This is a genomic window from Tenacibaculum pelagium (assembly GCF_014062345.1).
GTDB classification, from domain to species: Bacteria; Bacteroidota; Bacteroidia; order Flavobacteriales; family Flavobacteriaceae; genus Polaribacter; species Polaribacter pelagius.
Genome location: NZ_JACGLS010000003.1, coordinates 230,686 through 286,580, shown reverse-complemented (window position 1 = coordinate 286,580; position 55,895 = coordinate 230,686). Strand labels below are relative to the sequence as shown.

65 protein-coding genes (2 of these 65 only partly in view) are annotated in these 55,895 nt (G+C 30.5%); 34 read left to right on the top strand and 31 right to left on the bottom strand.

The genetic code is table 11. The annotated features are described in order from the left end of the window. Together H3Z83_RS08465 and H3Z83_RS08460 are read left to right on the top strand one after the other, a co-directional pair. On the top strand, nucleotides 1–121 hold the final stretch of the coding sequence (locus tag H3Z83_RS08465) for a TIGR02757 family protein (RefSeq protein WP_182125046.1). Its footprint begins 641 nt before the window's first position; the window shows 121 of its 762 coding nt (coding positions 642–762); the start codon falls outside the window, past its left edge; its stop codon occupies nucleotides 119–121. 2 nt (nucleotides 122–123) lie between these two features. Next, on the top strand, nucleotides 124–504 hold the full coding sequence (locus tag H3Z83_RS08460) for a DUF6122 family protein (RefSeq protein WP_182125045.1): 381 nt from the start codon (nucleotides 124–126) through the stop codon (nucleotides 502–504). Here H3Z83_RS08460 and H3Z83_RS08455 read toward each other — a convergent pair. Both H3Z83_RS08455 and rimO read right to left on the bottom strand, forming a co-directional pair. Beyond that, complete coding sequence (locus H3Z83_RS08455; protein WP_182125044.1) at nucleotides 496–1,230, bottom strand: Dph6-related ATP pyrophosphatase; 735 nt, start codon at nucleotides 1,228–1,230, stop codon at nucleotides 496–498. The two genes, H3Z83_RS08460 and H3Z83_RS08455, sit on opposite strands and share 9 nt — an antisense overlap. A gap of 48 nt (nucleotides 1,231–1,278) precedes the next feature. Continuing rightward, nucleotides 1,279–2,637 carry a 30S ribosomal protein S12 methylthiotransferase RimO gene (gene rimO, locus H3Z83_RS08450; RefSeq protein ID WP_182125043.1) on the bottom strand — a complete coding sequence of 453 codons (1,359 nt, stop codon included), beginning with the start codon at nucleotides 2,635–2,637 and terminating at the stop codon, nucleotides 1,279–1,281. A gap of 78 nt (nucleotides 2,638–2,715) precedes the next feature. Between rimO and H3Z83_RS08445 the strand changes: the two genes are divergently transcribed. Next, complete coding sequence (locus tag H3Z83_RS08445) at nucleotides 2,716–4,020, top strand: M48 family metalloprotease (protein ID WP_182125042.1); 1,305 nt, start codon at nucleotides 2,716–2,718, stop codon at nucleotides 4,018–4,020. A 36-nt stretch (nucleotides 4,021–4,056) separates the two neighbouring features. Here H3Z83_RS08445 and H3Z83_RS08440 read toward each other — a convergent pair whose 3' ends face one another. From H3Z83_RS08440 to H3Z83_RS08400, 9 genes are all read right to left on the bottom strand, one after another. Further along, a complete protein-coding gene (locus H3Z83_RS08440) occupies nucleotides 4,057–5,568 on the bottom strand; it encodes a DUF6770 family protein (RefSeq protein WP_182125041.1) in 1,512 nt (503 codons plus the stop codon). Between the two features lie 117 nt (nucleotides 5,569–5,685). Beyond that, nucleotides 5,686–7,275 carry an amidase family protein gene (locus H3Z83_RS08435; protein ID WP_182125040.1) on the bottom strand — a complete coding sequence of 530 codons (1,590 nt, stop codon included), beginning with the start codon at nucleotides 7,273–7,275 and terminating at the stop codon, nucleotides 5,686–5,688. 93 nt (nucleotides 7,276–7,368) lie between these two features. After that, the gene (gene ftsY, locus H3Z83_RS08430; RefSeq protein ID WP_182125039.1) at nucleotides 7,369–8,322 is read right to left on the bottom strand and encodes a signal recognition particle-docking protein FtsY; all 954 of its coding nucleotides are present in this window, start codon (nucleotides 8,320–8,322) and stop codon (nucleotides 7,369–7,371) included. Between the two features lie 182 nt (nucleotides 8,323–8,504). Beyond that, nucleotides 8,505–8,657 (bottom strand): DUF4295 domain-containing protein, encoded by a 153-nt coding sequence (locus H3Z83_RS08425; RefSeq protein ID WP_182125038.1) that lies wholly within the window; start codon nucleotides 8,655–8,657, stop codon nucleotides 8,505–8,507. 38 nt (nucleotides 8,658–8,695) lie between these two features. Continuing rightward, nucleotides 8,696–8,878, bottom strand: coding sequence for a 50S ribosomal protein L33 (gene rpmG / locus H3Z83_RS08420; protein WP_182125037.1), 183 nt, complete (start codon nucleotides 8,876–8,878; stop codon nucleotides 8,696–8,698). A gap of 27 nt (nucleotides 8,879–8,905) precedes the next feature. Then, a complete protein-coding gene (rpmB, locus tag H3Z83_RS08415; protein WP_182125036.1) occupies nucleotides 8,906–9,145 on the bottom strand; it encodes a 50S ribosomal protein L28 in 240 nt (79 codons plus the stop codon). Between the two features lie 75 nt (nucleotides 9,146–9,220). Continuing rightward, nucleotides 9,221–10,474: a competence/damage-inducible protein A gene (locus H3Z83_RS08410; protein WP_182125035.1), complete on the bottom strand. Its 1,254-nt coding sequence runs from the start codon at nucleotides 10,472–10,474 to the stop codon at nucleotides 9,221–9,223. Nucleotides 10,475–10,515: 41 nt separating this feature from the next. Next, nucleotides 10,516–11,124 carry a fumarylacetoacetate hydrolase family protein gene (locus H3Z83_RS08405; RefSeq protein ID WP_182125034.1) on the bottom strand — a complete coding sequence of 203 codons (609 nt, stop codon included), beginning with the start codon at nucleotides 11,122–11,124 and terminating at the stop codon, nucleotides 10,516–10,518. Nucleotides 11,125–11,220: 96 nt separating this feature from the next. Further along, the gene (locus tag H3Z83_RS08400) at nucleotides 11,221–12,060 is read right to left on the bottom strand and encodes a 1,4-dihydroxy-2-naphthoyl-CoA synthase (RefSeq protein ID WP_182125033.1); all 840 of its coding nucleotides are present in this window, start codon (nucleotides 12,058–12,060) and stop codon (nucleotides 11,221–11,223) included. A gap of 94 nt (nucleotides 12,061–12,154) precedes the next feature. On the opposite strand from H3Z83_RS08400, the gene H3Z83_RS08395 reads away from it, so the two are divergent. After that, nucleotides 12,155–13,378: an alpha/beta hydrolase gene (locus H3Z83_RS08395; RefSeq protein ID WP_182125032.1), complete on the top strand. Its 1,224-nt coding sequence runs from the start codon at nucleotides 12,155–12,157 to the stop codon at nucleotides 13,376–13,378. Between the two features lie 49 nt (nucleotides 13,379–13,427). On the opposite strand, the gene H3Z83_RS08390 is transcribed toward H3Z83_RS08395, so the two are convergent. From H3Z83_RS08390 to H3Z83_RS08375, 4 genes are all read right to left on the bottom strand, one after another. After that, nucleotides 13,428–13,841: a S1 RNA-binding domain-containing protein gene (locus tag H3Z83_RS08390; RefSeq protein ID WP_182125031.1), complete on the bottom strand. Its 414-nt coding sequence runs from the start codon at nucleotides 13,839–13,841 to the stop codon at nucleotides 13,428–13,430. A 1-nt stretch (nucleotide 13,842) separates the two neighbouring features. Then, a complete protein-coding gene (gene menD, locus H3Z83_RS08385; protein ID WP_182125030.1) occupies nucleotides 13,843–15,480 on the bottom strand; it encodes a 2-succinyl-5-enolpyruvyl-6-hydroxy-3-cyclohexene-1-carboxylic-acid synthase in 1,638 nt (545 codons plus the stop codon). A gap of 65 nt (nucleotides 15,481–15,545) precedes the next feature. Continuing rightward, complete coding sequence (gene fsa / locus H3Z83_RS08380; protein ID WP_182125029.1) at nucleotides 15,546–16,199, bottom strand: fructose-6-phosphate aldolase; 654 nt, start codon at nucleotides 16,197–16,199, stop codon at nucleotides 15,546–15,548. A gap of 66 nt (nucleotides 16,200–16,265) precedes the next feature. After that, a complete protein-coding gene (locus H3Z83_RS08375) occupies nucleotides 16,266–17,066 on the bottom strand; it encodes an SDR family oxidoreductase (protein WP_182125028.1) in 801 nt (266 codons plus the stop codon). A 131-nt stretch (nucleotides 17,067–17,197) separates the two neighbouring features. Here H3Z83_RS08375 and H3Z83_RS08370 point away from each other — a divergent pair, with 131 nt between their 5' ends. From H3Z83_RS08370 to H3Z83_RS08315, 12 genes are all read left to right on the top strand, one after another. Next, nucleotides 17,198–17,818 (top strand): class I SAM-dependent methyltransferase, encoded by a 621-nt coding sequence (locus H3Z83_RS08370; RefSeq protein WP_182125027.1) that lies wholly within the window; start codon nucleotides 17,198–17,200, stop codon nucleotides 17,816–17,818. 101 nt (nucleotides 17,819–17,919) lie between these two features. Further along, complete coding sequence (locus H3Z83_RS08365; protein WP_182125026.1) at nucleotides 17,920–19,320, top strand: FAD binding domain-containing protein; 1,401 nt, start codon at nucleotides 17,920–17,922, stop codon at nucleotides 19,318–19,320. Continuing rightward, entirely contained in the window at nucleotides 19,317–21,575 is a 2,259-nt protein-coding gene (locus H3Z83_RS08360; protein WP_220455457.1) for a xanthine dehydrogenase molybdopterin binding subunit, read from the top strand. Before H3Z83_RS08365 ends, H3Z83_RS08360 begins: the two co-directional genes overlap by 4 nt. 106 nt (nucleotides 21,576–21,681) lie before the next feature. Further along, the gene (locus H3Z83_RS08355) at nucleotides 21,682–22,554 is read left to right on the top strand and encodes a peptidoglycan DD-metalloendopeptidase family protein (RefSeq protein ID WP_182125025.1); all 873 of its coding nucleotides are present in this window, start codon (nucleotides 21,682–21,684) and stop codon (nucleotides 22,552–22,554) included. A gap of 119 nt (nucleotides 22,555–22,673) precedes the next feature. Next, entirely contained in the window at nucleotides 22,674–23,048 is a 375-nt protein-coding gene (locus tag H3Z83_RS08350) for a hypothetical protein (protein WP_220455456.1), read from the top strand. Continuing rightward, the gene (locus H3Z83_RS08345; protein ID WP_182125024.1) at nucleotides 23,045–23,992 is read left to right on the top strand and encodes an XdhC family protein; all 948 of its coding nucleotides are present in this window, start codon (nucleotides 23,045–23,047) and stop codon (nucleotides 23,990–23,992) included. Before H3Z83_RS08350 ends, H3Z83_RS08345 begins: the two co-directional genes overlap by 4 nt. 114 nt (nucleotides 23,993–24,106) lie before the next feature. Next, nucleotides 24,107–24,625 (top strand): hypothetical protein, encoded by a 519-nt coding sequence (locus tag H3Z83_RS08340; protein ID WP_182125023.1) that lies wholly within the window; start codon nucleotides 24,107–24,109, stop codon nucleotides 24,623–24,625. Between the two features lie 160 nt (nucleotides 24,626–24,785). Next, complete coding sequence (locus tag H3Z83_RS08335; RefSeq protein ID WP_182125022.1) at nucleotides 24,786–25,184, top strand: hypothetical protein; 399 nt, start codon at nucleotides 24,786–24,788, stop codon at nucleotides 25,182–25,184. Beyond that, nucleotides 25,181–25,477 (top strand): hypothetical protein, encoded by a 297-nt coding sequence (locus H3Z83_RS08330; protein WP_182125021.1) that lies wholly within the window; start codon nucleotides 25,181–25,183, stop codon nucleotides 25,475–25,477. The genes H3Z83_RS08335 and H3Z83_RS08330 overlap by 4 nt, the downstream gene beginning before the upstream one ends. A 161-nt stretch (nucleotides 25,478–25,638) precedes the next feature. Continuing rightward, entirely contained in the window at nucleotides 25,639–26,145 is a 507-nt protein-coding gene (locus H3Z83_RS08325; RefSeq protein ID WP_182125020.1) for a hypothetical protein, read from the top strand. Nucleotides 26,146–26,345: 200 nt separating this feature from the next. Then, nucleotides 26,346–26,741 (top strand): DUF4345 domain-containing protein, encoded by a 396-nt coding sequence (locus tag H3Z83_RS08320; RefSeq protein WP_182125019.1) that lies wholly within the window; start codon nucleotides 26,346–26,348, stop codon nucleotides 26,739–26,741. 360 nt (nucleotides 26,742–27,101) lie between these two features. Next, on the top strand, nucleotides 27,102–28,019 hold the full coding sequence (locus tag H3Z83_RS08315; RefSeq protein WP_182125018.1) for a DNA adenine methylase: 918 nt from the start codon (nucleotides 27,102–27,104) through the stop codon (nucleotides 28,017–28,019). On the opposite strand, the gene H3Z83_RS08310 is transcribed toward H3Z83_RS08315, so the two are convergent. The 3 genes from H3Z83_RS08310 to H3Z83_RS08300 are packed head-to-tail and all read right to left on the bottom strand — an operon-like array spanning nucleotide 27,982 to nucleotide 29,270. After that, complete coding sequence (locus H3Z83_RS08310; protein WP_182125017.1) at nucleotides 27,982–28,503, bottom strand: hypothetical protein; 522 nt, start codon at nucleotides 28,501–28,503, stop codon at nucleotides 27,982–27,984. The two genes, H3Z83_RS08315 and H3Z83_RS08310, sit on opposite strands and share 38 nt — an antisense overlap. A 2-nt stretch (nucleotides 28,504–28,505) precedes the next feature. Further along, on the bottom strand, nucleotides 28,506–29,045 hold the full coding sequence (locus H3Z83_RS08305) for a DNA adenine methylase (RefSeq protein ID WP_182125016.1): 540 nt from the start codon (nucleotides 29,043–29,045) through the stop codon (nucleotides 28,506–28,508). Between the two features lie 3 nt (nucleotides 29,046–29,048). Next, nucleotides 29,049–29,270 carry a helix-turn-helix domain-containing protein gene (locus H3Z83_RS08300; protein ID WP_182125015.1) on the bottom strand — a complete coding sequence of 74 codons (222 nt, stop codon included), beginning with the start codon at nucleotides 29,268–29,270 and terminating at the stop codon, nucleotides 29,049–29,051. A gap of 76 nt (nucleotides 29,271–29,346) precedes the next feature. On the opposite strand from H3Z83_RS08300, the gene H3Z83_RS08295 reads away from it, so the two are divergent. From H3Z83_RS08295 to H3Z83_RS08285, 3 genes are all read left to right on the top strand, one after another. Next, entirely contained in the window at nucleotides 29,347–30,225 is an 879-nt protein-coding gene (locus H3Z83_RS08295; RefSeq protein ID WP_182125014.1) for a DNA-methyltransferase, read from the top strand. Between the two features lie 265 nt (nucleotides 30,226–30,490). Next, nucleotides 30,491–31,012, top strand: a complete 522-nt coding sequence (locus H3Z83_RS08290; protein ID WP_182125013.1) for a hypothetical protein — start codon at nucleotides 30,491–30,493, stop codon at nucleotides 31,010–31,012. A gap of 126 nt (nucleotides 31,013–31,138) precedes the next feature. Then, entirely contained in the window at nucleotides 31,139–31,675 is a 537-nt protein-coding gene (locus H3Z83_RS08285; RefSeq protein WP_182125012.1) for a nucleoside monophosphate kinase, read from the top strand. Between the two features lie 179 nt (nucleotides 31,676–31,854). Here H3Z83_RS08285 and H3Z83_RS08280 read toward each other — a convergent pair whose 3' ends face one another. Together H3Z83_RS08280 and H3Z83_RS08275 are read right to left on the bottom strand one after the other, a co-directional pair. Next, nucleotides 31,855–32,079 carry a hypothetical protein gene (locus H3Z83_RS08280; RefSeq protein ID WP_182125011.1) on the bottom strand — a complete coding sequence of 75 codons (225 nt, stop codon included), beginning with the start codon at nucleotides 32,077–32,079 and terminating at the stop codon, nucleotides 31,855–31,857. 14 nt (nucleotides 32,080–32,093) lie between these two features. Continuing rightward, nucleotides 32,094–33,494, bottom strand: a complete 1,401-nt coding sequence (locus H3Z83_RS08275; RefSeq protein ID WP_182125010.1) for an MATE family efflux transporter — start codon at nucleotides 33,492–33,494, stop codon at nucleotides 32,094–32,096. 111 nt (nucleotides 33,495–33,605) lie between these two features. On the opposite strand from H3Z83_RS08275, the gene tpx reads away from it, so the two are divergent. From tpx to ribB, 6 genes are all read left to right on the top strand, one after another. After that, nucleotides 33,606–34,103 (top strand): thiol peroxidase, encoded by a 498-nt coding sequence (gene tpx, locus H3Z83_RS08270; RefSeq protein WP_182125009.1) that lies wholly within the window; start codon nucleotides 33,606–33,608, stop codon nucleotides 34,101–34,103. 8 nt (nucleotides 34,104–34,111) lie between these two features. Next, complete coding sequence (locus H3Z83_RS08265; protein ID WP_182125008.1) at nucleotides 34,112–34,492, top strand: diacylglycerol kinase; 381 nt, start codon at nucleotides 34,112–34,114, stop codon at nucleotides 34,490–34,492. Between the two features lie 27 nt (nucleotides 34,493–34,519). Continuing rightward, nucleotides 34,520–36,961 (top strand): DNA translocase FtsK, encoded by a 2,442-nt coding sequence (locus H3Z83_RS08260; RefSeq protein ID WP_182125007.1) that lies wholly within the window; start codon nucleotides 34,520–34,522, stop codon nucleotides 36,959–36,961. Between the two features lie 17 nt (nucleotides 36,962–36,978). Next, nucleotides 36,979–37,632: a LolA family protein gene (locus H3Z83_RS08255; protein ID WP_182125006.1), complete on the top strand. Its 654-nt coding sequence runs from the start codon at nucleotides 36,979–36,981 to the stop codon at nucleotides 37,630–37,632. A 94-nt stretch (nucleotides 37,633–37,726) separates the two neighbouring features. Next, entirely contained in the window at nucleotides 37,727–39,175 is a 1,449-nt protein-coding gene (locus tag H3Z83_RS08250) for an LptF/LptG family permease (RefSeq protein ID WP_182125005.1), read from the top strand. Between the two features lie 2 nt (nucleotides 39,176–39,177). Then, nucleotides 39,178–40,320, top strand: a complete 1,143-nt coding sequence (ribB, locus tag H3Z83_RS08245) for a 3,4-dihydroxy-2-butanone-4-phosphate synthase (RefSeq protein WP_182125004.1) — start codon at nucleotides 39,178–39,180, stop codon at nucleotides 40,318–40,320. Nucleotides 40,321–40,374: 54 nt separating this feature from the next. Here the strand turns inward: ribB and H3Z83_RS08240 are convergent, their stop codons facing one another. The 3 genes from H3Z83_RS08240 to H3Z83_RS08230 all read right to left on the bottom strand — a co-directional run bounded on the left by H3Z83_RS08240 (nucleotide 40,375) and on the right by H3Z83_RS08230 (nucleotide 43,257). Beyond that, entirely contained in the window at nucleotides 40,375–41,298 is a 924-nt protein-coding gene (locus tag H3Z83_RS08240) for an AraC family transcriptional regulator (protein WP_182125003.1), read from the bottom strand. Between the two features lie 345 nt (nucleotides 41,299–41,643). After that, complete coding sequence (locus H3Z83_RS08235) at nucleotides 41,644–41,958, bottom strand: hypothetical protein (protein ID WP_246337508.1); 315 nt, start codon at nucleotides 41,956–41,958, stop codon at nucleotides 41,644–41,646. Between the two features lie 3 nt (nucleotides 41,959–41,961). After that, nucleotides 41,962–43,257, bottom strand: a complete 1,296-nt coding sequence (locus tag H3Z83_RS08230) for an NAD(P)/FAD-dependent oxidoreductase (protein WP_182125002.1) — start codon at nucleotides 43,255–43,257, stop codon at nucleotides 41,962–41,964. A gap of 125 nt (nucleotides 43,258–43,382) precedes the next feature. Between H3Z83_RS08230 and H3Z83_RS08225 the strand changes: the two genes are divergently transcribed. Continuing rightward, nucleotides 43,383–43,814 carry a DUF7738 domain-containing protein gene (locus tag H3Z83_RS08225; protein WP_182125001.1) on the top strand — a complete coding sequence of 144 codons (432 nt, stop codon included), beginning with the start codon at nucleotides 43,383–43,385 and terminating at the stop codon, nucleotides 43,812–43,814. 1 nt (nucleotide 43,815) lies between these two features. Here H3Z83_RS08225 and H3Z83_RS08220 read toward each other — a convergent pair whose 3' ends face one another. The 4 genes from H3Z83_RS08220 to H3Z83_RS08205 all read right to left on the bottom strand — a co-directional run bounded on the left by H3Z83_RS08220 (nucleotide 43,816) and on the right by H3Z83_RS08205 (nucleotide 47,459). After that, nucleotides 43,816–44,340, bottom strand: a complete 525-nt coding sequence (locus tag H3Z83_RS08220; protein WP_182125000.1) for a hypothetical protein — start codon at nucleotides 44,338–44,340, stop codon at nucleotides 43,816–43,818. A gap of 1 nt (nucleotide 44,341) precedes the next feature. Further along, nucleotides 44,342–44,764: a secondary thiamine-phosphate synthase enzyme YjbQ gene (locus H3Z83_RS08215; RefSeq protein WP_182124999.1), complete on the bottom strand. Its 423-nt coding sequence runs from the start codon at nucleotides 44,762–44,764 to the stop codon at nucleotides 44,342–44,344. Nucleotides 44,765–44,827: 63 nt separating this feature from the next. Next, nucleotides 44,828–46,723, bottom strand: coding sequence for a molecular chaperone DnaK (gene dnaK, locus H3Z83_RS08210; protein ID WP_182124998.1), 1,896 nt, complete (start codon nucleotides 46,721–46,723; stop codon nucleotides 44,828–44,830). 127 nt (nucleotides 46,724–46,850) lie between these two features. Next, a complete protein-coding gene (locus tag H3Z83_RS08205; protein WP_182124997.1) occupies nucleotides 46,851–47,459 on the bottom strand; it encodes an NUDIX hydrolase in 609 nt (202 codons plus the stop codon). Nucleotides 47,460–47,466: 7 nt separating this feature from the next. Between H3Z83_RS08205 and pyrE the strand changes: the two genes are divergently transcribed. Together pyrE and H3Z83_RS08195 are read left to right on the top strand one after the other, a co-directional pair. After that, nucleotides 47,467–48,117, top strand: a complete 651-nt coding sequence (gene pyrE, locus H3Z83_RS08200) for an orotate phosphoribosyltransferase (RefSeq protein WP_182124996.1) — start codon at nucleotides 47,467–47,469, stop codon at nucleotides 48,115–48,117. Between the two features lie 13 nt (nucleotides 48,118–48,130). Then, complete coding sequence (locus tag H3Z83_RS08195) at nucleotides 48,131–48,520, top strand: SRPBCC family protein (RefSeq protein WP_182124995.1); 390 nt, start codon at nucleotides 48,131–48,133, stop codon at nucleotides 48,518–48,520. Between the two features lies 1 nt (nucleotide 48,521). On the opposite strand, the gene H3Z83_RS08190 is transcribed toward H3Z83_RS08195, so the two are convergent. Then, nucleotides 48,522–49,253: a biotin--[acetyl-CoA-carboxylase] ligase gene (locus H3Z83_RS08190; protein WP_182124994.1), complete on the bottom strand. Its 732-nt coding sequence runs from the start codon at nucleotides 49,251–49,253 to the stop codon at nucleotides 48,522–48,524. 86 nt (nucleotides 49,254–49,339) lie between these two features. On the opposite strand from H3Z83_RS08190, the gene rsfS reads away from it, so the two are divergent. Genes rsfS through H3Z83_RS08160 form a run of 6 tightly spaced genes read left to right on the top strand, consistent with a single transcriptional unit; the run spans nucleotide 49,340 to nucleotide 53,981 of the window. Further along, a complete protein-coding gene (gene rsfS / locus H3Z83_RS08185) occupies nucleotides 49,340–49,708 on the top strand; it encodes a ribosome silencing factor (RefSeq protein ID WP_182124993.1) in 369 nt (122 codons plus the stop codon). Between the two features lie 25 nt (nucleotides 49,709–49,733). Then, nucleotides 49,734–51,662, top strand: coding sequence for an ATP-dependent zinc metalloprotease FtsH (gene ftsH, locus H3Z83_RS08180; RefSeq protein WP_182124992.1), 1,929 nt, complete (start codon nucleotides 49,734–49,736; stop codon nucleotides 51,660–51,662). A gap of 10 nt (nucleotides 51,663–51,672) precedes the next feature. Next, nucleotides 51,673–52,263, top strand: coding sequence for an LUD domain-containing protein (locus tag H3Z83_RS08175; protein WP_182124991.1), 591 nt, complete (start codon nucleotides 51,673–51,675; stop codon nucleotides 52,261–52,263). 3 nt (nucleotides 52,264–52,266) lie between these two features. Beyond that, nucleotides 52,267–53,061 carry a phosphatidate cytidylyltransferase gene (locus H3Z83_RS08170; protein ID WP_182124990.1) on the top strand — a complete coding sequence of 265 codons (795 nt, stop codon included), beginning with the start codon at nucleotides 52,267–52,269 and terminating at the stop codon, nucleotides 53,059–53,061. A gap of 27 nt (nucleotides 53,062–53,088) precedes the next feature. Continuing rightward, nucleotides 53,089–53,346 carry an acyl-CoA-binding protein gene (locus H3Z83_RS08165; protein WP_182124989.1) on the top strand — a complete coding sequence of 86 codons (258 nt, stop codon included), beginning with the start codon at nucleotides 53,089–53,091 and terminating at the stop codon, nucleotides 53,344–53,346. Nucleotides 53,347–53,351: 5 nt separating this feature from the next. Beyond that, entirely contained in the window at nucleotides 53,352–53,981 is a 630-nt protein-coding gene (locus H3Z83_RS08160) for a YceI family protein (protein ID WP_182124988.1), read from the top strand. A gap of 86 nt (nucleotides 53,982–54,067) precedes the next feature. On the opposite strand, the gene H3Z83_RS08155 is transcribed toward H3Z83_RS08160, so the two are convergent. The 3 genes in view from H3Z83_RS08155 to H3Z83_RS08145 are tightly spaced (each overlapping or abutting the next) and all read right to left on the bottom strand, a layout consistent with a single transcriptional unit that may run on beyond the window. Then, nucleotides 54,068–55,150, bottom strand: coding sequence for an amidohydrolase family protein (locus tag H3Z83_RS08155; RefSeq protein ID WP_182124987.1), 1,083 nt, complete (start codon nucleotides 55,148–55,150; stop codon nucleotides 54,068–54,070). Continuing rightward, nucleotides 55,150–55,386, bottom strand: coding sequence for a hypothetical protein (locus H3Z83_RS08150; protein ID WP_182124986.1), 237 nt, complete (start codon nucleotides 55,384–55,386; stop codon nucleotides 55,150–55,152). The genes H3Z83_RS08155 and H3Z83_RS08150 overlap by 1 nt, the downstream gene beginning before the upstream one ends. Next, a protein-coding gene (locus tag H3Z83_RS08145; RefSeq protein WP_182124985.1) for a 3-hydroxyanthranilate 3,4-dioxygenase crosses the window boundary here: on the bottom strand, nucleotides 55,387–55,895 show its 3' portion. 22 nt of this gene lie beyond the right edge of the window; the window shows 509 of its 531 coding nt (coding positions 23–531); its start codon lies off the right edge, out of view; it ends in the stop codon at nucleotides 55,387–55,389. It abuts the gene before it with no gap.

Sequence of the window (55,895 nt, the reverse complement as noted above, 5' to 3'; positions counted from 1 at the left end):
AAAACAAAACGATTGGAAAGCCTTAACAGAATTAGATGTTACTCTGAGAGAATTTGATAAAAAAGACCCTGTGAAATACGATTTTGCCTTATTTGGATTAGGTGTGTTTGAAAAATTTTAATCATGCAAACCTTCATTCACTACTTCTTACATTTCGGACTTCCTTTTATTATAGCTTATTTTTTCTTTAGGAAAGACTGGGGAAAAGTAACTCTTATTTTATTGGCAACTATGCTAGTAGATCTAGATCATTTATTAGCTACTCCTATTTTTTCTTCGAATAGATGTAGTATTGGTTTTCATCCATTACATACATATTATGCGATCATCATATATACATTTCTTCTCTTTTTAAGAAAGCCTTATAAGATTATAGGGTTAGGGCTATTATTACATATGCTTACCGATTTTATCGACTGCCTATTTATGTATAATAATTGTAATACTTGTTTACAAAACAGTCCTACTAAAAATATATTAGAGTGGGTAAGTAATTTATTTTAATTGTAAATCGCAATACCAAAAACTAGTATCGTAATTTTTAACCTCTTCTTTTGTGTCTTGATGGCAATTCTGAGAATTATCTTTATTTAATGTATATGATTTCAATACCTTTTCTCCTATTTCAAACTCTATCGGTTTTTTAAAAATTGGTCCGTCATAACAAAAGGTATGAAATTCCCCATTTTCTCCACAAACATCAATATTTTCTGGTAATTCATTGATAAAATCTTCATCAATAATTCTACCTACAAACTCCTCTCCTAACAATTTAGCATTTACACAAACAGTAATTGTTTTAAATCCTAATGCTAAAAACTCACGAAGCAACTTCTTGGTGTCTTGCTTCCAAAGTGGATATACTCCTATAATTCCTACTTCTTTTAATTTTAAATCTCTGTAGTTTTTTAAATCTTCTAAAAAGATATCTCCAAAAACTGCATGACTATAACCTGATGATTTTAACTCAGAAGTTTTATCCTTCATCTTCTGATTGTATAAATCCATAGTAACATCTGCAGGAAACATTATTTTTTCTAATGGAATTCCAAGACTTTCCGCTTGCGCTTCTAATAAACTCTCATGCAAACCATGCATAGAAACTCGCTGATAATCTTCGTTTACATTAGTTATCAATTTTTCAATTTGATATTCTTTTTCTTGTAATACTTTATACAATGCAAATGCTGAATCTTTACCTGAACTCCAATTAAAATATGTTTTTTTCATAATAACAAATATCTATAAAAAAATCCTGCACTTGGCAGGATTCGTTATTTACTGTTTGTTTCTTTTTTGATGTAAAGGAACTGGTTTTTCTTGTTTAACTAACGGAGTTCCGTATAAATCAAAATCTCCGGCTTCATCAATTTTAACATCAATAAACTCTCCTAGTTTTATATAATGTTTTGTAGCATCTACAATAACATCATTATCTACATCTGGCGAATCAAATTCTGTACGTCCGTAAAAATATTCTCCATCTTTTCTATCGAATAAACAACGAAAAGTTTTTCCTACTTTTTCTTGATTTAATTCCCAAGATATTTGCGATTGAACTTCCATAATTTCATTTACTCTACGGAATTTTACATCTGCTGGTACATCATCTTCTAAAACAAAAGCACCTGTGTTTTCTTCATGAGAATATTCGAAAGCACCTAAACGTTCAAAACGCATTTCTTCTACCCAAGATTTTAACTCCTCAAACTGTTCTTCTGTTTCTCCTGGATAACCAACAATTAAAGTAGTACGGATTGCCATATTAGGTACATACTCGCGAAACTTATGAATTAAATTCGTTGTTTTTTCATGAGTCGTACCGCGTTTCATCGATTTTAAAATCTCTGTATTTATATGTTGTAACGGAATATCTAAGTAATTACAAACCTTAGGTTCTTCTCGCATTACATCTAACACATCCATCGGGAAACCAGAAGGAAATGCATAATGCAAACGAATCCATTCGATACCATCAACCTTAACTAACTCTTTTAATAAATCAGCTAAAGCGCGTTTTTTATAAATATCTAACCCGTAGTATGTTAAATCTTGAGCGATTAACATTATTTCTTTAATTCCGTTTTCAGCTAATTTAGTAGCTTCAATAACTAAATTCTCAATCGGAGTAGATTTATGTTTTCCTCTCATTAAAGGAATTGCACAAAAAGAACAAGGGCGATCACAACCTTCAGCAATTTTTAAATATGCATAATGCTTAGGAGTTGTTGTTAAACGCTCCCCTATTAATTCGTGTTTGTAATCTGCTTCTAAAACTTTTAACAATTCAGGCAAATCGTGCGTACCAAAATATTGATCTACATTTTTTATCTCAGCTTCCAAATCTGGTTTATAGCGCTCACTTAAACAACCTGAAACAAATACCTTGTCTATTTCACCAGCTTCTTTACGCTGCGCATAATGCAAAATAGTATCTATAGATTCTTCTTTAGCTTTACCTATAAACCCACATGTATTAATAACTACAATATTACCATCATCATTTTCATCTTCATGAACCACGTTTTTACCATTGGCTTTTAATTGTCCCATTAACACTTCACTATCGTAAACGTTTTTAGAACACCCTAAGGTAACTACGTTGATTTTATTTTTTTGTGGTGATTTTGTGCGCATTATACTATAAAAATTTAGGATGCAAAAGTACAGTTTTATTTCATTGGAATAAAATATTACATTTGCCAAAAAAAATTTATGAAGAAAAAGAAAATACTCTTAATTATATTTTATAGTTTTCTTTCTACTTTTTTATTTTCACAAAATTATCAAGTAATTGATACTTCAGATTATAAAAAAAGAGAGTTATTAATTAAAGAAATTGATTCTGATTTTAAGTCAGTAAAAAAACAGCTTAAAAAAAAATATAAAGGAAAAGTTAGAAAAAAAATTGAAGAATACTATTCTTTAATCCATAAAGATTTCACTAAAAATATTCGTAAGAAAAAATTAATATTCAATTCTGACTTCCCTATTTATATTGATTCTCTCACAAATTTAGTAATAAAAAGCAACCCTACTTTAATAAATGAAAAACTAAAAGTTTACATTACAAAACATAATACTCCTAATGCATTAAGCATGGGAAATGGTTTTATTTTAATGCATATGGGGCTATTCAAATACTTAGAAAATGAAGCACAAATTACTTCTGTTCTATGTCATGAGATTGCCCATCAATTATTGGAGCACTCTCAAAAAAACATATTAAATAAGATTAAACTAGAAACATCTAAAAAAAGTAAAAATCAAGTAAAAAAGATTAAAAAAAACAAATATAAAAAGCAATCTGAAGCTTTTAGTGCTTTAAAGAAAATTTTATACTCAGATAGTAAACTCCATCGAATACAAGAGCAAGAAGCAGATTCTTTAGGTTTTATACTATACAAAAACACTAAATATAATAATATCGATTTCACTAAGTCTTTAGCTGCTCTAATCAAATTCGATACACTTCCTAATATTCAACTAATACAATCTACTTATAAGACCTTCTTCAACTTACCTGAACAACCCTTTAAAGAAGATTGGTTAAAAATTGAAAACTTTAATAGCTACAATTATAATCATTATAAAGAAAAAATTAATAAAGACTCTTTAAAATCTCATCCAGAGCTAAAAAACAGAATCAAGTATTTAAAAGAGAAATTTAAAGCTGATTTTTTTTATGAAGAAATACAGATAAATAATTCTAAATTCAAAGCACTAAAAAAGAAATCTTTTTTAGAAGACGTTGCAAATTTAAGCTATTTGGAGAAATATGGGTTAAGTATATACCTTACATTATATAAACTAGAGAGAAACCCTAAAAACTCTTATTTAAAGAAATGGCTAGGAAACAACTTTAAAAAATTATATGACGCAAAAAAGAAATATCAATTTAATAGACATGTGGATAGGATTATTCCAAAAGAACAGGATAAAAGCTATCAACAATTTTTAAGTTTTTTATGGAATTTAAATTTAAAAGAAATAAAAATTATTGCTGATTATTATCAATAAATAAAAAGGCCAAAGATAAATCTTTGGCCTTTTTATTTAATAATTTAATTTTTCTAATCTAATTTGATCATAATCAGAATCTTTATTATACTCTCTTAAAAGTATATACCCTTCTTTAGCAACATAAGGAATAATAGAATGTTCTTCGGAGTGCATTGGTATTTCTTCTTTGTTCATTTCTCCGTTAATAATTGTTACAATTCCTAAAGTCCAATCTCTAGCATTCATTTTAACTGAAAGAGGTATTCCCATCAAGAGTAACTTTCCTTTAGCTTTTTTATTAGTAAAATATTTATAATAGAACACCACTCCTTTACCATCTTCTATTTTTTGTGAGAATAAGTAATCAGAACTATATCTATCTTTCTCCTTTTCAAGAGTTTTAATCGTTGATAATTTAAAATTCTTATCAAAATTCAAAACTACAAAGTCTTTGGTTTTAATTTTTTTTACTTTTTCTGCAAGAATTGACATACTACCATCTTCAAAAACAAAATATTGCCTTGATGCCAACTTATAACCTTTATCTAATTTTCCGTTTTTCTTTATTTTAATATGATTAACTGCATCTATCCATTTGAAGTATTTTTTAGATACTTCATTTCCTTTATTATCTAATTCAATTCTAAAAAAACCTAATGCATTATCAAAATCATAACCTGCATAAGACTTATAAGGACTCATTTTTCCTACAATATAAATCTTATCTTTTGTTGATTCAATAGTATAACTATGACTATATTCTGACTTTTTATTTTCTATTTCATAAATAAAAATTGGCTTACCAGTTTTAGCATCTAGACTATGAATTTTATCAACCTTAGTTGTTTTATTAAATGTTCTAAAAATAATTCTTTGATCGTCTAATAATTCAAAATTATAATTAATTTTTTCGCTATTTAGATTATATAAATATTCCCATTTTAATTTTTTATCTAGACCAAAAGCTTTTAAACTTTTCATCTTTTTTAAATTACTACTACTACCTTTTACTCTTTCAAACATAAAGAAACCATCATTATATACCAATGGAAAATCTATGTTTTTTTCTTTCTTAACAGTTTTCTTAATCTTTTTTTCCGCTCGACTACCAATTACTATTTCATTGTTTTTATAATAAAAAGGCGTAGATACTTTATTCGTTTTTATTTCAAGAGTTCTATGAGATACAAAAGAAAATTCTTCTGGTGAAGGCATAAAAACCGTAGCTCCTGCATCTAAGAAATACATTTTACTAATAATTAAATTATCCCCTATTTTCTCTGGGTAATAGTATTTTGATCTAAATTTTTTATACTTTATATCAGTAAATTCCCCATTTGCTGCTTTATTTAAGTTCTTATCTAGCAAGACATATTCATATCTTTCCTCTTTCTCACTTATTTCCTCTAATTTATAAATTGTAAAATATCCATAAATACTTCCATCTAGCTCATAAATAGCACTAAACATTTCAAGTTCACCGCTAGCTAAATTACTTAAACTAGAAATTTGTGCATTTATAGAAACAGAAATAAATAGCAGCAATAATAAAATTTTATTTTTCATGATTTTAATTTTAGGGAGTAAATATATTTTAAATTATTTTTTATTAAAAAATAACCTCATAAAATTATTTTATAAATAAGTCCCCCTTAATATAAGGAAGTTTTTATTTTATACTTTTTAATTATAGTTTTTAGGCATTTTTCTAACCTTTGTTAACTGTTCAAAAGCATAAGCTAATTTTAATAAATTAGATTCTGAATATGGTTTACCTATAAATGTTAAGCTTTTAGGTTCTCCCGATTCATAACCCATTGGAACTGTTATTGTCGGATATTTAGCGACAGCAGCAATACCAGAATCAAAATTATCAATTGATAAAATTGCATCTAATTTTTGGTTTTCTATTGCTTGTAAATACTTTTTCCCTTCTGCATTTAATTTATTTTTTACAACTTCAAATTCTTCTAAAGTCGTTTCATCTTTTATAATACCATATAATAACTGTTGACCATATGGAGCTCTTAATATTGAATCTTTTAAATTAAATGTAATCACATCTTCTACAGAAGCAATCTTTACATTTTTGTCTGAATAGTTTTTTAAATATTTAGGCAAATCATGCTTCATATCGATATTCAACAAAGTTAAAAAACCATCAAATGAAATTCTAGATGGATCAACTTCTACAACTTCTGCTCCTGCTGTTTTTATTTTCTCTACTGATTCTTTATAAATTTTGTTTTCCATAAGAGACTTTAAAACCCCAAACTTCTTTCCTTTTAAACTAGCATTGACCAGTTTGTTTCCAAAATCTAAACTTAACAATTCTGTTTTTATAGAAACTACATCAGTGCTATCAACACCGAGCATTGCATTATACAAAATAGCATTGTCAATTACATTTTTTGTCATAGGACCTGGTGTATCTAAGGTACTAGAAATTGGAACAATTCCAGTTCTACTTAACACTCCTATTGTTGGTTTCAACCCTACTACTGAATTTTTACTAGATGGAGAAGTTATAGAACCTGCGGTTTCTGTTCCTAAAGCGGCGACAGCAAAATTTGCAGCTACTGCCACACCACTTCCTGCAGAACTTCCTCCGGTCTCAAATACTTTTCTTCCATATGGATTTAATGTTTGTCCTCCTACTGCTGAATACCCTAACGGACAATCTAAACAGAAGAAATATGCCCATTCACTTAAATTTACCTTTCCTAAAATTAAAGCTCCATTTTCTTTTAACTTTTGAACAATAAAAGCGTCTTCAGTTTTTCTGTTATTTGCCAAAGCTATTGCTCCTGCAGTTGTAGGCATATTATTCGTATTTATATTATCTTTTAAAAGAATCGGCATTCCATAAACAGAAAACTCAGATACATTCTCTTTATTCAAATCTTTCTCTTTAGCCTCCTCCAATACATTTAGATTTAACGCTATGATGCTATTTAATGAAAACTCTGAATTCGTTTCTATTTTTCTCATTCTAAACAAATAGAATAATGTTAGTTTTTCATAGGTTAAATCCCCTTCCTTAATCATTTTTTGAAGTGAAGGAATATCTTGTTCTAAAACTATAGCTTTAAGTGTATTATATTCTTCTTCTGAAAAGTTAGACAGGCTACTTTCAAATGGTTTGAAAACATCATCTATATTTTGAAACTTAGAATTTATAAGTTTAAATTGCATTCGTACATTTTCCTTTTTTTCTTCCTTACAAGAAATAAGTACTATAATTATGACTAATAATAAGTATATTTTCTTCATCTTTAATTATTTGAAAATCAAATATAATCCTTTTAAAAACGAAAAACTCCTTTCAATTATGAAAGGAGTTTTTCTTATTATATATCTATTTTTTTATTTAAAGAAACTATCTACAAACTCATGTTTATTAAATACTTGTAAATCATCTATTCCTTCTCCAACTCCGATATATTTTACAGGAATCTGAAATTGATCTGAAATACCAATTACAACTCCTCCTTTTGCTGTACCGTCTAATTTGGTAACTGCTAGTGAAGTTACTTCTGTTGCTTTGGTAAATTGTTTTGCTTGCTCAAAGGCATTTTGCCCAGTAGAACCATCTAACACCAACAGTACATCATGTGGAGCATTCGGAATTACTTTTTGCATTACACGTTTAATCTTAGTTAACTCATTCATCAAGTTAACTTTATTATGTAAACGACCAGCTGTATCAATGATAATTACATCTGCATTTTGATTTACTCCTGACTGTACAGAGTCATACGCTACAGAAGCTGGATCAGAACCCATTTCTTGACGAATAATAGGAACATCTGTTCTATCTGCCCAAACTTGTAATTGATCTATTGCAGCAGCCCTAAATGTATCTGCTGCACCTAACACAACTTTTAATCCTTGCTTTTTAAACTGAGAGGCTAACTTACCAATCGTTGTTGTTTTACCAACTCCGTTTACTCCAACCACCATTAAAACATATGGTTTCTTATCGGCAGGAATTGTAAATTCTGTTTCATCACCTGTGTTAGTTTCAGATAATAAACCAGCAATCTCTTCTCGTAAGATTTGATTTAATTCATCGGTACCTAAATACTTATCACGAGAAACACGTTCTTCAATTCTATCAATAATTTTAAGGGTAGTTTCTACTCCTACATCAGACGATACTAATACTTCTTCTAAATTATCTAAAACATCATCATCAACCTTTGCTTTACCAGCAACTGCTTTCGATAATTTAGAGAAAAAACTTGTTTTTGTTTTTTCTAACCCTTTATCTAAGGTTTCTTTTTTCTCTTTCGAAAATATCTTTTTAAAAAAACTCATCGTTAAATTTTATAATCGTTTTGTATAGGTTAAAAACTATACCAAACTTATTATATAGTCAAATTGTCATTATTCAATTACTATTTCATAAAATAGTAATGTTCAAAAATACAGTTTTTTAACGCATAAAAAAAGCTACTTTCGTATGAGAAAGTAGCTTTAATTTAAACTGTATACAAGTATTAGTTTTTTGCGATAAAATCGTTTACTTGTTTAGGATCCATAATAGCTTCAACGAATGTGTAAGCTCCTGTTTTTGGAGATTTTACCATCTTGATAGCTTTAGTTAATCTCTTTGCTCCTGTTTGTAACGATGCTACTGATTTCTTTGCCATGTTCCTATAGGTTATAAAGTTTTATAAAAAACTTTTAATTATTTAATTTCTTTATGAACTGTCATCTTCTTTAAGATTGGATTAAATTTCTTTAATTCCATTCTATCAGGAGTGTTCTTTTTGTTCTTAGTTGTGATATAACGTGAAGTTCCTGGTTTACCAGTTCCTTTATGCTCAGTACATTCTAAAATTACCTGAACTCTGTTTCCTTTTTTTGCCATCTCTCTAAAATTTTATCTAGTAAGGAATTATTTCGTTAAGAAACCGTTTTCTCTTGCTTCTTTAATTACAGCAGAGATTCCTTTTTTATTAATATTTTTTAATGCAGAAGCAGATACTTTTAAGGTAACCCATTTATCTTCTTCTGGTATAAAGAAACGCTTAGTCATTAAATTAGCGTTAAACTTTCTTTTGGTTCTATTCATGGCGTGAGAAACATTGTTTCCAACCATTGCTTTTTTTCCTGTTAATTCACAAACTCTAGACATCTTCTTGACAGTTTTATAGTGTTATTTCTAAACGAGGTGCAAATATACGAACTTTTAACAGAATTAAACAAAATATTAATCGTTAATTTTTAAAATATTTTCACTTAACAATTCCAATGCCTTTGTAACCGTTCTGTTTATTACTTTTTCTCTTGGTTGGCCAAAGTTAAACTCATGCACTTTTACCTCATTTTTCGATGCTATAGCAATATAAACTAAGCCTACACTTTTATCGTTATGATCGGTGGTAGGACCTGCATTTCCTGTTACAGCTATTACATAATCGGTATTTAGTTTTTCTAAGCAACCAACTGCCATTTCTTTCGCCACTTCTGCACTAACAACTGTATTATTTTTAATTACCTCTTTCGAGACACCTAATAATTGTTCTTTTAACTCAGCCGTGTAAGGTATAAAGCTTCCTTTATAATATGCTGATGACCCAGCTACAGACACTATTGATGCAGCTATTTTTCCGCCTGTTAAACTTTCAGCAGTTGATAATGTCCTTCCTTTCTGTTTTAACAATTCTCCTACTCTTTTCTCTAGAGAAGCATCCTCTTCATAGCCAACAATAACATCAGAAATTAATGAATTCAATACCGTTACTTCATCTGAAACCTCTTTTTCTAAAATTTCTTTATCAACTCCTTTCGCAGATAAACGTAAACGCACTTTACCAAAAGACGGTAAGTAAGCTAATTTTATATGCTCGGGTAAGTTGCTCTCCCAATCGGCTATTCTTTCAGCAATTACACTTTCGCCAACACCTACTGTCATAATTGTTTTATGAAGTAAAAAAGGTAGCTTGAACTCTTTTTTGATTCTTGGTAACACTTCATTTGTCATCAATCCTTTCATTTCATAAGGTACACCTGGCAAAGAAACAAAAACAGTATCATTTTCATTAAACCACATTCCTGGAGCTGTACCAAAACGATTCATCAACAAAGTCGCTTTAGATGGCAACTGTGCTTGATATCTTTGAACTTCTTTAAATGGGTGATTTATCTTTTTAAATAAACCTTTAATATGTTCTATTACTTCAGGATATTCAATAAGTGAATTATCGTTAAAATACTCTGCAATTGTTTTTTTAGTAATATCATCTTTTGTTGGGCCTAAACCTCCAGTAACAATAACAACATCGGCTCTACTTTCCGCTTCTTTTAAAGCATTTAAAACATGTTGCTTTTCATCTTGAATTGAAGAAATCTGATAAACTGATACTCCTATTTTATTTAATTCTTGACCTATCCATTGGGAATTCGTATCGACAATTTGCCCGATAAGAATTTCATCTCCTATAGTTATGATTTCTGCTTTCATGCATTTGTTTTAAAAAAGAATCCCGCTTAAGCGGGATTCTTTTATTTTACTTTTATTTGAAATGATTGTCTTCCGTTAATTACCCCAGTTAAAACATCATTCTCTTCTACTTTACCAACTCCTGCTGGTGTTCCTGTAAAAATAACATCTCCTTTTTTTAAGGTGAAATACTGAGAAACATAACTAATTAACTCATCAATCTTCCATAACATCCCAGAGGTATTGCCATCTTGAACTACTTCTTCATTTTTATGTAATTGGAAAGATAAATTTTCTAAATCAAAATCTTCTTTTGGATAAAACTCGCCAATAATAGCACTACCATCAAAAGCTTTTGCTTTTTCCCATGGCAATCCTTTTTCTTTACATTTTGCTTGCACATCACGCGCTGTAAAATCGATTCCTAAACCAATCGTGTCGTAATATTTGTGTGCAAACTTTGGTGAGATATGCTTACCCACCTTATTTATCTTTACTAACACCTCAACTTCATAATGAACATCATCAGAAAAAGGTGGGATAAAAAAAGGCATTTTTTTAGGTAGAATTGATGAATCTGGCTTTAAAAAAACAACAGGACTCTCTGGCTTTTCATTTGCTAATTCTTCTATATGCTTAACGTAATTACGCCCAATACAAATTATCTTCATTCTATAAAACAAAACGTCATTGCGAACAAAATGAAGCAATCTTTAAAATGAGATTACTTCGTTATTCTTCCTCGTAATGACTAAATTAATTTAATTTTATGGTATCCATGTTTTTGGGAAGTTAGGCTTGCGTTTTTCTAAGAAAGCATCTCGCCCTTCTTTAGCTTCATCTGTCATATATGCTAAACGAGTAACTTCACCTGCAAATACTTGCTGACCAACCATACCGTCATCCGTTAAATTCATTGCGAACTTTAACATTTTAATAGAAGTAGGAGATTTTTCTAAAATCTCTTGTGCCCAATCAAAAGCGGTTTGCTCTAATTTATCATGAGGAACTACAGCGTTTACCATTCCCATTTCATATGCTTCTTGCGCTGAGTAATTTCTTCCTAAAAAGAAAATCTCTCTTGCTTTTTTCTGACCAACCATTTTTGCTAAATAAGCAGAACCATATCCTGCATCAAACGACGTTACATCTGCATCTGTTTGCTTAAAAATAGCATGCTCTTTACTTGCTAATGTTAAATCGCAAGTAACATGCAAGCTATGTCCGCCACCTACTGCCCATCCTGGAACAACACAAATAACTGCCTTTGGCATAAAACGAATTAATCGTTGTACCTCTAATATATTTAAGCGATGATATCCATCTTTACCAACATATCCTTGGTGACCACGAGCGTTCTGGTCTCCTCCTGAACAAAAACTCCAAACACCATCTTTAGTAGAAGGTCCTTCGGCAGATAATAATACAACTCCGATATTTGTATCCTCATGCGCATCTTGAAAAGCATCTAACAATTCTGATGTTGTATGTGGACGAAATGCATTACGAACATTTGGTCGGTTAAATGCTATTCTAGCCACGTTATGCGACTTCTTATATGTAATATCTTCGTACTCTTTGGCAACTTTCCATTGAGGTTGTATCATAATTTTAAAATATTGTCGTTAATTAAGTACAGCAAAAATAACATAATAACTTTATTTTTCTTTTTTATATTTGAACGATATAACATGATCCCTTATGAAACAACTATATTTTTTATTTGCATTACTAATTAGTACTAGTCTTTTTTCTCAAAAAATAATTGTTGAGAATATTGATTCTAAAGAATTAAATGAAGAAAGACAAGTTAAAATCTATATTCCTGAAGGTTATGAAAAAGATGAAACCGCAAGTTATCCACTAGCAATCATTTTAGGTGATCAATATCTTTTTGATATGTATGTTGGAAACGCAAAACTGTATGCCAATGTAGATAAAGCTCCTAAACAAATTGTGGTTGGTATAAACATGAAAGACACGTATGCGAAAGACGTTTCAATCATTCCAAAAAACAATGCACTTACCAGTAGTGCTACTAAGTTTTATAACTTTATAAAAAAAGATTTAATTCCTTATATGGAAGGAAGCTATAAGACTTCTCCTTTTATGACGATAGTTGGTGAAGGTAAAGCTGCCAACTTTAGTACCTATTATTTAAAAGATACTGAACCTGTCTTCAATTCTTTTATTTGTATTACTCCTGACTTTACTCAATTTAGTGGAAGTATGATAGAGTCTTACTCATTAGGCAGATTAGGTTCTATAGATAACACTTATTTTATCTACGCTAGTAATAGTAAAAAATACATTAGCGAAAAACAAGGCAATCGATTTAACGAAATAGGAACCTACCTATCTTCTTTTGACGCAAAAAATTTAAACATTACATTCGATAAATTCGAAAATGCTCCTAATTATTTGTCAATTATTGGAGAAACGATTCCAAGAGCTTTTGCTAAAATGTTTGCTTTATATTCTAAGATCACAAAACAAGAGTTTGAAGCCAATGTTAAAGACCTAGAACCTTTACAAGCTATTAAATATGTAGAACAAAAATACTTAGACATTCAGTATTTATACGGTTCTAATCTAAATGTTCGTTTAGATGATATTTTTGCTATTGAAGGAATTGTAATAGACCAACAAGACGGAGATTACTTAAGAGTATTAGGTGATTTTGTAATGATTAAATACCCAGAGTCTCATATCGGTGATTTTTATGTTGGTAAATATTACGAGTTAGGTAAAGACTACGAAAAAGCTGACTTTTACTATAAAGCAGCTTATGGTAAAATGGATCCTTCTGATCCTAACAGTAATGCTTTTTACGAAAATATAAAACGAGTAAATGACTTAAAAGGTAGTCAACCTAAAGAAGAAATTATAGAGGATGAAGAAAACGAAGAGGAAGACAAACAATAAATTCTCTTCTATAAAAAAAAGTCGCTACTTAATAAGTAGCGACTTTTTTTTATTTTATTAAAACTATTCTATCTTCTTGTAACTCGATTATCTTTTCTTTATACAAATTACCAATAGCTCTTTTAAATGCTTTTTTACTCATCTGTAATCGAAACTTAATTGATTCTGGAGAACTTTTATCTGTAAGCATTAAAAATCCTTTTTCTTCTAATTTTCGAAGCACAGTATTTGCATCCTCATCTATTACATTTCTAAAACCTTGAGGACGTAAAGAAACATCTATCTTCCCGTCTTCTCTTACTTTCTTTACATAACCGATTGTTCTAGAACCTTCTTCTATATCTTTAAAAATGTCACTATTGTATAGTAAAGCCTCAAACTCTTCATTAATTAAAACTGTATATCCTAAATTTGTTTGATGACCTATTACTAAATCTACCTGATCTCCTTCTTGTAATTCCATTTTATAAGTTTTTAAAATAGTTCTTTAAAACTACGTCATTTATTTCTTTTGGAGTAAAAACCTCCATTATTTTTGGTTGATTTGATACTGAATAAAAATTACTCAACCCTTTTTTTAACTCTTTTAAATTTGAAACAGCAACATAATCAAACCCATACATTTTTGCTAAGTGTTCAGCAGTTAAACTATGAGGGGTTTCAAAATAATCTGTTGCATTTGTTGTTGATGGACCAGGAATGAATCTAAAAATTCCGCCACCAGCATTATTTAAAATAATTATTCTAAAATTCTTAGGAATATTTGCATTCCACAAAGCATTACTATCGTAAAAAAAACTTAAATCCCCAGTAATAAAAGTAGTTGAATTATCATTTACATAAGCCGCTCCAATAGCTGTACTTGTACTTCCATCAATTCCACTCGTTCCTCGATTACAAAACACCTTTAATGATGGATTTAAATCGAACAACTGAGAATAACGAATCGTTGAACTATTACTTATTTGAACTTGAGACTCGTTAGGTACCTTGTTTAAAATAGTTTCAAAAACTTTTAAATCTGAATATTCAACATTAGCTAAATACTCATTATGTTTTATTACTCTTTCATCTTTTTTAGTTAACCAGAGTTTCTGATAATCACTTTCTTTTCCTCCTACTAATTCTTTTAAAAACTCACTTGGCTTTTCTTTAATAAACTCTGACAAACAATGATAGGTATCCATTGCTTTTAATTCATCAACATGCCAATGATGTTTTGGTTCATACTTTCGTAAAAACTGTTTTATTTTCTTAGAAATTACCATTCCTCCTAAAGTCAATAAAACTTCAGGTTGTAATTTTTCAAAATCAATATCACTTAAAGGAAAAATCAACTTATCAATACTATTGATAAATTTTGGATTGTATAAATTTGAAGTAGTCTCTGTTAAAACTAAAACAGATTCATCCTTTACAATTTCATTTAATATACCCTGTAATTCATTATCAGGATAATTGCTTCCAACTAAAATCATTTTTTTTAAAGAAGAACTCCAAATAGATTTCAGTTTATCATAATTAACAGATTGCTCCTCTTTGCTTTCATCAGAAACAGAAAAATTAAACTCCTTTAACTCATCAACTGCCTCATATAGAGGTTCATCAAACGGAACATTAACATGTACTGGTCCTTTTTTATGAATTGCTATTTGCAAAGATTCACATAGTAACTCTTTGTTTTTCTCAAATTCACCCTCAACTAAATTAGCTGAATATAAAATATGATTTTCAAACACATTTTCTTGACGAATGGTTTGTCCATCTCCAATATCAATTAAATGTTTTGGTCTATCTGCAGAAATTACAACTAACGGAATATTGCTATAAAAAGCCTCAGCAATAGCCGGGTAATAATTCAACAATGCAGAACCAGATGAACAAACAATTGCTACTGGCTTTTGTTTTTGCTGTGCAATTCCCATTGCAAAAAAAGCAGCACAACGCTCATCAACTACACTCAATGTTTCTATACTCGGATGATTTGAAAACCCAATAGTTAACGGAGCATTACGTGATCCTGGAGAAATAACAACCGTATCAATATTATATTGATTACAAGCCGAAATTACTAATTGTGCGAGTTCTTTTTTTGGGAACATAAACTTTTAAAAATGAGATTCCCGCTTTCGCGGGAATGACAATATACTTTAACCAATTGTGTTGGTTAGTTTCCTTTTTTATAATCTGCTAAAAACTTAGCTAAACCAATATCAGTTAATGGGTGTTTTAATAAACCTTCGATAGCACTTAAAGGTCCTGTCATTACATCAGATCCTAATTTAGCACAATCTATAATATGCATTGTATGACGAACAGATGCAGCTAAGATTTGAGTTTCGAACATATAGTTATCAAAAATTAAACGAATCTCTTCGATTAAATTTAAACCATCTGTAGAAACATCATCTAAACGACCAATGAACGGAGATACATATGTTGCTCCTGCTTTTGCAGCTAATAATGCTTGCCCTGGAGAAAACACTAAAGTTACATTTGTTTTTATTCCTTTATCAGAGAAATATTTACATGCTTTAACACCATCTTTAATCATTGGTAATTTTACCACGATTTGCGGATTTAAAGCAGCTAACGCTTCACCTTCTTTTACCATTCCTTCAAAATCAGTTGAAATAACTTCAGCAGAAACATCTCCATCAACAATATCACAAATCGCTTTGTAATGATTGATAATGTTTTCTTCTCCTGTAATTCCTTCTTTAGCCATTAAAGACGGATTTGTAGTTACTCCATCTAAAATACCTAAAGCTTGTGCTTCTCTAATCTGATCTAAGTTAGCTGTATCAATAAAAAATTTCATCTATCTAAATTTAAAAATTGTGGTCTATATTAATTTGAAAACTAGGTTTTCTAAAACGTTGCGAATTTACAACTTATAATGATTCATTAATAGTTTTTCGTACATTTTATCGGGTAAAACTCGTTTTAAAACAATTGAAAACTTCTCCATAAAAGCCCCTACTTTATAATGAATTTTAGGGTTTTTATTTTCGATAATTTTATGAATTGCCTCTGCCATAACAATAGGATCTTTACCTGAATCCACATGCGAATCCATCAATGCTAAATTCTCTGCATACTTTTCTTTATAGGCAGAATTTTCATATACTGGGGTATGATATCTACCCGAAGCAATATTGGTTGCAAAATCTCCTGGCGCAACATTTACAACTTTAATCCCGAAGCTTTTCACCTCCATACTTAGCGCTTCTGTCACCAACTCTAAAGCTCCTTTACTCGCTGAATAAATTCCTCTAAACGGCAATCCCATATAACCTGCAATAGAAGTTGTGTTAATTATTAACCCTGATTTTTGATCACGCATTTGTGGTAAAACAGCTTTAACAACATCAATTACACCAAAGAAGTTGGTGTTAAAGTTCTCTCGCATTTCATCAGTTGGCGTATCTTCTATCGGACCAGTAATTCCTTTACCTGCATTATTAATCAACACATCTATCCTTCCCTCCTTTTCAGCTACTTCAGCAATTGCTTTCTGTATCGTTTCTTCTTTCGTAACATCTAAAGCAACCATTGAAAAAGGAACGTCTATCTTATCTGGGTTTCTACTTGTACCATAAACAACATATCCTCTATCGTGTAAATACAAAGCGATTGATTTCCCTATTCCTGAAGAGGCTCCTGTTATAAAAACAATTTTTGACATTAATTTAATTTTAAGCAAATATCCTAAAGTTAACAGCAATAAAAAAACACTTTAAAAACTTATATTAGCAACTAACTCTATTGACATAGCTCATTCTGCATTATCAAAAATAGTTTCTTAAAAAAATTAAAATGAATTGTACCCTTTGCGACTCGAAACTTACTAATAAAAAAGATGAATATTATTACGAATGCGATACTTGCAAAGCAATAGTAAAAAATAAAATTTATTACCTATCCGCAGATAAAGAAAAAACAAGATATGAATCTCATAACAACAATGTAGATGATATAGGTTACCAAAACTTTACGTCTCCTATTACAAACTATGTGATACAAGAATTCACATCAAAACACAAAGGTTTAGATTTTGGTTGTGGAACTGGACCAGTTATTTCTAGCATGCTCCAAAAACAAAGCTATAATATAACACAGTACGATCCTTTTTTTGTTCCTAATGAAGATGTACTAAAAAGCACATACGATTATATTGTTAGTTGTGAAGTATTTGAACACTTTTACAATCCCAAAGAAGAAATTATCAGACTTATATCCTTACTAAAAAATAACGGAGTACTACTTGTCATGACAATGCTATACAATGAGCAAATTGATTTCAATTCATGGTTTTATCGAAAGGACCCTACTCATGTTTTTATCTATCGAAAAGAAACATTTGAATATATAGCACAAAAACACAAATTAGAAATAGTCAGTTTAACTAATCGATTTATCGCTTTAAGAAAAAGCTAGCAACTGAGTAAAAAACAATTATTTTATAAGTCAGTACGCAAACAACCAATACCTAAGACTACATTCAAACTCGTAACATTTTCGTATCTTGCCCTCTGCATATGATACAATTTATACTTAACAATCAGATTATCAAAACATCTGCAAACACAGGCGTTACTTTACTCGATTTTATTCGAGAATATCAACAATTAAAAGGAACAAAAATTGGATGTCGCGAAGGCGATTGCGGTGCTTGTACCGTTTTAGTTGGAACTTCAAATGGAGACAATGTCATCTATCAAACCATAACTTCTTGTATTTCTCCTTTAGGAAATGCCAACGGAAAACATATTGTTACCGTTGAAGGAATTAACTTACCTAAAGAATTAAATACCGTTCAAAAAGCAATGACCGATAATTACGCAACTCAATGTGGTTTTTGTACTCCAGGGTTTGTGGTTTCTATGACTGGTTATGCTTTAGAAAGTAATAATTCTACTACTTGCAATGATGCTATTAGCGGTAACATCTGTAGATGTACAGGATATAAATCGATTGAAAAAGCAGGTTTTGAAATTGAAGAAAAACTACAGCAAAAAGACGATAATCATAAAATAGAATGGTTAATTAAAGAAGGGTTTATTCCAAATTACTTTGAGACTATCCCAAATAAATTAAAAGAGTTACAACCTAAGGTTTTTGAAAAAACTGGAACTAAAGTCGCTAACGGAACAGATATATATGTACGTTATGCTGATAAAATGGCAGAAGAAGATGTACATTTATTAGTTGACAAAACTGCTTTAAAAGGAATTTCATTTTCAGAAGGAATTTGCACATTAGGTGCTAATACCACAGTTACTGAAATTGCCGACAATAAGAAACTACAAACCTTATTCCCAAAGCTAAAACAATTTTTAAAACTGGTTTCTTCTGAACAAATTAGAAATATGGGAACTATTGGTGGAAACTTTGTAAACGCCTCTCCTATTGGAGATATGTCAATTTTCTTTTTAGCGTTAAATTCAACTTTAACAATTCAAAAAGAAGTTGGTAGCGAGCGTCAAATTCCTTTTCAGGAATTCCATCAAAATTATAAAGTTTACGACTTACAAGAAGATGAAATATTAAAAGAAATTTCTTTTAAAGTTCCGCAGGCTAATCAGCACTTCAATTTCGAAAAAGTAAGTAAACGAACACATTTAGATATTGCTAGCGTAAATTCAGCTGGATTAATTTCTGTTGAAAACGGAACTATTTCTGAAGCACATATCTCATTAGGTGGTGTAGCTGCAATTCCTAAATATTTATATAAAACTAATGAGTTTTTAAAAGGCGAATTAATTGTTTCTGAAACCATTCATTTAGCAGAAAAAATAATGCAATCTGAAATTTCACCAATAAGTGATGTAAGAGGAACATCTGATTATAAAAGATTGTTAGCAAGACAATTGTTCTTTGCTCATTTTCTTAAACTATTTCCAAATGATGTAGAACTTGATAAAATGATTACCCTATGAAAACGATGAAGAATATAGATAGTTGTACACACGTTAGAGGAGAATCGTTATTTGTAGACGATTTAATGTTACGTCAAGATGCTTTAATCGGATTGTGTTTCGATTCACCAAAAGCACACGGGAAAATAAAATCGGTAGACTATTCTAAAGCAGAAGCTTTAGAAGGAGTTGTAAAAATATTTACCTATAAAGATGTTTTAGGTGAAAATCAAATTGGAGGAATTATTCCTGACGAACCACTTTGGGCAGAAGATGAAGTACATTTTTGGGGACAACCCATTGCGTTTATCGTTGCCAAAAGCGAAGCTATTGCTAAAAAAGCAAGAGCATTAATTACCATAGACATTGAAGAGCTTCCAGTAATTACAACTGCCAAGGAAGCAAAAGCAAAAGAAAGTTTTATCAATGCACCACGTTCTTTCAAATTAGGAGATTCAGAAAACACATTTGCAGATTGTGATTATGTATACGAAGGAGAAACTTTTTCTAACGGACAAGAACATTTATATTTAGAAACACAAGGATGTTATGCCATTCCACAAGAAAATGGAAACATCAAATTAATATCATCTACCCAAGGACCTACAGCTGTACAAAAAATAGCAGCCAAAGTACTAGGTATTCCAATGCACAAAATTGAAGTAGATGTAATTCGCTTAGGTGGTGGTTTTGGTGGAAAAGAAGATCAAGCAACTCCTTGGGCAGTAATGGCAGCAGTAGCTGTACAACATTTAAATCGTCCTGTAAAATACATGCTAAACCGTCACGATGATTTACGCATGACAGGAAAACGTCATCCATATTCATCATTCTATAAAATCGGTTTAACCAAAGATTTAAAAATAAAAGCCTTTGAAGTAGAGTTTTTACAAAACTCAGGTGCAGCAGCCGATTTATCTCCTGCCATTGCAGAACGAACATTGTTTCATGCAACCAACAGTTATTTTATTCCAAATGTAAGTACTACGGTATATAGCTGTAAAACAAATTTACCTCCTAACACCGCCTTTCGTGGTTTTGGTGGACCACAAGGAATGTTTGTAATAGAAAGTGCTATTGCTGCTGCTGCTGATAAAATTGGCGTGAATAGAAGCAAAATTCAAGAAGCGAATTTACTAGCGGAATATGATGAGTTTTCTTACGGGCAAATAGCCACTGAAGTACAAGCTAAAAAAGCATGGTTCTCAGCTAAAGAAAAGTTTGAATTTGAAAAACTAGACCAAGAGGTAGAAAGTTTTAATCAAAAAAATAAGCACTTTAAAAAAGGAATTTCTTTAATGCCAATTGCATTCGGAATTTCATTTACAAATACACCTATGAATCATGCACGTGCATTGATTCACATCTATCAAGACGGAAGTGTGGGGGTTTCTACAGGGGCTGTTGAAATGGGACAAAGTGTAAACACTAAAATGTTGCAAGTTGCGCAACAAATTTTAGGTGTTTCTCCAAACAAAGTAAAGTTAGAAACCACTAATACTACTCGTGTTGCTAATACCTCTCCTACTGCAGCTAGCTCAACTGCCGATTTAAATGGAAAAGCCGTAGAAATGGCATGTAATTCGTTAATTGAAAGATTAACTAAAGTTGCAACAGAAATGCTATCAACTGAAGAAAATAACATTTCTTTTCAAGAAGATTTTGTTTTTATTGATGGTAAAAAATCGTCTCTTTCTTGGGAAGAATTAATTGCACAAGCAATGTTACAGCGAGTTGCTTTATCTGAAAATGCGCATTACGCTACTCCAATCATTCATTTTGATAAGACCAAAGAAAAAGGACATCCGTTTGCATATCATGTGTACGGTACAGCAATTACAACAGTTACTGTAGATTGTATTCGTGGAAACTACGAAATTGATAACGTTAAAATTGTACACGATTTTGGTAAAACCATGAATTTAGGAATTGATATTGGTCAAGTTGAAGGAGCTTTAGCGCAAGGAATTGGTTGGATGACAATGGAAGAAATAGCTTACAGTAAAGAAGGAAGATTATTATCAAATGCTTTATCTACCTATAAAGTTCCTGATATTTTTTCATCTCCAAAAACAGTAGAAACAATTCCGTTAGAAACTGATGGAAATGAATTAGCTATTTTAAAATCGAAAGCCGTTGGCGAGCCTCCTTTAATGTACGGAATTGGAACTTATTTTGCCATTCAACAAGCTGTTAAAGAGTTTAATCCGAATTATAAATTAAAATTTCATGCACCTTTTACACCTGAAAAAGTGTTGATGGGATTATATGAATAGTAATCAATAACATGTTATGAGAAAAAATGTAATTCTAATTGTAGGTCTATTAATTTTCAGCCTTCAATCCTACTCCCAAAGTAAAAAAATTAGAGCCAATGAATTTATGATTCATTTTGAGGACAGTTACAACAAACAGCAATATGGCAAAATATACAATCGTTTTACCTCTAGATATCAAAAAAATGTTTCTAGAAAAAAATGGGACTCTCTTTTAATTAAAATGAAAGATGAATATGGAAAAATAAATCACTTCACCTATATTGAAACCGCCAATAACTCTGTAAGGTTTAATGTTAATTTTGAAAAAGGAAATCAGCGATTTAAATTATATCCAGATAATCAAATTCTAAATAAACTAGGAGGTTTGGTTTATAGAGACAATCCTTATTTAGAAAAAAATATATCAAAAATAACTTTACCTTTTGATGAAGGGATTTGGTATGTGACACAAGGAGGAGATTCTAAAAAAGAGAACAATCACTATAGTATCAACCCTCAAAAAAAAGGGTTTGACTTTGTTTTAATTGATGAAAATAAAAAGGCTTACAACGGAAAAAGGTCTAAAAATGAAAACTATTATTCCTTTGGGAAAAATGTATTAGCCCCTGTTGACGGTGAAGTCATATCAGTTATAGATGGCATTAAAGACAATCAACCAGGTCATATCAACCGTTATTATTATGCTGGAAACTCCATCATATTGAAAACTAAAAATAATGAGTTTTTATTTTTTGGAAATTTGAAAAAGAATTCAATTAAAGTAAAATCAGGAGATATAATTAACAAAGGAAAAATTATAGCTCAAGTTGGTAACTCTGGTAGGTCTTACTACCCTCACTTGCATTTTCACATTCAAAATATAGAAAGTATAAACAGTGCTGATGGAGTTAAATGTTACTTTGACAAAGTTTTAGTAAACAATGAGGAAAGAACTAATTACTCTCCAACTAAAGGAGATTTAATTCAAAATAAGTAAACATTAAACTACTACAGTACACCAAACAAAATATAATTCGCGGCGCATTAATTTATAGTGCTGGAGATACTATTGCTGCTTTATTATTAAACGAGTTTTCTATCTATAGATTACTCGGAATGATACTCGTTGGCGCAACAATTTATGCTTTTGAAATTCCGAATTACTTTGCTTGGATCGATAGAAAAACAAGCAATATAAACGGAATTAAAAAAACATTAGCAAAAACTGGTTTAGCTATTGCATATTTTAATCCGTTATGGATTTTTAGACATTTAGCTTTTATCAAACTGTTTTCTGGGAATTATGAACAGATTAACAGTAATTTAATGATTATCGCACTTTGGTCTTTCTTAGCAAACATCCCTATTTCGTTTATTGCTAATTATATAATTCAAAATAAAATACGTTTAGATTGGCGGTTTATGGCAAGTGCTATTTTCTCTGCTTTAATGGCAATTTATTACGCATTAAGTGAAACTATTTTTCAATGATTTTTTGGCAACACATACTAGATAAATTACAAGACAGTCAAAAAGTATATGTCTTGACAGTAATAGAAAACTTTGGTAGTTCTCCCGGGCGAAAAGGTTTTAAAATGCTAGTCGCTCAAGACGGATTTATCTTTGGATCTGTTGGCGGCGGTGTTATGGAGTTTTCTTTGGTAGAAGAAGCTCAACAGTTATTACAAGAAGAAAACCAACCAACATATATAAAAAAACAGATTCATAAAGGAAATATCAAAGAAGGCTCAGGAATGATTTGCTCTGGAGAACAAACCGTAGCTTTTCATTGTTTAGACTCTAATCATATTTCTGTCATTGAAAATATTCTTTCCTGCATACAAAACGGAGAAAAAGGTACATTAAGTTTAACTCCAAACTCATTTTATTTTTCGCATAAGATTATAGATAGTCAGTTTGAATATACAATTAATTCTACTAAAGATTGGTTTTTCGAAGAACATATCGGGATTAAAGAAACGCTTTATATTATAGGTGGCGGACATGTCGGAGTAGCCGTTTCAGAACTTTTTGTAAAACTAGGTTTTTATGTAGTTGTTTTTGACAACAGAGAAAACCTAAACACATTAGAGGGTAATAATTTTGCACACCAGAAACAAGTAATCGATTATAATAGTATTAGCAATTATATTACTGAAGCGAATTCTAGTTATGTTGCTATTATGACTAATAAATACACTGATGATAAATTAGTATTAAGTAAACTACTAAAAAACAACTATAAATTTATTGGAGTATTAGGTAGTAAAGCTAAACTACAAACCATGTGGAAAGTTTTATTAAAAGAAGGCTTTACACAAGAAGAATTAAACAGAGTAAATGCACCTATTGGACTCTCAATAAAAAGTGAAACTCCCGAAGAAATTGCAGTGAGTATTGCTGCACAATTAATTCAAATTAAGAACAGAAAATAGCATTTAAGCGCAAACGTTAAAGACAACAAAAAAGTTGTGTTATCCCGAAATATATAACCAAAATCCAATATATTTGATTGTATATAACCAGTTGTGAGCAAGCTGAACAAACCTATGAAAATACTACTGTTGATATTTGGAATTACACTTTTCGGATGTTCTTGGACATCTAAACCGGAAAAGAAATCTTCAATATCTGAAAATTATTCATTCCAAAATGTTAAGCAAGAAAACCCTAAAAAGACAAAACAAGCAATCGATAGTATTTTAAGATTTGACCAATTAGAAATCGGAAAAAGAACTCTTTATACTGGCGGTGGAAAAACTGATAGAGGAGAGACTAAAATTAACGGAATTTACATCAAAAAGATTGCTGATAATAAGATTGAATATTCTTATTCGCAATTAATAAATTGGAAAAAGGAATTTGATAAAAATGGAATAGCCGAATTGACAAGTATTTCGGATTCTATTCTAACAATTAAGGAACTGAAAGAACCAACTTATATGTTTATTGATTTTGAAAATGACATCATTATTTACGTCACTAAAAACGAAAGAATTAATATCACTAAAGCAAAAGTATTTAATAAAGCTGGAAAACAGATTTCGGAATTAATGTATAATAAATAGAAAGTGAAAAGCCAGCTCACAACACAGTATAAAAATAATTGCTATTTTAGGCTTAACCAAAGGTCGTTGCAAGTTTACTACGTCTGATTTTCCTTCGGAAAATCCTCGCACGTAAACCCGCAACTATTCTTATACGAAACCGTTGTACGCAAGCTGAAAAATGAGCAAAACGATAAACGAAATAGTAAACCGATTGAAGAAATATCCAGAAGCGGAATATGAATTAAATACGGAATCAATAACTGTGAACCCTAAAAGCGAAAACGGATTTTCAGTATCTCTGACTGATAATGGAAATGGGAATTTCACTGTTGCGTTTGACTTTTGGCACGAGGAATTTGATGATGAAAATGATGCGCTGAATTGCTTTGCGTTCGGACTTTCTAAAGATTGTCGCTTAAAGTTGACCAAAAAAGGAAACAGACCAATAAAATGGACTGTAGAATCGAATGAAAACGGAATTTGGAAAGAGGACAGTACAACAGGACTATTTAACTTGTCTTTTTGGAAAAAACCGGAATTTGAATTTCTGCAAAACGATTTAATTAAAAGTCTATGAGTTTTAATAAATTTTCAATTATTCTAATCTTCTTACTAACACTAACAAGTTGTAAAGATTACTATAATGATACAATAACATGGATGGACAATCTTGAAAGCGAATTAACTATTGAAAATGTTCAGAAAGTTCAACCAAATTACATAGAAATTGATTGGAAAAATCCGCAAATAGTAGACGACCAAAAATGGTATTTAATTACAAAAATTAAAGGGAATAATGATATTTTGGGAATGTCACACTTTTTAGTTTTTGTTGAGGAGAAATATCAATATAGAGAATCGAAAAAATAAAAGCCAGCGTACAACAACGTGTATAATTAATTGCTTTGGCAAGTGCTTATTTGGAAAATTCCTTCGGAATTTTCTCGCGTTCGTTTTTGTTTACTAAATTAGCTACTGAAACACGCAACTAACCATACACAAAACCGTTGCCAACAATTAAAACCAAAATATTGAAAACAGGAAAAATACGATTAACTGATAAAACCAAAATCGCAAAAATTCTAAACAGAAATAACTATCTTCTAATAATTGTTGGAATAATTTTCTTAGTAATAGATTATGATTTATTTAATTCTCAACCAAAGTTTTTAATTACCGAAGGTTTCTTCTGGAAAGGAATTGCTATTGTGTTTCAATTAATTTTTATCGGAACATTAATACAATGGGAATATAAAAAACAAAGGATTATAGACATTCTCTCAAACGGAATAATTACTCGTGGAAAACTTGAAATGAGTGAGAGAATTAAACCTAATCGTGAATCATCATTTTATATTCATCTTTTTGAATATGAAGTTAGTAACAAAAAATATGAAGTGGCATTCAAAAACAAAAGAAATAGTGTAAAATCGGACTTCATAATATATCAATCAAATAATCCAAAAAATGGAATTGTTTATGAGGATTTGAAAAACGAATTGAAAAAAATGGTTGAAAAAGAAATGGTAACGGAATAAATAACTGTTGGCAACAACGTGTATAAAAAATTGCGTAGTTTACTGCTTAACCAAAGTCAGTTGCATTTTTTGTTACTTCTGATTTTCCTTCGGAAAATCCTCGCACTCAAAAAACGCAACTTTCTATACACAAAACCGTTACCTGCAAGCGCAAAAAAACTCAAAGTAAACATTAAAAATCTGAAATCGGAACGAAAAATATGACGGATAAAATAAATTGGATTTTTAAGAACCTACATCTTCTCATTTCTATATCAATTGTATTACCAACAGGCATAATTTACGGTTCACCATCAATTCTGCCAGAACAATTGGACATTCAAGTCAACACAATTGACCTTGCAAATATGTTGAAAGCTAATATGTGTCTATATATCGGAATTTCAGTAATATGGATTTTGGGAATTTGGAAAACCGAATATTGGAAACGTGCCACCGAACTGAATATATTATTTATGCTAACCCTTGCTACAGGACGTGCGTTGAGTATGATAATGGACGGATTACCGACAGGAGGTTATATTTTCGGAATAATAGCGGAATTTGCTCTCGGAATTTATTCGATTTATCAACTTAAAAAATATAATACAAAGTGAATAGAATCGGAGAGAAAGCCAGACAGGTAACAATGTATAAAAAACATAGGGCTTTGGTACTTAACCGAAAGGTCTGTGTTTATTTGCAAAGTCGCCAATTATAAAATTTGGCATTTAAGATAAAAATAAAAGCAAAATATTTATATTTAGCTAAGTAATAAACCGAAACGAAAGTGCTTATTAACCGCCCTACGTTTCTTATACTAAACGTTGTGTTTCATACTGATCCAGCCGCATATTTTAGCACTTTTGATTTTTGCCAACTCAAAAAGCCAATGCAAAAAAACCAAAAGAGCTAAAATTTTCCAACGCTCGAATTGAAATTAATAATGTATTTTTACAACAAACTGAATAATTAATATGACAAAAATAGTTGCAAAACCATTCTTGAAATGGGCTGGAGGAAAAACTCAACTGATTGAACAAATTGAAAATCAATTACCTGAAAATATAATTGAGAATAATTTTACGTTCATCGAGCCATTTGTAGGAAGTGGAGCAATTTTGTTTTGGATGCTTGAACAGTTTCCAAATATGGAAAGAGCAATTATAAATGACATAAATACAGACTTAACAAATTGCTATAATTCAATAAAAGAAGATGTAGAAAATTTGATAAATATACTTTCAGAATGGCAAAGTGAATATTATATTTTAGCTCAAAATGACGCTGAAAAAAAGGAATATTATTACGATAAGAGAGCACTTTTTAATTCAAGAATTTCAAATCAAACAACTCAAAGTGCTTTATTTATTTTCTTAAATAGAACCTGTTTTAATGGACTTTTTCGAGTAAACCGTAAAAATGAATTTAATGTTCCAATTGGTAGTTATAAAAAACCATTAATTTGTAATAAAGAAAATTTAAGAGCAGTTTCTATAGTGCTTCAAAGAGTAGAAATTTTAAATGGAGATTATTCGGAAACGTTAAATTTTGCTACAGAAAATACTTTTTTCTATTTTGATCCACCATACAAACCATTAAGCGAAACTTCAAGTTTTAATTCTTACGCCAAAGATGAATTTAATGATACTGAACAAATACGATTAAAAGATTTTTGTACAGAATTAGACAATTTAAATCATCAATGGATTTTAAGCAATTCAGATGTTAAAGGAAAAAATCCAAATGACAATTTTTTTGATGATTTATATTCTGATTTTAATATTTATCGCGTAAATGCCCGAAGAAGTATAAACGCAAATCCAAACAAAAGAGGAAAATTAACAGAGTTATTAATTACAAACCAAGTTCTTCAAGAGGCAAATCTTCAATAAAATATTTACAACCTACACTCTCAATATATTCAAAAACATCATTGTTTCTTGGATTGTCAAACCAGTCATTTAAAACATAAAAATATTCAACATTTATATTTAATGGTCTAAACAATTTAGTGTATTGCTTTTTCTTAAAATCACAAGTTTGTAATTTCTCATCAACTGAACCAGAACCTGCTTGATATTTTTTCTCAATAATATACATTGTATTTCCAACAAGTAAAGCTCCATCTGGTAATAATCTTTTGCTTAAAATAGTTCTATAATCAACTCCGTTAGGAGTTAAATACTCTTTGTAAAGCGAGTATTTTTCATAATAATGTGCAACAATATTTCCATTTTTCACAACTTCATTATCGTTCTGTATAGAATAATCTAGATGCAAATTTATCGCATCTAATAAATCTGTTCTACCTTCAAAACGTAAACCATTAAAATTTGTATTTGCTCCACCACCAACTGTATTAGGAATTCTTGCCATATTTATATTTCTTTAATTGCATTGTAAAACATTGAACGACCTGAATAATTCCAATAAGTAACATCTTGTTCCTCAAATAACCATTTGATACATTCCAAAATTAATTTACTTGAATGACCTGTTTTGAAAGGAAAATCTGTTTTAGTTGAGTTTTGACAATTAAAAATCAAATCAATTTCATCTATTAATAAGTCATAAAGAGCTTTATTTTCAGCTTTTTTATTTCTTAAATCAGTAAGTATGTTTTCGTGTGTTGGTCTTGTACTCGATCTTTTAGGATTCCCTTTTTCATTTATTAAACCCAAATTAAAATTTGTATTTTCTACATTCAGCGTAAAGTCAAAACCATTATTGAAATTTGCTGGACGACTTAAATAAACTTTTCTTCCATCAGGTAAAACATTTACAACATATTTATACCTTGATGTATTTGCTCCTTTTCCAGTTCCTGCTGTTTCGTTTAAAAAAATATTTATAATCTCTTTTCTAAATTTCGCCCTATCATTACTAAATTTTTGTTTAGTTAAATCAATTTCAGTCATATTCTAATTTTTATTAGTAAATAAATCTTGTATTTCAATATTGAATGTTTTCGCTATTCTTTCAATATTCTTCAATGAAATATTACGTTCTGCCCTTTCAACCATTCCTATATAAGTTCTATGAAAACCAGACTTAAAAGAAAGTTCTTCTTGACTCCAACCTTTTTCATTTCTAAGTTGTCTAACTTTATTACCAAATTTGACTAAAACGCTATCTTTTTTCATAATGCTAATATCTATTTTTGTATACAAAAAGTCTACATACAATAAGTATCGTAAATAAATTTTACTATATTTGTTTATGCTAAAACCATATTTCAAATCAACCGATAAAAATTTCTGTCTCTTAAAAGGAGATTCAATGGAGTTATTACCAAAAATCAATCATAAGTTTGATATGGTTTTTGCTGATCCGCCTTATTTTTTATCAAATAATGGTTTGTCAATCCAAAGTGGTAAAATTGTTTCTGTAAATAAAGGAAAGTGGGACAAATCACTTGGAACAGAGTATATAAACAAATTTAATAGGCAATGGCTTTCATTAGTTCGGGAAAATATGAAAGAAGATGCTACAATTTGGATAAGTGGAACAATGCACAATATATTTAGCGTTGGACAAACTCTAACAGAATTAGACTTCAAAATATTAAATATAGTTACTTGGCAAAAATCAAATCCGCCACCAAATTTTTCTTGTAGGTATTTTACACATTCAACGGAACAAATAATTTGGGCGAGAAAAAACGAGAAAACACCTCACTATTTCAACTATGAATTAATGAAACAACTTAATGGAGACAAACAAATGAAAGATGTTTGGAAACTTCCTGCAATCGCACCTTGGGAAAAAAGCTGTATAAAACATCCGACTCAAAAACCTTTATCAGTTTTAACTCGTTTAATTTTAGCATCAACAAAACCAAATGCTTGGATTTTAGATCCTTTTGCTGGAAGTAGTACAACAGGAATTGCAGCAAATTTGTCGAACAGACGCTATTTAGGAATAGACAAAGAACAAGAGTATTTGGAAATTAGTAAAAATCGAAAACTTGAAATTGAAAATCCGAAAATTGCTTCTAAATACAAACAAAAATTACAAGGATTTAATAATCAGAAAGAATTGGATTTGTTTTTAGCGAAAGAACCAGAAACTGAATATGTAACTGAATTAATTTTATGATTTGCCAACGCTAAAAGTCATACACATTTGCAATTCGCTTCAGCCATCACACAAGCCAAAAATTGCAAAAGAGTATGTCTTTGCCAACGCTACAAACTGAACGAGAAAAAAAAGTACGAAAACACAACAACGTATATAAAAAATAGCGGTTTAAGTACTTAATTTGAAGTGAATTTTATAAATTTAAAGTCAGTTATAGACCGAAAAGTTAGTGCATAAAATCCGCTACTTTTCATATACAAACACGTTGTAGAGCATTAGAGAAATGAAAATCGATATACTAAACATTATTAAGACTGGAGATATTTCACCTTTCAAATGGGGAGATTCGGAATCTGATATTTTAAAGATATTTCCTGAATGGAAAGAAACAATTGCGGAATTAAAAAAAGCTAAATTTCCATACATTGAAATTGACTCTGTCGAATTTTATTTTGACACAAACTATTACAAAGGGTTATCGGAAATAATCATTAAGGTTTTGAATTTTGATAATGATTATAAGTCTGACTTTTTTGATTTTGGGTGGCTAAATGACAGTTTGAATTTCAAAAGCGTAACTGAAAAATTGAACAACTTGAATTGGAGGTTTGAATTGACAAAAGGGCCTAATTTTAAAACACCAATCATTCTGCCAAACCGAAACGTGTTTTTTAGTTTTGAACAAGATTATAGCGGAGATAACGAAGAAAATGACTTGCTTAAAATTTATATCAATCGAACAGAATATACAACCGAGTATCTGAATAAAGGAAAACATAAAATAACGCTCTACAACACCGTATAAAAATAATTACGGTTTAGTGCTTAATCAAAGGCCGTTGCGTGTTTGTAACGTCTGATTTTCCTTCGGAAAATCCTCGCATACAACCCGCAACTATTCTTATACATAAACGTTAGTAGCAATTAAAGAATGATAATAATCTATCGATATCAAATACAAAGAGGAATTTTACCAATTTTTCGAGAATTAATCGAGAAAAACGAACTCAATGAATTTAATGTTATCGATACTGAAACAATAAGAAGTAGACTAGCTAATCCAACAACAGAGGTAGACGAAAAGGTTAAGTATCATATTGATAATGGACTATTAATATCTGACGCCTATTTAATTGATGCATTAATTCAAAATTGGGATAGCAAAAAACATAATATTTTAGTCGATTTTCCAAGAAATATAGAACAACTTAATGTGCTTAAGTTCCATCTGGATAACTTGAATGATAACATTGAAAAAATCATTTATTACAAGGTTAACGATTTTGATAAAATCTATGATATTGCTCAAAACAATTATGGAAAAGTATATGATGCTGATATGAAAAAGCAAACAATTGAATCTATGCAAAAACAAATGGATAGAGCCGAAAAAATGATTGAAAAATTAAATGACATTCCTGTGATTGAACTGGATTTCCTTGACGAAAACACCAAAGAATTAAAATAAAACAGCTACTAACAAAGGCTATAAAAAATGCGTGGGTTTGGCAGAACTTGAAAGGTCACTGCAAGCAATTAACAACGCCAATCCTTTGGATTGGTTATTAAAAACAATAAATTTAAAAACAAAACACAAAGGCTTAGCTACGTGCTCGGTTGAAAACAGTGCTTTTCATAGCCAAACCGTTACTCTAAACCTTTCATTTCATCATCATAAAACTCACCTGCTTTATCCATTAGGTCAGCTAATTCGGTAGTAACATCTTCTTCTTTTTCTCCTGTTAAATCTTCAAACCACTCTATTGAATCATCTTTAAGGTTAATTAAAAAACGAGGATACTCTGTATGCAATACAAAAATATCTTCAGGATGATTGCTGTTATCTGCTAATAAAAATTTAGGTAAGTCCATAAATTGAGAATCTTTTATATTTTTTGTTTAACCTCAGTAACTGGGTTAGTTTTTATTAATTGTAAAGTTAATTTATTAAATCGAATGAATAGTAATATAGACGCTGTAGTTAATCCTGCTAAAAGCCCTAGCCAAATACCAAAACTACCATACATCTCTTCTTTTCCGAAATAAAAACTAATCGGAAAACCTACTACCCAATATGATATGAATGTAATTATGGTTGGAATTTTTACATCTTGCAAACCACGTAAAGCTCCTAAAACCATTACCTGAATACTATCTGATATTTGAAAAATAGCTGCTGCAATTAACAAGTTAGCTGCAATTTTCATTACTTCCATATTATCGGCGTAATTATTAGCATCACTTAAATCGACATATAAATTTGGTAAACTTTTATGAAAAACAAAAAATATCGTTGCAAATCCAACTGCTAAAATAGTACCTAAAAAAAATATTGAAAACGCTATTCTTCGTAACTCTTTAAAGTTTTTCAATCCTTTTTGGTTCCCAACTCTAATCATAGATGCAACACTTAATCCCATAGCAACCATAAACGTCATCGAAGACAGATTTAAAGCTATCTGATTTGCTGCTTGTGGGTTTTTACCTAATAATCCGCTTAACCAAATTGCTGCCGTAAAAATGGCAACTTCAAAAAACATTTGCATTGCGCTTGGTGCTCCTAAGCTAATTATTTTTCGAAGCATTAATTTATCCAATACAAACAACTTAATGCTTGTAACTAACTTTTTAGAGCGTTCTTTTTTAGTTAATAACCACCATAGATAAGCCACCATTACAAATCTCGAAACTAAAGTACCGTAAGCAGCACCTACAATTCCCATTTCAGGAAAGCCAAACTTTCCAAAAATCAGCAAGTAATTCAATAAAACATTTAACAAGTTCGCCACAATTGTTGCATACATCGGATAACGAGTCATCGACATTCCATCGCTAAATTGTTTGAAAGCTTGGAAAATAATCATAGGAATTAATGAAAAAGCTACCAAATCTAAATAAGGTATTGCCAACTCAACAACCTCTATAGGCTGTTTCATTAAATACATTAATGGCTTCGAAAAGAAAACCATTAAAAACATTAAAATTCCAATTACTGAACATAAAAACAATCCGTGTTTAAATGTAGATTTTGCTTGTTTAAAATTATCAGAAGAATCTGCTTCGGCTATCAAAGGAGTTATTGCTGTAGAAAAACCAATTCCTAACGACATGGCAATAAACATAAAACTGTTACCTAAAGAAACCGCAGCTAATTCAGCCGTTCCTAATTGTCCAACCATAATATTATCAACAAAACTTACAAAAGTGTGCCCTAGCATACCCAACATTACTGGAGCTGCTAGCTTCCAGTTATACTTAAATTCTGATGTGTATTGCTGTAAATTCAAGGGTTATTTTATTTCAGACTGCGAAGATAACTTTTTTAACAGTCCATAGGTTTATCTACACCTTTTTTTAATTAATTTAATTACCTTTGATATTCTTAAAAACAAACAAAAATGGCAACAGTTACACTACAAGGAAACGCAATAGAAACTATAGGAAACTTACCTGAAAAAGGAAGTAAAGCAATCGATTTTTCGTTAGTTGCAACAGACTTATCTGTGAAGAGTTTAAACGATTTTTCTGGTAGCAGATTAATCTTAAATATTTTTCCAAGTGTAGATACTGGTACTTGTGCTACTTCAGTAAGAGAATTTAATAAAAAAGCTTCAGAACTAGAAAACACTAAAGTTATATGTATTTCTAGAGATTTACCTTTTGCTCAAGGTCGTTTTTGTGGTGCAGAAGGAATAGAAAATGTAGTGATGCTTTCTGATTTTGCTACAGGTAAATTCGGTAAAGATTATGGTTTAGAAGTTAAAAATGGTCCTTTAACTAGTTTACACTCTCGTTGCATTGTTATTATTAATGAAAATGGAGAAGTTCTTTACACTGAGCAAGTTCCTGAAATTGTAGATGAGCCTAATTACGAAGCTGCTTTAAACTCTTTATAGAACTGTTTATGAAAAATCCGAATAACGACTTTATAAGGAGACGTTTACGAAGTATAAAATTTGCTATTAAAGGTATCTGGCTATTAGCTACTACAGAAAACAGTATTAAAGCTCAAATTACTTTTGGTATAATTGCTACTATTGCAGGATTCTATTTTGATATTTCCATGACAGAATGGATGATTCAATGTTTAATTATTGGCGTAGTTTTAGTTGCTGAAGCATTAAATACTGCTATCGAAAAAGTAGCAGATTTTATTCACCCAGATTATCATGAAAAAATAGGTTTTATAAAAGACATTGCAGCAGGTGCTCCTGCTTTTGCCGCATTTACTTCGTTGATCATTGCTTGCATCATTTATCTTCCTAAAATAATAGCTATATTGTAGCGTTTAAATTATTTCTAACAAAAATACATGGCTAAAAAAAAGACAACTGTTCAAAAGAAACAACAAAAGACAAGCATCTTTAAAAGAGTATCTACTTTTTTTTCTAACAGACAAAATCAAACTCTTTTAGGAGCCTTTTTATTTCTTTTTTCAATATTTCTAACAGTTGCTTTTGTGTCTTTCTTTTTTTCTTGGCAAGAAGACCAAAGTACTTTAACCGAATTTGGTAATAAAAATATCCCAACAAAAAATTTATTGGGTAAAATCGGATCAAAGCTTAGTAGCTTTTTTGTGTTTGATGGTTTTGGCGTAGGTGCATTCCTTATCCCTATTACATTGTTTTTTACCAGTGCTCGAATTTTCTTTCAAACTAATTTAAAAAGAATTGTTACTTCTTGGAACTGGGGTTTATTAAGTATGCTTTGGGTTTCCGTTGCTTTTGGGTTTGTTGAGAAAAAAAATGCAGTTTTATCTGGTATTATTGGTTTTGAACTAAATGAATACTTGCAAACTTTTTTAGGAAAAACAGGATTAATGATTTTATTACTGTTCTTTCTTGTTGCTTTTTTGATTATCAAATTTAGTATTACACCTGAAGCAATTAACGAAAAAGTAAAAGCCAATAAAGAGAAAAAAGAATTGACTAGACTTTCTAAAGAAACCGATGATCTAGAAGAAGAAATTACAACTGAGATAAATAAAGCAGAAACTGATGAAGTTCAAAAATCAGACTTTGAGCTCTCAGTAGAAAATTTACAACCTACAATAACAAAACATTCTGATGTTAGTACTTCAACTCCAAAAGAAGAAGAAACTCCTTCTATTGAGTTAACAAATGAAACTTCTCCGCTAAATATTTCAGAGCAATCTAAAAAAGAAGTTGAAGTCGCTATTGAAAAAATAGCTGAAGAGAAAAGTGTTACTCAGAATTTATCAGACCAATTAGTAAAAGATTTTGGAGAATTTGATCCTACTTTAGAACTTGGTAATTTCAAATTCCCAACATTTAATTTATTAAAAGAATATAACGAAAGTATTTCTATAGATCCTGAAGAACTTGAAGCCAATAAAAATAGAATTGTAGAAACATTAAGCAATTACAAAATTGGTATTTCAAAAATTAAAGCTACTGTAGGGCCAACAATTACATTGTATGAAATTGTGCCTGAAGCTGGCATTAGAATTTCTAAAATTAAAAATTTAGAAGATGATATTGCTTTATCTTTATCTGCTTTAGGGATTCGTATTATTGCGCCAATTCCAGGAAAAGGAACTATTGGTATAGAAGTACCAAATAAAAAATCAACGATTGTTTCTATGCATTCTGTTATTTCTTCTAAGAAATTTCAAGAATCTCAAATGGAACTTCCTGTTGCGCTTGGTAAAACAATTTCTAACGAAACTTTTGTGGTTGACTTAGCTAAGATGCCTCACTTACTAATGGCGGGCGCAACTGGACAAGGAAAATCAGTTGGTTTAAATGCAGTATTAACTTCATTACTTTACAAAAAACATCCTGCTGAAGTTAAATTTGTTTTAGTAGACCCTAAAAAAGTTGAATTAACTTTATTTAATAAAATAGAACGTCATTATTTAGCCAAACTTCCTGACAGTGAAGATGCCATTATTACCGACACCACTAAAGTTGTAAACACCTTAAACTCATTATGTATCGAAATGGATGCACGTTACGACTTGCTTAAAAATGCAATGGTTCGTAATATAAAAGAGTACAATGCTAAATTTAAAGCACGTAAATTAAATCCGAATGACGGACATCAATTTTTACCTTACATCGTATTAGTTATTGATGAATTTGCCGATTTAATTATGACGGCCGGTAAAGAAGTTGAAACACCTATTGCTCGTTTAGCGCAATTAGCTCGTGCTATTGGTATACATTTAATTGTGGCTACGCAAAGACCTTCTGTAAATGTAATTACAGGTATTATCAAAGCCAACTTTCCAGCCAGAATTGCTTTTAGAGTAACTTCTAAAATTGATTCTAGAACTATTTTAGATGCAGGTGGGGCTGATCAATTAATTGGTCGAGGTGACATGTTATATACGGCAGGAAATGATTTAAGTAGAATTCAATGTGCTTTTGTTGATACTCCTGAAGTAGAAAAAATCACTGATTTTATTGGTTCTCAGCGCGCATATCCAAAAGCACACTTATTACCAGAGTATGTTGGTGAAGAAGGTGGCACAAATCTTGATATAGACATTTCAGATAGAGATAAACTGTTTAAAGATGCAGCTGAACTTATTGTTACAGCGCAACAAGGTTCGGCATCTTTATTGCAACGTAAATTAAAGTTAGGATACAACAGAGCTGGTAGATTGATAGATCAATTAGAAGCTGCTGGTATTGTTGGGTCTTTCGAAGGTAGTAAAGCAAGACAAGTTTTAGTCCCTGATTTGGTTGCTTTAGATCAGTTATTAGAAAACGAAAAAAACAATAATTAAATTTCTAATTTAGAAATATGAAAAAAGTAGGATTATTATTCATCGCAGCATTTATTAGTTTAAATAGTATAGCTCAAAATAGCTCGTCTGAAGCTAAGCTACTACTAGATGAAGTATCAGTAAAAATGGGAGCTTACACCAATATGATTATTGGTTTTAACTCAACATTAGTAAACAAAGAAGCAGGAATTACAAACGATCCTCCAATACGTGGAGAAATAACACTTTCTGGAGAAAAATACAACCTTGATTATTTAGGTAACAATTTTATTTTTGACGGAAACAAGCTAGTTGTTATCAATCAAGAAGAAAAAGAAGTAAATATAACTAACGGAGATTTAGATGAAGAAGATGGTTTTATTTACCCTTCTAAACTATTAACTTTTTATAAAGACGGTTATAATTTTTCTATGGGAAAATTAAAAAACAATAACGGTCGTAAAGTTCAGTTTGTAGATTTAACTCCTATTGATAGCAACTCTGATATCGTAAAAGTACAATTAGGTATTGATGCTAAAACGAAGCACATATATAAATTAGTACAAATAGGTTCTAACGGAGCTGAAACTACCTTTACAATTACAAAATTTAAAAGTAACCAACCAATTTCTAAAAAAATGTTTTCATTTGATAAAGAGAAATATTTAAAACAGGGTTACTTTATAGACTAAACTAATACATCTAAAAAGTTTTGTTAATGAATCTTTAAAAATCATTAACAAAACTTTTATTTTTTTATCCAACTAACCTACTACCTTTGCATCTGTGAAAACATTAGACAGATATATTTTAAAAAGCTTTTTAAAACCTTTTTTCGCCACATTCCTTATCATATTATTTGTTTTGGTAATGCAGGCCTTATGGTTAGCTTTTGACAATTTTGCTGGCAAAGGTATTAGTCTTGGAATTATATTAAAATTTCTTTGGTACACCACTCTTTTAGTAGTACCACAAGCATTACCTATTGGTGTTTTACTATCTTCGATAATGACTTTGGGTAGCCTATCTGAAAATTATGAATTTGCAGCTACGAAATCAGCTGGTATTTCATTACCTCGAATGGTGCGCCCGTTAGTTTTCTTAACTCTTTTTTTAAGTGGTATTAACTTTTTGTTTTTAAACAACGTTTACCCTTATGCGATGTTAAAGCAGTTAAACATGAAAGTTAACATCAAGAAAAAGCAACCTGCTATAGCTTTAGTTGCAGGGAGTTTTAACACCGAACTACCTAATTATCAAATTAAGTTTGAAGAGAAGTACGGAGAAGACGATAACCTTTTAAAAAAGGTGATGATTTATGATTTATCTGATAGAAAAGGAAATAATAAAATTATTACTGCGGAAAAAGGTAAAATAATTTCTGACGAAAGCAGTAGGTATATGACTTTAGTTTTAGAAGATGGTTACTATTTTGAGCATCATTTAAAAAATGGATCTTCTTTTAAAGAAAAGCAAAAAATGCCCGCTTCTCATGCATATTTTGACAAGTACACTATAAATATTGACATTTCTTCTTTTAACGATGATGATCTTGGTGATGAAAAATACACACGTCAGTATAACATGCTTAGTTTAGCTCAATTGAAGGATACTGTACCTACAATGAAAAAAAACTATGATGACTTTATTAAAAGTAAAGCCAAAAACTTGTTTTTAAGTATTGATATTGAAGATTTACACCACTACCCAGATTCTTTAGTTAATAAAGAAATTTCGCCAAATATTCTTGAAAACTTTAATGACAGAGAGAAACGTAACATCCTATCTTCTGCGGTTTCAAAAATTGAAAGAACATTAAATAATAATAAATCTAATAAAGAAACTTTAAAAAACAGAAGGAAATACTTAAACCTGTATGATATTGAATATTATAACAGAGTTGCTTTCTCTTTATCTTGTTTATTACTGTTTTTTATTGGTGCTCCTTTAGGTTCAATTATTAGAAAAGGAGGAATGGGATTACCAATGATTTTAGCAATTGCTATTTATGTATTGTATTTCTTTTCAAATACTTTTGGTAGAAATTTAGCAGAAGAAAGCTCTTTAACTGCCATAATAGGATCTTGGATAAGTGTGTTTATAATGCTACCTTTGGCTATAATATTAACCGTTAGAGCCACTAAAGACAAAGGTCTTTTTGATGTGAATACATTTTTTGCATCTATACGTACTACGATTAAAAACTTATTCTCTAAAAAAGAGAAAACAACATAACAATGACAACACAAACATCAACAAAAGTTCAGTTAAACACTATTGAAGAAGCAATAGAAGATATTAAAAACGGAAAAGTAATTATTGTTGTTGATGATGAAGACCGTGAAAATGAAGGTGATTTCTTAGCGGCAGCCGAAAAGGTAACCCCAGAGATGATTAACTTTATGGCAACCCATGGTAAAGGTTTAATATGTACTCCACTTACCGAAGATCGCTGCAAAGAGTTACAACTAAACATGATGGTAAACAACAACACCGACCCTATGGAAACTGCTTTTACAGTTTCTGTAGATCTAAGAGGTAAAGGTGTAACCACAGGTATTTCTGCCTCAGATAGATCTAAAACTATTGAAGCTTTAATCGATCCAGAAACAAAACCTTTCGATTTAGCACGCCCAGGACATATTTTCCCCTTAAAAGCTAAAAATGGAGGTGTTTTAAGAAGAACGGGGCATACCGAAGCTGCAATTGATTTTGCTCGATTAGCTGGTTTACAACCTGCTGGAGTTATTGTAGAAATCATGAATGAAGACGGTACCATGGCTCGTTTACCTCAACTTTTAAAAGTTGCTAAAAAATTCGATTTAAAAATTGTTTCTATCGAAGATTTAGTTGCTTATCGTATGGAGCACGATTCTTTAATTGAAAAGAAAGAAGATTTTAATATTAAAACTCGTTTTGGTGAATTCCGTTTAAGAGCTTATCAACAAACTACTAACAAACAAATACATATTGCGTTAACCAAAGGTGTTTGGAGTAAAAATGAACCAATATTAACACGCGTAAATTCTACGCTTGTAAACAACGATATCTTAGGTACATTAACTAATAATGCTGACAAGAAATTAGACCAGATGTTTAAAGTAATAAACGATGAAGGACGTGGTGCTATTATTTTTATCAATCAACAAAGTCAAGCTTTAAACTTATTAGCTCGATTACGTGGTTTAAAAGAAAACCAAGCTAAAGGAGAAATGAAAGCTCCGCATGTAGCTATGGATAATAAAGACTTTGGTATTGGAGCGCAAATTTTACACGACTTACACATTCATAAATTACGTTTAGTTTCTAACACCAAACAAACCAAGCGTGTTGGTATGATTGGTTATGGTTTAGAAATTGTTGATTATGTAAACTATTAATTTGCTAAAAGAATAAAACATAAAAAATCCCGAGTTTTTTAACTCGGGATTTTTTTATTCTATAGGAATACACAGATCTACAATGCACTTTCCTTCAGGATGCTCTTGCGGATTGTTATAATAAATTCCAAAAGGATCTTGATCTGCTCTTTTAAATCCTTTTTCTGACATCCAAACAAAATTTGCTTCCCAAGCTTCTTGAAACTCCATTGGTGCAATTCCTAAACGAGAAACAACACATTTGGTATCTGGTAATGTTCTAAGGTTTACTTCTCCTTCAGTTTTTACTTCTCTGTTTAAAGTCATGCAAGCACTCATCCTTAAATTATTCGGATCTGTAATTTTAGGACTATCATGATAAATGGTTATCATTCTTAAATTTTCTTGCTGCATTAAACCTTTTGGAAAAGCCCATTGCATTAGTCTGTTATAAACATTACCTATTAAATCCATTTTACCTTGATGACTTATATAAGCTAATTGTACCTCTGGAATTATTTTAACTTCTGTAATCGCATTCATTTTTAACCAATTTAAAGAGTTATTTACGTTACAAATGTATTGTTCAAATAAGGTAATCATTTGTCCATTCTTGCTTTCTTCTTTACTAATCTTGCTAAACTTATGAGGACTACTTTCTCTAAATTCAACAGGGCTCATTCCGTAAAATTTCTTAAAAGCTCTTGAAAATGACGATAAACTAGTAAACCCTACTCTATCGGAAATTTCAGTAATTGTTAATTCTTTTTTATGTAACAAAAAAGAAGCTGCCTTTTCAATTCTTTTTCTTGTGATAAAATTATTTAAAGTTTCTTTTGTTACTATTGAAAATAATCGATGAAAATGAAATGGAGAAAAATGTGCTTTCTCAGCGATATCATTTAACATTAACTTTTCGTGTAAGTGTTCTTCAATATAAGTAATCGATTTACCTATTCTAGTTACTACTTTAGTATTTAGTTTTTTTGAAGATTTCATAATTATTTTTCTGAAAGATGTAGAATATTATTCCACTAGCAAAGTACAAAATAACATCAATAAAATCTGAAGTGTATCTTAAATGAAATTTAGGAAGAAAATACTCAAATAAGAAACTATACAGAAAACAGCTATACAAAACGATACTTAAAGGAATATGGTAATTTTTATTATTCTTACTCCATCTCAGGATATAAAGACTAATTGTTAATACAATTGGAATTATTAAAAAGTCGTTTAAATAAAACTGAATGATATCTGGTAATAAGTATTTATTTCTTTGAGTTATATAAACACATAGCCCAATAAATAAAGAAGAAACAAAATAGACTTTTAAAAATCGATTCATATTATCCAGCTGCTACCATAGCTATAAACCATGCTAATAAAGCTCCTATAGCACTTACCACTAGAAAAGCTGAATACAAAATCCCAACCAACAATTCTATACAAAAAGAAAGGATGCTTTTTTAAACGCTCTGCTAAATTAGGATTCTCAATCTTTTCTTTAGCTTCATTTATTAAAGTTTCCTTATATTCTTTTTCCTTTAAAGCCCTCTTTTTTTCGTGAGAAATTAACGTGTTACAATTTTCGCAATACTCTTTATTAGTATTAAAAACTCCACAGTTTGGACATTTTATATTCCTTGTAACACTCATGCTTTATTCTTTAAAACTATAATTATTTTTCTTTTTATATGGACGAATAATCAATCTTGTTTCTCTATCAAATCGGATGTAATTATAAATCCAATTCATAAATACTATTACCTTATTTCTGAATCCGATTAATGAAAACAAATGAACAAACATCCAAACAAACCAAGCAAATACTCCTTGAAACTTCCATTTAGGTAAATCTACCACAGCTTTATTACGACCAATTGTAGCCATAGAGCCTTTATCGTTATATTTAAAAGGTTTTAGTTTTTTCCCTTTTAATTTTGCAAGAATATTCTTGCCCAATAATTTTCCTTGCTGAATAGCTGGTTGTGCCATCATTGGGTGCCCGTAAGAATATTTTTTGGTTTCCATACAAGCTACATCTCCAATAGCATATACATTATTATAACCAATAACTTTGCTGTACTCATCAACTTTAAATCGATTAGCTCTCTCAATTAAACATTCTTGCTCTAAACCTGTAATTGAATCTCCTTTTACACCCGCTGCCCAAATTACTGTTTCAGCTTTAAAATGATCGTGACCATTGGTAGTTACAGTTTCTCCATCATAATCTAAAACACGGAGATCTTTCCAAACATCAACACCTAATTTTATTAAAAAATCTTCTGCTTTTGCAGATGCTTTGTTGCTCATTCCTTTTAACAACTCTCCAGAACTTTGAATCAAATTTATTTTCATTTGACGGATATCTAAATCTGGATAATCTTTAGGTAGAATACCTTTTTTCATTTCTGCCAAAGCTCCTGCCAATTCAACACCTGTAGGCCCACCACCAACAATTACAAAATTCATCAAAGCTCTACGCTTGTCTAAATCTGTTTCTAATAGCGCTTCTTCAAAATTTTCTAGAACTAAACTACGAATATTTAATGCTTGCGGAACCGATTTCATTTCCATTGCAAACTTTTCAATATTAGTATTTCCAAAGAAATTAGTGGTAGAACCAGTTGCAATGATTAGCTCATCGTATTCTAAATTCCCTATAGAAGTTTCAATAGTATTTTCATCTGCATTTATATTGGTAACTTCTGCTAATCGGAAAAAGAAGTTCTCCACATCGTTAAAACGTTTACGTAATGGAAAAGCAATGCTATCAGGTTCTAATCCTCCTGTAGCTACTTGATATAATAATGGTTGAAATGTATGGTAGTTGTGTTTATCTATTAAAACAACTTGTAAATCTTGGTCTTCTAATCCTCTTGCAGCCGCTAATCCTGCAAAACCTCCTCCTATAATTACTACTCGAGGAAAGCTCGTTTGTGGTATGTTCATGTAGATTTATTATCATTAAATAATCTAATTACAAATTTACGAAAGTGAAACGAGTTAGTTAAAATTTATTCTTTAGATTTACACTAAACCTCTGAAAATAAATAATTAATTAAAAACAGATTGTCATGTTTAATTTTTTAAAGAAAAAAAAACAAAAAAGATTAGTTATTGAGTGCGATACAGATGTTATTACCATAAATAGTAAACCGGTTACTTTTCCAACAAACTATGATACTTTAATAAACACTTTTGGTAAACCAGATAGGAAATTAAACAAAAGTAAAAATTACATTATTTGGGACAAACTAGGCATATTTTGTGGTTATGAAGATAAAGACAATATTTTATCTATTAATTTTTATCAAAATAAACAAGATAGAAGCGAATACAATACCAAAAAGCAATTTACTGGAAAACTAATTCTAAATAATGATGAAATAACGAATAATGAATTCAGTAAAATATCTTTAGGTGAATTAGCAATTCTACGACTAGGCAGTGAAAGTACTGTTCGTTTTGGATTTAGTATTGGTGTAAATAAAACTTACAATAATTAATTTATAGTTGTTGCTTTAACTGCTGAATAGCTTTATTTGAAGTTACTAAACCTAGTATCAGTTTTTTTCTAACAACATCTATATCATCATCAAAATACTTTGCCCATTTATACTCTTTAAATAAAGTTTGTATTTGCTTTAAACGTTGATGTACGAACTCAGAAGTCATTAAAAATTTATCTGTATTCGCTACGCTTCCTATTCTTTTTATTCTTGCCTGTTGTTTATTAAAATCTACCTCTAAATAAAACACTTTATCAAAATCATTTAATGGATAAAAATCAATCCATTTTGCAAAGCCAACATAATAATTTTGGCTCTTATAATTTTCGACACCTTTAATTTTCCATCTACAGTTTGCTACTCTTCCCCAATGATTCGAATAACGGTATACACCATCATCAGCATAAAAATACAAGCTACCAGATTTACTTTGATAATGTGCTGATTTCCCTTCAAAAAAATCGATCTTTTTTGACTCAAATTCGCAGTAAGTGTATTTAAAAAAATTAAACTTATAATACATTTTATTCTCCAAAAACAGTAATTACAATTTTTCTCCTTCCCCCGTAATTACGATGCTCACCTAAATAAATACCTTGCCAAGTACCTAAATTTAGTTTTCCGTTTGTTATTGGAATTTGAACTTGACTACCTAATATTGAACTTTTTATATGCGCTGGCATATCATCAGCTCCTTCATAATCATGCTTATAATACGGCATATTTTCAGGAATCATTTTATTAATATGTGATTCGAAATCCACCCGCACAGTTGGGTCTGCATTTTCATTAATAGTTAAACTCGCAGAGGTGTGTTTAATAAACGCTTGAAATTGTCCAATTTTAATTTCTCTTAACTTAGGAACGGCACCTAATAAAACATCAGTTATTAAATGATAACCTCTTGGATACTCTGATAACTGAATTTCTTTTTGATAAAATTTCATCTTGTAAAAATAAAAAAGCCATCTAAAACTAGATGGCTTTTAATATTTATAATTTCAAAAAAATTACTTCACTTCTTCGAAGTCTACATCTTCAACATTGTCACCTTGAGCATCTGCTTCAGGTTGACCTTGTTGTGCTCCTGCATCAGCTCCACCTTGTTGTGCAGCATACATTTCTTCAGAAGCAACTTTCCAAGCTTCATTAATCTTTTCCATAGCAGCATCAATTTGTGCTAAGTCTTTAGATTCATGAGCAGCTTTTAATTCAGTTAAAGCAGCTTCGATTGGACCTTTCTTATCATCAGATAACTTATCTCCAAACTCTTTTAATTGCTTTTCTGTTTGAAAAATCATAGAATCAGCTCCGTTGATTTTCTCAGCAGTTTCTTTTGCTTTTGCATCAGCATCAGCATTTGCTTCAGCTTCAGCTTTCATCTTTTCGATTTCTTCATCAGATAATCCAGAAGAAGCTTCGATACGAATATCTTGAGATTTTCCTGTTGCTTTATCAGCTGCAGAAACTTTAATAATTCCGTTTGCATCAATATCGAAAGTTACTTCAATTTGAGGAACTCCTCTTTGTGCTGGTGGAATATCAGTTAATTGGAAACGACCAATTGTATTGTTATCTGCTGCCATCGCTCTTTCACCTTGTAATACGTGAATATCTACCGATGGTTGGTTATCTACTGCTGTAGAAAATACCTGCGATTTCTTAGTAGGAATTGTTGTATTTGCATCGATTAACTTTGTAAATACATTCCCCATAGTTTCGATTCCTAAAGATAAAGGCGTAACATCTAATAATAAAACGTCTTTTACATCTCCAGTTAAAACTCCACCTTGAATTGCAGCTCCTAAAGAAACTACTTCATCAGGGTTTACTCCTTTACTTGGCGCTTTTTTAAAGAATTTTTCAACTGCTTCTTGAATTGCAGGAATACGAGTTGAACCACCTACTAATACTACTTCATCAATATCAGAAATTGATAAATCAGCATTTTTTAAAGCAGTAGCACAAGGCTCAATAGTTCTTTTAATTAAATCATCAATTAAAGTCTCAAACTTAGCTCTAGTCATTGTTCTAACTAAGTGCTTAGGTCCACTAGCTGTAGCTGTAATATATGGTAAGTTAATTTCTGTTGAAGTTGTAGAAGATAATTCGATCTTCGCTTTTTCAGCAGCCTCTTTTAAACGCTGTAAAGCCATTGGATCTTTACGTAAGTCCATGTTCTCTTCAGCCATAAACTCTTCAGCTAACCAGTTGATTAACTTTTCATCAACATCATCTCCTCCTAAGTGTGTATCTCCATCTGTAGCTAATACTTCAAATACTCCGTCTCCTAATTCTAAAATAGAAACATCATGTGTACCTCCACCAAAATCAAATACTACGATTTTCTTGTCTTCGCTTGCTTTATCTAAACCATAAGCTAATGCTGCTGCAGTTGGCTCGTTGATGATACGACGAACTTTTAATCCTGCAATTTCACCAGCTTCTTTAGTTGCTTGACGCTGTGCATCGTTAAAATATGCTGGTACAGTAATTACTGCTTCTGCTACGTCTTGACCTAAATAGTCTTCAGCAGTTTTCTTCATTTTCTGTAATACCATTGCAGAAATTTCTTGTGGCGTATATAAACGTCCATCAATATCTACACGTGGTGTATCGTTATCTCCTTTTACTACTTTATAAGGAACTCTTCCTGCTTCTTTAGAAGACTCAGAAAACTTATTACCCATAAAACGTTTAATAGAATAAACTGTTTTTGTTGGATTAGTTACTGCTTGTCTTTTTGCTGGATCTCCAATCTTACGCTCTCCTCCTTCTACGAATGCTACGATAGATGGTGTTGTTCTTTTTCCTTCAGCATTAGGAATTACTACTGGCTCGTTTCCTTCCATTACAGAAACACATGAGTTGGTAGTTCCTAAATCTATACCTATAATTTTACTCATAATTATTATCTTAAATAAATTTTTAATTCAATTTTACGAGTAGTAATAGTCAAAGTGTGTGCCATTAGCTATTGGCTAATATTTTGGCAGAAAAAGAATAATAATGGGTTTTAAAAATGACAGAGTGTCATTTTTTTATTGAATTATTGTACGAATCGTACACTAACTTAATGTTTAAGTAAGTGTTTTGCAGTGCTTTTTCTGTATCGCTTTTACCTTTAAACAAAACATTTGTTATTCCTTCTTCTGTTTGAGGAATCAGATTCCCTTTGTAATTAGAATACATTAAATACCAATGTGTTTCTTTTAAACGGTGCTCTCCTTTTTGAACAAATAGATGGTAAGTGTTAATCAGCTTCTTTTTAATTGATAAATTTTTAATTCCGCATTCTTCTTCTACTTCACGAACAGCAGTTTCTTCAATCTCCTCACCTTTCTCAATACGCCCTTTAGGTAAATCCCACTTATTTCCTCTATAAATAAATAAAATTTCATTTTCATCATTTAAAACAAGTCCTCCAGCAGCAGTAATAACTTTTAAATTAATTTTGAATGATTGCCAATGATTTTCAAGATCGTTAGAAAAAAGATAAACTCCTTTTAATTTACCTAGTTTTAACTTGTAGATAAGTTCATCTATAATTGTATTTTTGTAAACATAAACTGGATAATCTTCTTCATTTTTTACAGAAGTTGTAAAGATTATCGGCTTATCATTAACAAAAACTTTATACATTTGCGCTATGGATTTTAACAAAGATACTGCAAAAAAAACAGCTGAACTTCTTTTACAAATAAAAGCTATAAAACTGAGTCCACAAAATCCTTTTACATGGGCTTCTGGTTGGAAATCACCAATTTACTGTGACAATAGAGTTACATTATCGTATCCACCTGTTAGAAATTTTTTAAAAGAAGAAATCGCTAAGTTAGTAGAAGAAAAACACGGTAAGCCTGATGTAATTGCAGGTGTTGCCACAGGCGCTATTGCAATTGGCATATTAGTTGCTCAAGAATTAGGGGTTCCTTTTATTTATATTCGTCCTGAACCTAAAAAACATGGAAGAAAAAATCAGATAGAAGGACATTTAGAAAGTGGCCAGAATGTAGTGGTTATCGAAGATTTAATCAGTACTGGCAAAAGTAGCTTGAATGCTGTTAAAGCTTTAAAAGAAGCGCATGCAAATGTAAAAGGTATGGTCGCTATTTTTTCTTACGGATTTAATATCGCTTCTGAAAACTTTGAAAAAGATAATGTAGAGCTAACTACACTTAGTAATTATGAATATATGCTAGAGCAAGCTTTAGATAGCAAATATATTACAAGTGAAGAGCTACGTTCTTTAGAAGATTGGAGAATGAATCCAAGCAAATGGAAACAAAACGAAGAATAAAAAATAATAGAATATGAATATTGAAGGAAACAAAGTAATCGTAAAAAAATCAGCAAAAGACACATTTGATTTTTTTAGCAAACTTGAAAACTTTGAACAATTAATGCCAGAAAACACTCAAAAATTTGAGGTAGATGGCGATAGTTTTATTTTTGGATTAAAAGGAATGCCAGAAATAAGATTGGTTATGAAAGAAAAAACTGAATATTCAAATATAACTTTAGGAGCTGCAAGTAGTAAATTACCATTTACTTTATCATCTGACATTAATGAACTTTCAGAAAACGAAAGTGAAGTAGTTTTAAGTTTTAATGGAGATTTTAATCCAATGATGGCTATGATGGTAAAAAAACCATTAACTAAGTTTATTGAAACTTTAACTGAAAATATTTCAAAATTATAAACTAAGCAAACGAAACCTCTTTAAGACCAAATTCTTTAATCGTTTCGTTCTCTAATTCTATTTGGAGTTTTCCGTTTTCAGAGACTCCAATTATTTTACCCATAAATAAAATGTTCTGATTGTTTTTAAACATACTCGGAACATTTTTTTTATACAAAACACTTAAATATTGTTTTTCTAAAAACGCGTAATCTTTTTTATGAAGCAATTCAAGTTTACTTTTCAACCTTATTAAAATTTCATTTAATAAAATATCTAAATCAAATTCTTTATTTACTATTTTTTTTATCGATGTTGCATTTGGCAAATCTTTTGAAAAGATTTCTTGATTTACATTAATTCCAATTCCAATAACTGATGACGTTATTTTATTGCCTTTTAAATTATTTTCTATTAAAATTCCAGCTAACTTTTTATTCACTGACAGAATGTCGTTTGGCCATTTTATAGCCAATTTTGGTAATTTTAACTCATTAAGAGTCTCAAAAACAGCTAATGAAACGCCAAAACTCAAGTACTTTTGATTAGATATTTCTAAGTCATCAAAACAAGAAAAAACACTAAAGGTTAGGTTTTTACCACCGTCAACAACCCATTTAGCATTCATTTGCCCTTTACCAGATGTCTGCTCCTTTGCCATCACAATTGTAAAGTCTTGAACAGTAGAGTTAACTGACAAATTCTTCAAAAATGAATTGGTCGAATCAATGGCATCAAGTTTGATTATTTTCATATACGTTTTGCAAGTAAAACAAGTATCAATATTACATAAATTACTCGCAAAAAAATAATAACTTTGCTAAAACTTAATTTTTTTTAATGACTAAAAAACAAGCAAACACAGACGACTTAATCGCTATGATAATAAAGGGGATTGATGATGTAAAAGGAGAGGATATTCAACTACTAGATTTAAGAGAAATTGAAAATACAGTTTGTGATTATTTTGTAATTTGTTCTGGTAATTCTAACACACAAGTAAATGCTATTACAGGTTCTGTTCAGAAAACTGTTAGTAAAGAACTTCAAGATAAACCTTGGCACATAGAAGGGCAAGGAAATTCAGAATGGATTTTAATGGACTATGTTAATGTTGTTGTACATGTTTTTCAAAAACAAATACGTGAGTATTATGACATTGAAAGTCTTTGGGGTGACGCAAAAATCACCGAAATTAACCCTGCTTAATTGCAAACAATTTACACACTAATTTATGAGTGATAAGAAAAAAAATACACCAAAATTTAAACTAAATTCATTTTGGTTATACATTCCAATATTTGTTGTTTTACTAGGTTTAAGCTTTTTGAATTCAGGAGACTTAGGTTCTCGTCAGATATCTAAAAATGAATTCACAAAGATTTTAGAGGCTAACGACATTAAAAAAATTGTTGTTGAAAACAATAATGTAGCACAAATCTTTTTAAAGAAAGAAGCTGAGGAAAAAGAAAATCACAAGAAATTAACTGAATCTCCTTTTTACCGAAAAGGATCTCCTTTATACACGTACAACTTTGGAAATCAAGAAAATTTCGAAAAAGAAATTTCAACTGAAAAATCTGAGCATAATTTAGACTTTGATGTCTCTAATGTTGAAAGAACTAGTATGATTGATGGAATCATTAGTTTCCTTCCTTTTATTTTACTAATTGGTATTTGGTTATTCTTTATGAGAAGAATGTCTGGAGGTGCTGGCGGAGGTGCTGGCGGAGGCCAAATATTTAACATTGGTAAATCGAAAGCCAAACTTTTTGATGAAGATTCTAAAGTTAGAACTACGTTTAAAAATGTTGCTGGTTTAGAAGGTGCAAAAGAAGAGGTTCAAGAAATTGTAGATTTCTTAAAAACACCAGAAAAATACACAAAACTAGGTGGTAAAATACCTAAAGGAGCTTTATTAGTAGGCCCTCCAGGTACCGGTAAAACGTTACTTGCAAAAGCAGTAGCTGGTGAAGCTGGTGTTCCTTTCTTTTCTTTATCAGGTTCTGATTTTGTTGAGATGTTTGTAGGTGTTGGTGCTTCTCGTGTAAGAGATTTATTTAAACAAGCGCAACAAAAATCACCATCAATTATTTTTATTGATGAGATTGATGCCATTGGTAGAGCTAGAGGAAAAAATAGTATGACAGGTGGTAATGATGAACGTGAAAATACATTAAACCAACTTTTAACTGAAATGGATGGTTTTGGTACCGATACAAATGTAATTGTATTAGCTGCAACAAACCGTGCTGATGTTTTAGACAAAGCTTTAATGCGTGCTGGTCGTTTTGACCGTCAAATTTATGTTGACTTACCAGATTTACACGAGCGTAGAGAAATTTTTGAAGTACATATTAAGCCTTTGAAATTAGCAGATAATGCTAATTTAGAATTCTTAGCACAGCAAACTCCAGGTTTTTCTGGTGCAGATATAGCTAACCTTTGTAATGAAGCTGCTTTAATAGCTGCTCGTAATGGTAAAGAAGCTATTGAGCATCAAGATTTCTTAGATGCAGTTGATAGAATCGTTGGTGGATTGGAAAAGAAAAATAAAGTAATTACTCCTAAAGAGAAGAAAGTAATTGCTTATCACGAAGCAGGTCATGCAACAGTTAGCTGGATGTTAGAACACGCTGCTCCGTTAGTAAAAGTAACTATTGTTCCTAGAGGTCAATCTTTAGGTGCTGCATGGTATTTACCAGAAGAAAGAAAAATTGTTCAAACTGAACAAATGTTAGATGAAATGTGTGCTACTATGGGAGGTAGAGCTGCAGAAAAACTAATGTTCAACAAAATATCAACAGGAGCATTAAGTGATTTAGAAAAAGTTACTAAACAAGCTCGTGCCATGGTTACCGTTTATGGTTTAAACGAAAAAGTAGGAAATATTACCTATTACGATTCAACTGGAAACGATTCTTTTGTAAAGCCTTATAGCGACGGTACTGCTAAAACTATTGATGAAGAAATTTCAAAAATTATAGAAGGTCAATATCAAAGAGCTATTGAAATACTAGATCAACATAAAGATAAACTAAACGAACTAGCCGAGTTATTATTAGAGAGAGAAGTTATCTTTAAAGACGATTTAATAAAAGTTTTTGGAGAGAGACCTTTTGATAAAAAAGAAGAAAAAACTGATACAGTAACTGAAGATTAGTTTTTAATTAATGAATTTTTTTAAGAAGTTATTTAAATCACAAATAGAATCATCTAGAAACAAAGAAATTAACAAACAAGAAGTTAATTTATCTCTAGATGATTCTTTTGTGCATAATTTTATTAATAAAGGCGGTAAGTTTTTATACTGTACTTCTATAAAAGAAGTAAAAAATAACCTTAAACATATTTTACAAGAAAATAACTGGAAAAAGATTACATGTTCAGATTATGATCTAGTAAAGCTTACTGATAAAATAGATGTTAATTTACAAGAACATTTTTCTGAATCAATACCTTTTTTTACATCTTGTGAACACTTGATTTCTAATAAGGGAGAATTATTATTTTCATCTAATCAATTAGGAAGCAACAAACTATCTTCTCTTCCTAAACATTTTATTGTGTACGCTACTACTAGTCAATTAGTAAAAAATATGGGAGAAGGTTTAACAGGTATTAAAACACACTTTAGCGGTAACATCCCTACAAATATTAGTTCTATAACTAATTATAAAATTGAAGCTGATGAGGATAATTTTTTAAGTTATGGTAACACTAACTCAAAAAACTTATATTTGCTGCTCTTTGAAGATTTATAAACCATGCGCAACCTTATAACAAGAAGTATTTCAGGACTTGTTTATGCTATTATCTTTATTTCTGCAATTCTTTTCTCTGCCGAAACTTATTTAGGATTATTAGCTGTTTTTACTGCTATTTGTATTTTTGAATTTTCGAAAATAATTCAATTTAAGAGCTATGTACCTTATGTTATTTTAGCTTTTATTGTGTACTGTTTAATTACTGAAAAAGCACTTTTTACATATCCATTCTTACTAGGTATTTCATTATTTTTTTTAATAAAATTCCTATATCAACTTATCACTAACAAAACCATTAGTACTGAGAATGTTAATCAAAAAACACTGCTTAATTTCACCTATTTAATTCTTCCTTTTTTCTTTCTAATGAGTTTACCTTTTATAAATGGTGAATATCATTCAAATATTATCATTGCTATAATTTTGATTATTTGGACAAATGATAGTTTTGCTTATTTAGTTGGTAAAAATTTTGGTAAACATAAACTTTTCGAAAAAGTATCTCCTAAAAAAACCATTGAAGGTTTTGTAGGAGGACTTGTTTTTGCAATTATCGCAGGGTTAATTATTAGTAAATCTGTTACTATTTTCTCAACCACTAACTGGATTTTTATTGCGATTATCGTTTCGGTTTTTGGAACTCTAGGAGATTTAGTAGAATCAAAATTTAAAAGGCAAGCTAATATTAAAGACAGCGGAAACATTATGCCCGGTCATGGTGGTTTATTAGATCGACTAGATAGCTTGTTTTTCCTTGCTCCCTTCGTATATTTGTATATCCATTATATAATATAATTATACATTTACTTAATCTATCTTTTTATGGTAAATGATTTAGATTCAAAATTTAATGAAGCTTATCAAAAGGCTTCCAAGCTAAAGGAAAAACTTCCTCCAGACATTATGCTTAAATTATACGCATATTATAAACAAGCAGTTAAAGGAGATAAGTTTAGCTTTAATGCGAATAGCGATTTAAGAAACGCCTTTAAGTTTAATGCTTGGATGCAATTAAATGGTATGGATGAAAATCAAGCAAAAGAAGAATACATCAACTTAGTCAATACAATTATAAAATAAACCTCATGAAAAAAGTAATTTACTCATTACTAGTATGCTTTACAGTTAACGCTATGGTTTCTTGTAAATCAGAAGCAAAAAAAGAAACACCAATAAAAGAAGAAGTTAAGGTTGAAAATAAAGCAGCTTTTTCTCTTACTGAAGCTGATAATCAAATAAATTGGACAGCTTATAAAACAACTGAGAAAGCTCCTGTAAAAGGTCAATTTAAAAAAGTTAATATTACAGCAGGTGGTGAAGGCGACACTGCTAAAGAAGCGATTAATAATGCAGAATTCTCAATTCCAATTAGTAGTATTTTCACAAAAGATACGAGTAGAGATTTTAAAATTAAAAAGTTCTTCTTTGGAATAATGGACAAGACTGAATTACTATCTGGAAAACTTGTTATAGAAAATGATTCATTAGGTTACGCTAATTTAACCATGAACGGAATAACAAATAAACTTCCTTTTAAATATACTATTAATGGTAAGGTCTTTAATTTTTCTGGAGAAATGAAAATTTCTGATTGGGGAGCAGACAAAGCTTTAGCATCATTAAATGAAGCTTGTAAAGATTTACATAAAGGAGCTGATGGCGTTTCTAAAACTTGGGATGATGTAGCTATTAATATTACTTCTACTTTTAAGTAAAAATATACTTCGTAAGAAAATTAAAAAGCCTTAGATATATCTAAGGCTTTTGTTTTTATTGAAATATTAAATTAGATAACTTAACATTACTTTAAAATTTTAGACACTAAATCTTCTTTAGCTTTTTCATCATCACCAAACAACCAACGTAAGGTATTATCTTCCCAAATTTCATCATATTGTGTTTGATTGATAATATCTCTATCAATTGCTAAATCTAATAATTTACCTGGGTAAGAAGACTGCGCATCGCTTTCCATTTCTCCTAATGGGTATGGATCGTCTAACCCCATGATTACTTGATTTGACCCTTGACGATCAATCATTAGCTTTAAAGAATCAGTATCATGTACTAAGGTATCAAAGTAAATATTTGGGTGTCCTACAGCTTTTCTTGGATGTGTTTTTCCTTCAAATAAATCAGGACGACCATCAAAACCTTGAATACGTCTTCCTAAATTCATTTGCGCTAACTGACCTCCGTGTGCGAAGCAAGTTCTGATATTTGGAAAACGCTCTTGCATTCCGTTTAAGGTATAAAAATGATAAGCATCACCACACTGAGCTAACATCCAAATTAAATGAAAACGCCAATTGGTATTTTCTAGTTTTATCATTTTATCCCCGTCATATGGATGGATTTCAATAGCTAATTTATACTTGTTCGCTAACTCAAAAATTGGATCGTTTTCTTTATCAAATACACAACGCCATTGCCCAATAGAATCCATAAAATGAGTTGGCAAGCACAATACTTTTAGCCCTAATTCTTCTACGCAACGTTCTATCTCATACAAAGCCCCATATATAAATCCTGGATGTACTACAAATCCACATGTAAATTTTGATGGATGATCGTGCTGTACTTTTGCGTTAAAATCATTTTGAAAGCGCAACGCTTTCTTCATCTCTTCTAACCGTAATCCGTTACCATATAGTTGAGAAAGGTTTAAAACTACTGCATGATCGAGTTTATTTTTCTCCATCCAAAGTAATTTCTCATCCAAGAAAAAACTTGAATCTGTTACAGGCCGTTTCCATCCTTTTTGTAACATATGTTTACGTTCATCATCTACCCAGAAAATTTCCTTTTCTTTCATAAAAGCAGGTATTTGCTCTGGATATGGTAATAAATGTGAATGTCCGTTTATTCTAAGTTTGCGTTTCATTATATCTTTTCTTCTAAACTAATTTCTAAATCAAAATTTTCTTTCTTTTTCCAACCATCATAATTATCGCATAAATGCATATGACAATTATCATTCTCCTTTAAATGAGTTTTTATCTTTTCAAAAAAATTACACATTTTTAACAACTCTTCTTTTGAACCAAATATCATAACTGAATTAGCTTGTTCTGCTATTCCTTCTTCATCAGAATAGGTTTTTGAATAATAAAGCTTCATTTATTTAACTTTATTAGGCGCTTCCATTACCGTTCCACAATTGTCGCAAGTACACTTCTTTTTATCTGAGTAATATTTATCGAAAATAATTGGCATATCGGTTTCTATATTATCCAAAGCAAACTCTTCTCTATATAAAGGGGTACTACAATTTTCACAATACCACTCTAAAGCATCCAACATTTTTTCTGCCCTTGGATACTCGATTACCAAACCAACAGTATTTTCTTTTCGTTGTGGCGAATGTGGCACTTTAGCTGGTAATAAATAGATATCTCCTTCATTTATTTCAACATCAACCATTTTTCCTTTATCATCAATAATTTTTAAAACCATATCACCTTCTACTTGATAAAAGAATTCTGGTGTTTCATTATAATGATAATCTTTACGATTATTGGGTCCGCCAACAACCATTACAATATACTCACCATTATCCCAAACTTGCTTATTACCAACAGGTGGTTTTAATAAATGACGATGTTCATCTATCCACTTTTTAAAATTTA

What these genes read in the sequence shown, in the direction of transcription:
- H3Z83_RS08190 (WP_182124994.1), bottom strand. Translation starts at nt 49,253, where the DNA reads ATGAAAATAATCAAACTTGATGCCATTGATTCGACCAATTCATTTTTG.
- dnaK (WP_182124998.1), bottom strand. Translation starts at nt 46,723, where the DNA reads ATGAGTAAAATTATAGGTATAGATTTAGGAACTACCAACTCATGTGTT.
- tpx (WP_182125009.1), top strand. Translation starts at nt 33,606, where the DNA reads ATGGCAACAGTTACACTACAAGGAAACGCAATAGAAACTATAGGAAAC.
- H3Z83_RS08285 (WP_182125012.1), top strand. Translation starts at nt 31,139, where the DNA reads ATGATAATAATCTATCGATATCAAATACAAAGAGGAATTTTACCAATT.
- H3Z83_RS08425 (WP_182125038.1), bottom strand. Translation starts at nt 8,657, where the DNA reads ATGGCAAAGAAATCAGTAGCATCGTTACAAACAGGAGCAAAGAGATTA.
- fsa (WP_182125029.1), bottom strand. Translation starts at nt 16,199, where the DNA reads ATGAAATTTTTTATTGATACAGCTAACTTAGATCAGATTAGAGAAGCA.
- H3Z83_RS08435 (WP_182125040.1), bottom strand. Translation starts at nt 7,275, where the DNA reads ATGAAGAAAATATACTTATTATTAGTCATAATTATAGTACTTATTTCT.
- rpmG (WP_182125037.1), bottom strand. Translation starts at nt 8,878, where the DNA reads ATGGCAAAAAAAGGAAACAGAGTTCAGGTAATTTTAGAATGTACTGAG.
- H3Z83_RS08350 (WP_220455456.1), top strand. Translation starts at nt 22,674, where the DNA reads ATGATACTCGTTGGCGCAACAATTTATGCTTTTGAAATTCCGAATTAC.
- H3Z83_RS08260 (WP_182125007.1), top strand. Translation starts at nt 34,520, where the DNA reads ATGGCTAAAAAAAAGACAACTGTTCAAAAGAAACAACAAAAGACAAGC.
- H3Z83_RS08175 (WP_182124991.1), top strand. Translation starts at nt 51,673, where the DNA reads ATGAATTTTTTTAAGAAGTTATTTAAATCACAAATAGAATCATCTAGA.
- pyrE (WP_182124996.1), top strand. Translation starts at nt 47,467, where the DNA reads ATGGATTTTAACAAAGATACTGCAAAAAAAACAGCTGAACTTCTTTTA.
- H3Z83_RS08195 (WP_182124995.1), top strand. Translation starts at nt 48,131, where the DNA reads ATGAATATTGAAGGAAACAAAGTAATCGTAAAAAAATCAGCAAAAGAC.
- ribB (WP_182125004.1), top strand. Translation starts at nt 39,178, where the DNA reads ATGACAACACAAACATCAACAAAAGTTCAGTTAAACACTATTGAAGAA.
- H3Z83_RS08310 (WP_182125017.1), bottom strand. Translation starts at nt 28,503, where the DNA reads ATGGCAAGAATTCCTAATACAGTTGGTGGTGGAGCAAATACAAATTTT.
- H3Z83_RS08155 (WP_182124987.1), bottom strand. Translation starts at nt 55,150, where the DNA reads ATGAAACGCAAACTTAGAATAAACGGACATTCACATTTATTACCATAT.
- H3Z83_RS08295 (WP_182125014.1), top strand. Translation starts at nt 29,347, where the DNA reads ATGCTAAAACCATATTTCAAATCAACCGATAAAAATTTCTGTCTCTTA.
- H3Z83_RS08460 (WP_182125045.1), top strand. Translation starts at nt 124, where the DNA reads ATGCAAACCTTCATTCACTACTTCTTACATTTCGGACTTCCTTTTATT.
- H3Z83_RS08290 (WP_182125013.1), top strand. Translation starts at nt 30,491, where the DNA reads ATGAAAATCGATATACTAAACATTATTAAGACTGGAGATATTTCACCT.
- H3Z83_RS08165 (WP_182124989.1), top strand. Translation starts at nt 53,089, where the DNA reads ATGGTAAATGATTTAGATTCAAAATTTAATGAAGCTTATCAAAAGGCT.
- H3Z83_RS08265 (WP_182125008.1), top strand. Translation starts at nt 34,112, where the DNA reads ATGAAAAATCCGAATAACGACTTTATAAGGAGACGTTTACGAAGTATA.
- H3Z83_RS08405 (WP_182125034.1), bottom strand. Translation starts at nt 11,124, where the DNA reads ATGAAGATAATTTGTATTGGGCGTAATTACGTTAAGCATATAGAAGAA.
- H3Z83_RS08345 (WP_182125024.1), top strand. Translation starts at nt 23,045, where the DNA reads ATGATTTTTTGGCAACACATACTAGATAAATTACAAGACAGTCAAAAA.
- H3Z83_RS08315 (WP_182125018.1), top strand. Translation starts at nt 27,102, where the DNA reads ATGACAAAAATAGTTGCAAAACCATTCTTGAAATGGGCTGGAGGAAAA.
- rsfS (WP_182124993.1), top strand. Translation starts at nt 49,340, where the DNA reads ATGACTAAAAAACAAGCAAACACAGACGACTTAATCGCTATGATAATA.
- H3Z83_RS08230 (WP_182125002.1), bottom strand. Translation starts at nt 43,257, where the DNA reads ATGAACATACCACAAACGAGCTTTCCTCGAGTAGTAATTATAGGAGGA.
- H3Z83_RS08160 (WP_182124988.1), top strand. Translation starts at nt 53,352, where the DNA reads ATGAAAAAAGTAATTTACTCATTACTAGTATGCTTTACAGTTAACGCT.
- H3Z83_RS08365 (WP_182125026.1), top strand. Translation starts at nt 17,920, where the DNA reads ATGATACAATTTATACTTAACAATCAGATTATCAAAACATCTGCAAAC.
- ftsH (WP_182124992.1), top strand. Translation starts at nt 49,734, where the DNA reads ATGAGTGATAAGAAAAAAAATACACCAAAATTTAAACTAAATTCATTT.
- H3Z83_RS08330 (WP_182125021.1), top strand. Translation starts at nt 25,181, where the DNA reads ATGAGTTTTAATAAATTTTCAATTATTCTAATCTTCTTACTAACACTA.
- H3Z83_RS08280 (WP_182125011.1), bottom strand. Translation starts at nt 32,079, where the DNA reads ATGGACTTACCTAAATTTTTATTAGCAGATAACAGCAATCATCCTGAA.
- H3Z83_RS08445 (WP_182125042.1), top strand. Translation starts at nt 2,716, where the DNA reads ATGAAGAAAAAGAAAATACTCTTAATTATATTTTATAGTTTTCTTTCT.
- H3Z83_RS08440 (WP_182125041.1), bottom strand. Translation starts at nt 5,568, where the DNA reads ATGAAAAATAAAATTTTATTATTGCTGCTATTTATTTCTGTTTCTATA.
- H3Z83_RS08305 (WP_182125016.1), bottom strand. Translation starts at nt 29,045, where the DNA reads ATGACTGAAATTGATTTAACTAAACAAAAATTTAGTAATGATAGGGCG.
- H3Z83_RS08335 (WP_182125022.1), top strand. Translation starts at nt 24,786, where the DNA reads ATGAGCAAAACGATAAACGAAATAGTAAACCGATTGAAGAAATATCCA.
- H3Z83_RS08370 (WP_182125027.1), top strand. Translation starts at nt 17,198, where the DNA reads ATGAATTGTACCCTTTGCGACTCGAAACTTACTAATAAAAAAGATGAA.
- H3Z83_RS08375 (WP_182125028.1), bottom strand. Translation starts at nt 17,066, where the DNA reads ATGTCAAAAATTGTTTTTATAACAGGAGCCTCTTCAGGAATAGGGAAA.
- rimO (WP_182125043.1), bottom strand. Translation starts at nt 2,637, where the DNA reads ATGCGCACAAAATCACCACAAAAAAATAAAATCAACGTAGTTACCTTA.
- rpmB (WP_182125036.1), bottom strand. Translation starts at nt 9,145, where the DNA reads ATGTCTAGAGTTTGTGAATTAACAGGAAAAAAAGCAATGGTTGGAAAC.
- H3Z83_RS08355 (WP_182125025.1), top strand. Translation starts at nt 21,682, where the DNA reads ATGATTCATTTTGAGGACAGTTACAACAAACAGCAATATGGCAAAATA.
- H3Z83_RS08240 (WP_182125003.1), bottom strand. Translation starts at nt 41,298, where the DNA reads ATGAAATCTTCAAAAAAACTAAATACTAAAGTAGTAACTAGAATAGGT.
- H3Z83_RS08300 (WP_182125015.1), bottom strand. Translation starts at nt 29,270, where the DNA reads ATGAAAAAAGATAGCGTTTTAGTCAAATTTGGTAATAAAGTTAGACAA.
- H3Z83_RS08400 (WP_182125033.1), bottom strand. Translation starts at nt 12,060, where the DNA reads ATGATACAACCTCAATGGAAAGTTGCCAAAGAGTACGAAGATATTACA.
- H3Z83_RS08410 (WP_182125035.1), bottom strand. Translation starts at nt 10,474, where the DNA reads ATGAAAGCAGAAATCATAACTATAGGAGATGAAATTCTTATCGGGCAA.
- H3Z83_RS08360 (WP_220455457.1), top strand. Translation starts at nt 19,317, where the DNA reads ATGAAAACGATGAAGAATATAGATAGTTGTACACACGTTAGAGGAGAA.
- H3Z83_RS08255 (WP_182125006.1), top strand. Translation starts at nt 36,979, where the DNA reads ATGAAAAAAGTAGGATTATTATTCATCGCAGCATTTATTAGTTTAAAT.
- H3Z83_RS08235 (WP_246337508.1), bottom strand. Translation starts at nt 41,958, where the DNA reads ATGAGTGTTACAAGGAATATAAAATGTCCAAACTGTGGAGTTTTTAAT.
- H3Z83_RS08320 (WP_182125019.1), top strand. Translation starts at nt 26,346, where the DNA reads ATGACGGATAAAATAAATTGGATTTTTAAGAACCTACATCTTCTCATT.
- menD (WP_182125030.1), bottom strand. Translation starts at nt 15,480, where the DNA reads ATGTTCCCAAAAAAAGAACTCGCACAATTAGTAATTTCGGCTTGTAAT.
- H3Z83_RS08215 (WP_182124999.1), bottom strand. Translation starts at nt 44,764, where the DNA reads ATGAAATTTTATCAAAAAGAAATTCAGTTATCAGAGTATCCAAGAGGT.
- ftsY (WP_182125039.1), bottom strand. Translation starts at nt 8,322, where the DNA reads ATGAGTTTTTTTAAAAAGATATTTTCGAAAGAGAAAAAAGAAACCTTA.
- H3Z83_RS08390 (WP_182125031.1), bottom strand. Translation starts at nt 13,841, where the DNA reads ATGGAATTACAAGAAGGAGATCAGGTAGATTTAGTAATAGGTCATCAA.
- H3Z83_RS08395 (WP_182125032.1), top strand. Translation starts at nt 12,155, where the DNA reads ATGAAACAACTATATTTTTTATTTGCATTACTAATTAGTACTAGTCTT.
- H3Z83_RS08150 (WP_182124986.1), bottom strand. Translation starts at nt 55,386, where the DNA reads ATGAAGCTTTATTATTCAAAAACCTATTCTGATGAAGAAGGAATAGCA.
- H3Z83_RS08340 (WP_182125023.1), top strand. Translation starts at nt 24,107, where the DNA reads ATGAAAATACTACTGTTGATATTTGGAATTACACTTTTCGGATGTTCT.
- H3Z83_RS08170 (WP_182124990.1), top strand. Translation starts at nt 52,267, where the DNA reads ATGCGCAACCTTATAACAAGAAGTATTTCAGGACTTGTTTATGCTATT.
- H3Z83_RS08220 (WP_182125000.1), bottom strand. Translation starts at nt 44,340, where the DNA reads ATGTATTATAAGTTTAATTTTTTTAAATACACTTACTGCGAATTTGAG.
- H3Z83_RS08455 (WP_182125044.1), bottom strand. Translation starts at nt 1,230, where the DNA reads ATGAAAAAAACATATTTTAATTGGAGTTCAGGTAAAGATTCAGCATTT.
- H3Z83_RS08225 (WP_182125001.1), top strand. Translation starts at nt 43,383, where the DNA reads ATGTTTAATTTTTTAAAGAAAAAAAAACAAAAAAGATTAGTTATTGAG.
- H3Z83_RS08205 (WP_182124997.1), bottom strand. Translation starts at nt 47,459, where the DNA reads ATGTATAAAGTTTTTGTTAATGATAAGCCGATAATCTTTACAACTTCT.